Consider the following 56,789-nt stretch of genomic DNA (forward strand, 5'->3'; position numbering starts at 1 on the left):
CCTGTCAGAGCTACCCGGGCACTTCCGCTTTTCTTATAAGCAAAAAAATTGAGGAGCATATCTTTGGTTGCTATAGTAATAAAAAAGAGGTGGATAAAATGAAAATTGAAGTTTGGTCAGATTATGTGTGTCCGTTTTGTTACATAGGCAAGCGCACACTTGAAATAGCTTTAAAGAAAACGGGATTCGAAAGCCAGGCGGATGTTTCTTTCAAAGCGTATCAGCTGGATCCTGCTGCGCCTTTGGATTCCACTATATCCACTTATGAGTCTTTGGCAAAAAAGATGGGACAAACGGTGGAACAGGCAAAAGAGATGACGAAAGGTGTCGCACAGCATGCGCGCACGGTTGGCTTGGAATATGACTTTGACAATATGGTCCAGGCCAATACATTGGCTGCTCATCGCTTAGTGAAGTGGGCAGAATCACTGGGGAAAGACGCAGAAATGACAGAGAATTTATTGCACGGCTACTTTATTGAAGCCCGCAATGTGGGCAATACAGAAGTGTTATTGGACATTGCGGAAATCTCGGGCCTGCCGCGGGAAGAAGCCCAGCGAGTCTTGTCTTCTGACCAGTTTACAGAGGACGTGGAGACGGATATTTCAGAAGCTGGACAAATTGGTGTCCAGGGTGTGCCGTTTTTTGTGGTGAACCGAAAGTACGCAATTTCCGGAGCACAGCCAGTGGAATCTTTTGTGGAAGCTCTTGAACAGATTGCGGAAGAGGAGGGCATCCGTCCTGCCTTGAAGCCTATGGGGAAAAAAGAGACCACTTACTGTACTGGAGATTCCTGTGACGGTTGAAAAGGTCGACAAGCAGATTAGTTGAAGCAAGAGCAGTTTTCTATTAATATGAAGATGTCTTTGATTCGAGATAATAATTATAAAGTAAAGGGAGTTTTCAACGAAATGAACGTTTTAGTAGTAAAAGCCAATAACCGCCCTGCATCAGAAGGCGTATCCAGCAAAATGTACGAAGTCTTTATGGAGAGCATCGGTTCTGACATGAGCGTAAAGACATTTGATGTCTTTAAGGAAGATATGCCGTATTTTGGCCAGGACTTTTTCGACGCCATGCAAAAGTCTGCTCAGGCAGAAGAATTGAACGAATTGGAGCAGCGCATTTTGACAGCTGCCAACAAAGCAATGGATGCATTTTTGGAAGCAGATCTTGTAGTATTCGCCTTCCCGTTATGGAACAAAACCATTCCGGCTCCACTGCAGACGTTCATCGATTATATTTACCGTGCAGGTGTGACGTTTAAATATACAGAAGAAGGCCCAGTTGGACTGGTTCCTGAGAAGAAAGTGCTGATCCTGAATGCACGCGGCGGTGTTTATTCGACTCCGGAGACGGCTCCAGGTGAAATGAGCGTTAATTACATCCGCCAGATTATGAATTTCTTCGGCATTGAAAACATTGAAGAAGTCATCATCGAAGGACATAATATGTATCCTGACCGTGCAGAGGAAATCATTGCTGAAGGCATGAAGCGTGTAGAAGAAAAAGCACGGGCGTTGCAAACTGTAAACGCCTAATATATAGAAGGAAAAAACCGCAGGCGATTTATTGCCTGCGGTTTTTTTCTATGGATTAAAACAGTCAAGGGAGGGTAAATAATCAGTAAAACGATTATAGGAGGAACACTATGTCGCAGAATGAAAATACAAGCCGTATTCCGGAATCTTCAAAGTCTTATTGGAGAGATTACAAGGAAATTCCCAGTTATTCGCCTTTGCAGGGGAATGAGTCGACTGAAATAGGCATCGTTGGAGGCGGAATTGTCGGCGTCATCAGTGCCTATTTGCTGGCAAAAGCGGGCAGGAAAGTGACGTTGCTGGATGCCGGTAAATTGCTTGATGGCGTGACGGGCTACACCACTGCCAAAATAACTGCGCAACACGGATTGTTCTATTTTCCATTGATTAAAACCATTGGGGAAGAAAACGCAAAGTTGTATTATGAAGCCAATATGGCCGGGAAAAGATTTATTGAAGAAACGGCCAAAGAGCTCAATATCGATTGCGATCTGACGCCTCAGAAAGCGTTTGTTTACGCTGAGTCGCTGCTTGGGACCAAGCTGATTGAAAAAGAAGCGGAAGCGTATGAAAAGTTGGGAATTGACGGCGGGCTGGCAAAGGATGAAGTTGAACTGCCGTTTCCCGTTAAGGAAGCAATTGTCATGCGAAATCAGGCACAGTTCCATCCTCTGAAATTCCTGGCAGCGCTGGTACAGGAAATTGAGCGTCTTGGCGGCACAATTTATGAACAGACACGCGCTGTGAAAGTGTTGAAGAAAAAAGACCCGGTCATCCAGACCGAAAATCTGTCCCACCTGTCCTGTGATAAGGTAATTGTGGCCACTCATTATCCGTTCAATGACGATGATGGCATGTATTTTTCCAGACTGTCGATTAACCGTTCTTATGCCATTGCAGCGAAAATAAACGGAGAAGTGCCCAATGAAATGTATCTGAGCGCGGAAATGCCAAAACGTTCTTTGCGGTACGTGATGACTGATGACGGGGAGAAACTGCTGATTATCGGAGGCGATGGCCATACGACAGGACAAAGCAAAACACCGACAATGGAACATTACCGAAACCTCGAACAATTTGGGGAGCAGCATTTCGGCATCCGGGAAATTCCGTATCGCTGGTCGGCGCAGGACATGACGACACTCGATCAAGTTCCGTACGTGGGAACAATCACTGCAGGTTACGATAACATTCTGGTCGCAACAGGTTTCCATAAATGGGGGATGTCGAACGGCGCAATCGCCGGTGTGATGCTGGCTGATCAGGTTCAGGGCAACGAAAACCCTTATGCCAAAATTTTTGATCCAACTCGTCCGAAAATGAAGGCGGTCGATGCCGCAAGTTTTGTGAAAGACAATGCATCTGTGGCGAAAGAGCTGCTCAAAGGAAAGCTCAAGCGTCCTTCAAAAACAGTGGATCAATTGGCGAAAGATGAAGGGGCTCATGTGAAAGTGAACGGTAAAAGAGCCGGTGGATACAAGGACCAATATGGTCAGGTGCATATTGTCAGTACCACCTGTACACACATGGGCTGTGAAGTGGGCTGGAACGATGCAGAAAAATCATGGGACTGCCCATGCCACGGCTCCCGTTTTTCTTATACTGGAGAAGTGCTGGAAGGTCCGGCTGTAAAACCGCTCAAGCGAATCGAAGAAAAATGAACGCGAAAAAGCAGTACGGGAATTGACTCCGTACTGCTTTTTCGTTTGAATGGTTAGTCGCAAATAAACCTGAAATTCCCAAAGAAAAAGCCATTCGCGTATTGAACTGCTCCGATTCGGGGCAGTGCGTATGCGCAAATGGCTTTTTTAACCTGCTTTTCGAACTTAAGCCGGGTTCGCTTCTAGCTCAAGCGTGATTTTAATGTCTTCGCCGACCATGACACCGCCGGTTTCCAACGCCTGGTTCCACGTCAGGCCAAAATCTTTCCGGTTTACTTTTCCTTCTCCGCTGAACGCTACAACTTCAACACCCCACGGGTTCGTGCCTTTTCCGCCGTATTCAACTTCAAAAGTTGCCGGGCGTGTAACGCCTTTCATGGTAAGGTCGCCAGTCAACTCATACTCTTCGCCTTTTTTGACGATATCATTTGCTTTAAAAGTGATGTGAGGGTGATTTTCTGCATCAAAGAAATCAGCTGAACGCAAATGGTTGTCGCGGTCTTCATTGTTTGTATTGATGCTGTTTACATCAATTTTAAAGTCGATCAACGCTCCTTGCAGGTCTTCTTCATTTGCTTCAACGGTTGCTTCATACGAACCAAAACTGCCTTTAACTTTTGAAATCATCATGTGCTTTACTGAGAATCCGATTTCCGAATGTGTTGCGTCAACTGTCCATTTTTTCATAATGAAATTCCTCCTAAAGATTATGTGCTGACATCAATATAACGAATATCTATCTCGAAGTCAATAGTATTTAATTAATAATTCTCGAATTCGAGATTAAAATTTGTCTTTTGCATGAATCCCATCGATTTTGCTTGTCAAACAGGGAAGAACATCGGATACTATTAGAAGGTAAAAGTTTAGAAGGGATTTGCTTTAAATGACGAAAGAAAGATGGACAACAGACCTTCGTCGTTTTTTACTTGATGATCATGTGAAAATCGATGAACCGCTACACCTTCATACGCTGACGGAAATGGGTGGGCCGGCTGATGTTTTTGTAACACCGACAACTGACGATGAAACTGCTTATACAGTAAAATATGCTTATGACAACAATATTCCTTTGCTGCTTCTTGGAAATGGCTCCAATATGGTAGTCCGTGATGGAGGGGTAAGAGGCATAGTTTTGAATTTGAAGAGCCTGCGTTCGGTGGAAGTCGACGGCTTAACGGTAACAGCGCAGGGCGGAGCGAACATTAAAGACGTTTCGAAAATTGCCGCTTCTCATTGCCTGACCGGGTTTGAATTCGCCTGTGGAATTCCAGGGTCTGTGGGTGGAGCGATGGCCATGAATGCGGGGGCATATGGCGGAGAGGTCAAAGACGTCATCCGCAGAGCGACTGTATTGACACGAAATGGTGAGAAGCTCGTATTGACTAAAGAAGAACTGGAGCTCGGCTACCGAAAAAGTGTGATTACCAAAAAAGGCTATTATGTGCTGTCAGCCGAATTTGAATTGGAGCTGGGCAACCAAACGACAATCGATGCCAAGATGGACGAGTTGACGTTTCAACGGGAATCAAAGCAGCCGCTTGAATTTCCTTCTGCAGGCAGTGTTTTTAAACGGCCGCCAGGGAATTTTGCCGGAAAACTGATCCAGGAAAGTGGTTTACAGGGTAAAGGATATGGAGGTGCGGAAGTATCGACCAAACACGCCGGTTTTATTGTCAACAAAAACAATGCGACCGCTCAAGATTATATCCAAACCATCGAAATGGTGAAGCGGGCGGTAAACGAAAAATTCGGCATCGATTTAGAACTTGAAGTGAAAATTGTGGGAGAAGACTTACTGTAACCTGAATGCGGCGCTCTTTGAAGAGGAGTGCCGCTTTTTTTAATTGAAAGATATTATGCTATAATTATCTTATACAGAAGTTGAACTGCTCACCTTCATCTGCTGATTTCCCGCGTAACAGTAAAGTATAGATAACCGCTTATGATTTGGCGTGTTTCTTAGCGTTGACGCATCCGCGGACTGGACGGACTACGTTTAGAACGGTGTTTAAAGCTGATTTTTCGGGTTCGACTTGTATAAAAGCGCAAAAGGAGTTGTTATTCATAGATTTCTCAATTAACGGCATTATCCTGCTTGGCGGTCTTTTCCTCTTACTCGGCGTGTTGATGACTCGAATCTCAGCACGTGCCGGTGTTCCTTCTCTTGTTCTCTTTTTAATTATTGGTATGATCCTCGGCAGTGACATTTCTGGTCTGATTTATTTTTCCAATGCAGAAATAGCGCAGATGGTCGGAGTTGTCGCTTTGATCATCATTTTGTTTGAAGGTGGTTTGCAGACGCAGTGGAAGAATATTCGCCCAGTCCTGGGAGCATCCGTGGTACTGGCGACTTTAGGTGTATTGATTACGACCACAGTCGTCGCAGTGGTTGCTTATTATATCCTCGATATCGGCTGGCTGGAAGCGTTTCTCCTTGGCTCAATTGTTGGTTCGACTGACGCGGCGGCGGTTTTTTCCGTATTGGCCGGGCAGAACATCAAAGCGAAAATCTCTTCCACACTGGAAGCGGAATCCGGAACGAACGATCCGATGGCTATGTTTTTAACGATCGCATTTATTCAATTGATCATGATACCCGATTCTTCCGGCTGGACGATGTTCGGCAGTTTTCTATTGCAGATGGGGCTTGGTGCGATTTTCGGGGTCGTTTTAGGATATGTCGCTTCCTGGACCATCAATCGCATCAAGTTGGATGCTTCGGGCCTGTACGCAGTATTAGCTGCAGGGTTTGCCATCTTCATTTACAGCTCCACGGCCATTCTGGGAGGCAGCGGATTGCTTGCTGTTTATCTGGCAGCGTTGGTGATCGGTACCCGTGAATTGACTCACAGCCATTCAATCATCAGTTTTCACGAAGGATTTGCCTGGCTCATGCAGATTGTCATGTTTATGTTGCTCGGATTGCTGGTATTCCCAAGTCAACTGGTGGAATGGGAGTTGATCTGGAAAGGCCTTGTATTATCGCTGGTCCTGATTTTTATTGCCCGGCCGATTGCGGTCTTTATTTCGGCGGCTTTTTTCAATTATTCCATAAAGGAAAAGCTGTTTATCTCCTGGGCGGGCCTGAGAGGGGCGGTGCCGATCGTATTGGCAACTTTCCCGATGCTTGCCGGTCTCGAGAACAGTTTTCTGTTTTTTAATTTTGTGTTCTTTATCGTCCTGACTTCTGCTTTGCTGCAGGGCTCCACCATTCCTTTTATGGCGGAAAAGTTGTCGCTGAATGGGCGGCCGTCCCCAAAACGGATTCACTCGCTTGAACTTGTCTCCATGGACAGGGCGAATGCTGAGATGCTGGAAGTTGTATTATCGGAAAAATCGCCGTTTGCCGGACAGTTTGTCCAAACAATCGGATTGCCAAAGCAAACGTTGATCAGCGCAATTATTCGCTCCGGCAGACTGGTCATGCCGACAGGGACGACAAAACTGCGAGTGGGCGATGTGCTGTATGTCCTGACCGAAAAAAAGCAAGTATCCAAAGTGAAAATGGTTTTTGGCGAAGAAGATATTTTGGATTAGCCCGCGAAAAAATCGCGGGCTTTTCTTATGGAAGTGGAAGGGATTTCCCATTTCCCGGTCGAATCAAAAAGGAGGGGAAAAGGGGGAATTATATGAAAAAAGAGGTTCGGAAAAGAAAATGGCCAAAGCTGCTGCTCGGGACTTTTGGAATAATGGCCATCATTGTCATAGGTGCTTTGATTTTTGTAAACGGTTACATCGGAAAATCTGTTCCGGTTACATCGGGGGAAATTGATCTTGAAGTGTTGGATGCCGACGTGACAGTTATCCGAAGCGAGATTGGTGTACCGCATATTGCGGCAGACTCGGATGCCGACCTGTACCGTGCACAAGGGTATGTGCAGGCCCAGGATCGAATGTTTCAAATGGATTTGTCCCGCAGGCAAGCCAGTGGCCGTCTGGCAGAAGCGGTGGGTGCCGATGCAGTGAACACAGATAAATTCTTTCGTACGTTCAGCTTGAGAGATGCGGCGGAGAAATCATGGGAAGGCTACGATGAAGAAACAAAACGGGTTCTCGAATGGTTTGCAGAAGGGGTCAATGCTTACCTGCAGGAGGCAAAAGAAAATAGATCCTTAAGTTACGAATTTGCCCTTCTTGGATACGAACCGGAACCCTGGACGCCAATTGATTCGCTGGCAATCGGCAAATTCATGGCTTACGACCTCGGCGGGAATTGGTCGACGTTAGCCATCCGGCATTTTGCGTTAAACGAATTCCCGGAAGATAAGGCGAAAGAATTGTTCATTGATTATCCTGACCATGCACCTTCCATTATCGAAGAGAATAAAAATCAGCAAGTGGCAGTGGCCGGAAGGTTCGACGCTTCACTGCTGCCGCCTGAATTCAACGGCAGCAATAACTGGGTGGTGGCGGGAGATAAAACCGCAAGCGGGCTGCCACTGTTGGCAGACGATCCGCATCTTGGACTCAGCACTCCTTCAATCTGGTACCAGATGCATTTAAAGTCTCCCGAACAGAACGTCAGCGGCGTCATTTTTGCCGGCATTCCGGGCATCATCCTTGGCCATAACGAAGACATTGCCTGGGGCGTGACGAATGTCGGGCCGGATGTCCAGGATTTGTATATTGAAACGCCGAACCCTGTCGATCCCACGCAATTTCTGTATGAAGGGGAATGGGAGCAGGCGGAAGTGAGGGATGAGCCGATTGCCATAAAAGGACAAGAGGCGGAGCCTTTCGAAGTAGTGGTGACACGCCACGGTCCGATCATCTCCAATGTTATTTATGAAGAGGAAGATCCTGAAGCGCTGTTCTCGATGCAATGGACAGCATTGGAGCCGACGCTTGAACTGCAGGCTGTGTTGAAATTCAACAAAGCCGGCAACTGGGATGAGTTCGAGGCGGCGCTGGAAGACTTCCAGGCTCCGGCTCAAAACTTTGTCTTTGCTTCGACAGATGGCACGATTGCTTACAAAGCCAACGGACGGATTCCGATCCGGAAATGGGGGGACGGGCAGTTGCCGGTGCCAGGGGATTCCGCTGAATATGGCTGGGAGGGATATGTGCCGTTTGATGAATTGCCGACATTGGTAAACCCCGAAGAAGGTTTTATCGCTACAGCAAACAACGAAGTGGTCGATGATTCCTATGAATACCATATCACTGATTTCTGGGCTCAGCCGTACCGGTACCAGCGAATTGCTGAAGTGCTGGAAGCTTCGGATAACTTGACCAAAGAAGACATGATGGCATTGCAGATGGATCAGCAAAATTTATACGCACGTGAGTTTCTGGAAAATATGGTGAATGCAGTAAGGAAAGAAACCGATCAGCACGAAGAAGTACTGGATATGCTGATGGAGTGGGACCAGGTTGATAGCCCGGATCAGGCTGCACCGCTCGTTTTCCATAAATGGATGAAGCAGTTGCCGAAAACCATTTTAGCAGATGATTTTCCGAAAGACGTCTATAAGCTGTTGCCTGGGAAAAATCATATTACCGATGAAATGATGCGCCAGGCATTTGGCGGCCATGAAGGGGTTTGGGTATCGGAATATGGTGGAGTTGGAAAGTGGCTCTCAGACGCTCTGGATACGAGCCTCCGTGAGATTGAACAAGACTTCGGCGATGACTTCAAAAGCTGGGAGTGGGGAGATTATCACCAATTGACATTCCCGCATCCGCTCGGGGGAGCTTCACCGATATTCGCCCAGTTTCTGAATCCTGAACCGCTGCCTGTCGGCGGTTCGAATATTACCGTACAGGCAGCCGCTTTTAATGCAGAAGGCAATGTCAATCACGGCGCCTCCTGGCGTTTTGTCGCTGATTTGAGCGATTTATCGAGCGCTTATCATATTGTCGGCCCCGGTCTCAGCGGCCATGTAAAATCGGATTACTTTCACAATCAGGTGGACGATTGGGCGGAAGGGAACTTTCATGAAACGCCAATCGATTCTGCAATAGAAGGATCTTCTTTAATCCTGAATGCGGATTAAGATATAATATGGACAAAAACGATGTGAGGCGATTTGTGTGAAGCGTATGTTAGCGGTGGGAGCAGGCGGTATGGCCGGCACGCTCCTGAGAGCCTGGATTTACGCAGTCATCCCAAGCGGATGGGAACTTTGGGTGGTCAATCTCTTGGGCAGTTTTCTTATCGGTGTTGCCGCCATCCGGCTTCATGACAAGTCTGCAGAACTTCGGCTGTTTCTGTCGACAGGTTTTCTTGGCTCGTTCACAACGTTCTCTGCTTTTTCAAGCGATTGGTTCCATCTCTTGGAGAATTCGGTTGTATCAGGTATTGCATTCGGTATTCTTATGACACTTTGCTCTGTTGTCGCCGCTGCTTGTGGCGTCTGGACAGGAAGAAAGGGGAGAATGGAATGATGGCAGTTGCCCTTGGAGGTTTTGTGGGAGCCGTATGCCGATATTTCTGCTACCTTCTGGCCGAAAGCCGTTCACGCCATCCAAAAGCAGCGACGTGGTTCGTCAATAGCCTCGGTTCTTTCTTGCTGGGTGCTTTTGTCGCCAGTGGACTGCTTTCCCTTTTCTGGGTTACCGGCTTTTTAGGGGCGTTCACGACTTTTTCGACAATGGCGCTCGATGCAGTCAAAGATCTGGAAGAAGGCAAATGGAAGAGTGCACTGGTATATCTGGCCGCTAATTTAATCAGCGGAATTGTGTTGTTCAGTCTGGCTTACACTGTAGCCGGATAGAAAAAGGAATGTCCCGAAAGTGCCAGGGACATTCCTTTTTCTTTTTCTGGTTATTTCCTGCTGTTCAATGATTGAATTCTCCTTTTTCAATTACCCGTCCCAGCCGTCCTTCTGTGGTCTCGGCATGGAGCAGGGATTGGTAAACCGCTTCCTCCGTGGCTTCGATGACTGCCTGGAACAATTCGTTCATCAGCTCATGGTCATCGCGCAGCACTTGTTCCTGGGTGAAGGCATGTTGCACTTTGTGCGGAAAGGTCACTGCATTGGAGAACGCGATGATGATGTCGCCACTGCCGTTATGGACATGGCTGCCGGTTCTTCCCAGCCCGATAGCCGCGCGTTTTGCCAACCGTTTCAATTGCCGGCTGTTGACGGGGGCGTCAGTGGCGACAATGATTATAACCGAGCCGTCCGGTTTTTCAGGCGCATCGTCGTCCTTCTTCCAATTGGCAATAGCCAGTTCTTCTTTGCGGCCGAAATTGGTCAACACCAGCACGCCAGCCGTATAGGACAAGCCCTCTTTTTCGACGATCCGAGAGGCCGAACCGATGCCGCCTTTGACTCCGTAGCAAATCATCCCTTTCCCCGCGCCGACTGCGCCTTGCGCAAAATCAGTTCCGGCATTTTGAATGGCTTGCTCTGCGTGCTCCGGTTTTACGGCCATCAGGCGCATCGAATTCAGATAGCTGTCGTTGCATTCGCCCACCACGATATTGAGTGAGCTGGTGGAATCGCCGATTGCCGGATTTTCCGCCAGCATCCAGTTCAGCGTGCCCTGCAGCACCGATGCGACGCTGAATGTATTGGTCAGCATGATGGGGGATTCCAACAAGCCGAGTTCTTCCATTTGGATCAGTCCCACTGTCTTGCCGAAGCCATTTAACACAAAACTGGCTGCAGGAACTTTTTGTTCGAAGCAATTACCTTCGTGGGGCAGAATGGCCGTCACGCCGGTGCAGACCGCTTCTTTTTCCGACAGTTTTTGCTCCAGCGTCACATGGCCGACTTGAACTCCGGTAACATCGGTAATGGCATTCAATTTTCCTTTTTTCAATAAAATCACCGTTTCTTTTTCTTGTTATTGTACCAAAAAAATATCCATCTGCTCACCCGCCGGTTCATTTCACGATGACCACCGGAGCCTGGACGCGTTTGGCCACTTTGTGGCTGACGCTGCCGAGCACCATTTCCTGGAAGGCGTTCAAGCCGCGGCTGCCGATGAATACAAGATCGTATCCGGTTTCATTGGCGTGGCGGACGATTGTGGGGCCGGGAGTTCCCTGCAGAATGGTGGTTTCACAATTGATGCCGGCGGACCGGAACAGTTCTTCCAGTGGCGATAGGTTTTTCTTCCGTTCAGTCGCGTCATCAGGAGTGTGTTGGCTTTTTAGGATCTCGTTCCGTGCCTTATCGTAATCGACGACATATAAAAGAGTGACAGCCATTTCCGGATGGCCTTTGGCTAGTTTGATCGCTTCCTGGGCAGCCCGCTTTGAATGTTCGGATCCATCCGCTGCCACCAGTATTTTTTGATACATGTCCACACCCCTCCATTTCCTTCGGTTTAGTATGATATATTCTCCAATGCTGAACTTAAATCCTTTTGTTGAAGTTGAACGTTTCATCAGAAAACCTGATCATAGAGAACATTCAAACCGTTGTTTGACTATTCAAACAAACACCGTTATACTGAAGAAAACAATCAAATGGAAGTTTGAATGAAAGAAGGTAAAGTGATGAAAGATGTATGTGAAGTGACCCAAATCCATCCTGAAGCCGTGGAGAATGTCATCCGCTTTATGCCGGACCTGAGGGCAGTGGCATCGCTTTTCAAGGCTTTGGCAGATGATACCAGGCTGAATATCGCTTACGCGTTAACGATCGAAAAAGAGATGTGTGTCTGTGATGTTGCAGCTGTCATAGGCTCTTCTACCGCGACTGCTTCCCACCATTTACGCTATCTGAAAGACCGGGGACTTACCAGTTCCGTCAGAAAAGGGAAGCAGGTGTATTATTCGTTGGCTGATGACCATGTTCACCAATTGGTGACGATTGCTCACGAACACGCGAAAGAAGGTGAGCCAAATGCAAAAGACCTATCGTCTTGAAAATCTGTCGTGTACGAGCTGTGCGGCGAAGTTCGAAAAAAATGTCCGGGACTTGCCTGCCATCAAACAAGTCAATCTGAATTTCGGAGCATCCAAATTGACCGTCGATGGCAATGTTTCAATTGAGGAATTGGAAAAGGCAGGTGCTTTTGACCATATCCGTGTCTATCCCGAAAAAGAAAAAGTGCAGCACATCCCTTTCTACAAAAAGCGGCAAACCATCGAAACGGTGATTTCCTTCCTGTTGCTCGTTGCTGGAATCATCGTCTCATTTCAAACCACTGAAACAAGTGCGTGGTCCATTGGGTTGTTTGGGACTTCGATGCTGGTCGGAGGCTATCATATGTTCTGGACCGGACTTCAGAACCTGTCAAAGTTCCAGTTTGATATGAAAACCTTGATGACCATTGCCATTATCGGGGCAGTGATAATCGGGGAATGGCGTGAAGGAGCCGTTGTGGTGTTTTTATTCGCCATCAGTGAAGCGCTGGAGGATTTTTCGATGAGCAAGGCAAGGCAGTCGATCCGCAGCTTGATGGATCTCGCCCCTGCACGTGCCTTGGTACAGCGGCAAGGGGAACTGCTCGAAATGGATACAGAAGAAATTCGAATCGGTGATGTGCTGATTGTTAAACCAGGGCAGAAAATTGCCATGGACGGAACAGTGGCAAGCGGCACTTCTTCCGTCAATCAAGCCACCATTACCGGTGAATCGATTCCGGCTTACAAGCAGCCGGGAGATGAAGTGTTCGCCGGCACGCTCAACGAAGAAGGAGCCCTGGAAGTCACGGTCACCAAACATGCGGAAGATACGACGATCGCTAAAATTATTCACCTGGTGGAAGAAGCGCAGGCTGAAAAAGCGCCTTCTCAGAAGTTCGTCGACCGCTTTGCGAAATACTACACACCAGCCATTATTGCCATCGCATTTTTTGTCGCTCTCGTCCCCGGCTATCTGACTGGAGATTGGCAGTTGTGGATTTACCAGGGGTTGGCTGTACTGGTGGTCGGCTGCCCGTGTGCACTGGTCATATCCACGCCAGTTGCAATTGTTACAGCCATCGGCAATGCAGCGAGACAAGGGGTTCTGATCAAAGGCGGCATCCATCTGGAGGAAACGGGACGGATCAATGCGTTGGCGTTTGATAAGACCGGTACTTTGACCAAAGGGTATCCGGAAATGACGGATGTTTTTGCAGAAAAAGGATACGAAGAAAAAGACGTGGTGAAACTCGCTGCTTCTGTCGAAACCATGTCTCAGCACCCATTGGCAAGAGCGATTACCAAACAGTCTCCAAGCGTATACAGGCATGGAAACTTCCAATCGATCACAGGCAAAGGGGCTATGGCGCAAGTCAATGGCATGCACATTGCCGTCGGCAGCCTGGAATGGGCCAGAGAGCACAGGCTGGCGATTCCGGAACGTTATGAGAAATTGCAGCACGAGGGTAAATCGGTGATGGCGGTCTTTTCAGAAATGGAATTGATCGGCGGCATCGCGGTTGCAGACCCTGTCCGCCATGAAAGCCAAACCATCCTTGAGAAACTGAAAGGCATGGGCATTAAAGAAACCATCATGCTGACGGGCGATCATCCGGTGACAGCCAACGCCATCGCTGCCGAAATCGGATTAAGCGATGTACGTGCTGGGCTGATGCCGGAAGATAAATTGACAGCCATCAAAGAACTGCAGCAAAAATATGGCCGTGTTGCCATGGTGGGCGATGGCGTGAACGACGCACCGGCTCTGGCTACTGCCACTGTCGGAATCGCCATGGGTGGTGCCGGTACAGACGCGGCACTGGAGACAGCGGATATTGCGCTGATGGCCGATGATTTGGAGAAACTTCCCTATACCATTCGACTAAGCCGAAAAACTTTGCGTATAATAAAGGAAAATATCATTTTTGCTTTAGGGCTTAAAATTATCGCTTTGCTTCTGATTATTCCGGGATGGCTGACATTATGGATTGCGATTTTTGCAGATATGGGAGCTACACTGCTGGTCATCTTGAATGCCCTTCGGCTTGTAAAGATTCAGAAGTAGGCAAGGCTTGGGGGATTATTTTGTGAAATTGACAGAATGGACGATGGAAGAACAGGAACAGCTGATTCATTTTATGACGACGAATTCATGGCCTTACCACGGACACGAACATCCAGTCCGTGCGCTGATTCAGAAAACGATTGAAGAAGGCGGTTATCAGTCGGATCAGGTGACGACGTTCTGGATTGAAAATGACGAGGGCCAGCAAGTGGGACTGGTGAAGATTTTTGATCTGCAGGATGAGATTCCGCTATTCGATTTACGGATTGCAGATCCATACCGCGGAAAAGGATACGGACCAAAAGCCTTGAAAATGGTGGCCGATTTTGTTTTTTCGTTGCCGGAAAAGAAAATCCGGTTGGAAGGCAACACACGCCACGACAATTTCGCCATGCGCAAAGCGTTTGAAAGAACCGGATTCGTTAAGGAAGCGCATTTACGGCAGGCCTGGTTTTCTCCAAAAGAAAACCGCTACTACGATGCAGTGACGTATGGGATGACGCGGGAGGATTGGCAAGCGGGCATCACGACGCCGGTTCTTTGGGAAGATACGGTGGAACCGATCAAAGAACCGCCGTTTAATCCGGTTCTGCTGGACTTTCCGGAGTCATTCGAATCGGAACGGCTCCTGATTCGCGCACCGAAGAGGGAGGACGCCATGCAAAGCTTTGAAGCGGTGAAGAATTCACTGGAAGCTTTTCGTCCATGGCTGCCGTTCGCTCAGAAAAATCCGGACTTGAAAGAAACGGAAGCCGAGTTAATCGAAGCAGCCGCCAATTTTCAATTGCGAAAAGATCTGCGGCTGCATTTCTTCTCGAAAGAAACGGGGACATTGATCGGTTCTTCCGGTCTTCACCGGATTGACTGGGAAGTCCGGAAATTTGAAATCGGCTATTGGGTCGATAACCGCTTTGAAGGAAAAGGATATGTGACAGAAGCGGTTGAACGGATCACCCGTTTCGCTTTTGAGGAACTGGGTGCCAATCGGGTGGAAATCAGATGTGATCCGGACAATGTCCGCAGCCGGGCAGTGGCGGAACGCCTAGATTTTGAGCTTGAGGGAATCCTGCGCAACGAGTCGATTTCAAGAGTGAACAACAAACTTCGCGATACCTGTGTATATGCGAAAGTCAGACAATAAAAAAGGTCCGAGACAATTCTCGGACCTTTTTTCTGTGTTTTTCATGCCCAGCCCTTCGCATTGCTCCAGTCTTTCCGGCTAGGGCAAGAAATGCTATTACCGGCAAAGCTTTTGCGGTTTTCTGAGCTGGGTGAGCAGTTTTGGTTGGTATGGCTAAACGCCTCTTCTGCCTGTGACCAAGTTAATGACTAAAATGATCGCTGCGACGATTAATAGAAGGTGAATCAACCCTCCGGCCACATCCATCAAAAATCCGATTAACCAAATAACAATGATGACCACTAAAATAATCCAAAGAATTCGTCCCACGCTTTTCACCCGCCCTTTCTGTATCGGTATAGTAATATCTACCCTCCGGAAGTTTTACACAAACCTGTCAGGTGAAAACTCTGTGTTTTCTGTGCTTTCCCACTCAGTTGTTTGATGAGGTGGGGTATAGTAAACTGATACTAGTTAAGTTAGGGAGGAACGAATTTTGCCTACTCCAAGTATGGAAGACCATATTGAAATCATTTATTCATTAATAGAACAAAAAGGATATGCGCGGGTATCTGATATTGCGGAAGCATTATCGGTTTTGCCTTCTTCCGTAACCAAGATGGTCCAAAAGCTGGACAAAGACGGCTATTTGATCTATGAAAGGTATCGGGGTCTTGTGTTAACCCCCAAAGGGCAAAAATTAGGGAAGCGCCTTTTGATGCGCCATGACCTTCTTGAACAGTTTCTTCGGGTGATCGGAGTGGACGAGGAGCGGATTTATGAAGATGTGGAAGGCATTGAGCATCATTTAAGCTGGAACTCAATCGACAGGATTGCAGATTTGGTTCAGTTACTTGAAGCGCGGCCGGATTTGATCCGGGAACTGGAGAAGCTGAAGCAAGAAGAAAAAGACAGTTAGACGACAGAAGGAGGTTGCGATTATGGCATTGCATCCAGGAGTAAAAACAACATTGAAAGTTAAAGACCGTTCAACATCACAGTGGATTTTGACGGATGGATCTGGTGATGAAGTGATGATGAACGAATCGGAAATTGAAGAAGGACAGGAAATCGGTGAAGAAATTGAAGTTTTCCTGTACCGCAATCGCCAGGGCGGAATTTCTGCCACACCGATGATTCCGCATATTTTGCCAAGCCAATATGGCTGGGCGAAAGTGTTGAAAGTTTCGCGTGAAGGGGCAATAGTTGATATCGGGACCACACGTGAAGTCTACGTATTGGCGGCTGATTTGCCGCAGATAAAGGAATTATGGCCTCAAGCTGGTGATCACCTTTTCATGACACTTCGGACCGACAGGCTGGGTGATTTGTATGGCCGTCTGGCAACCGAAGAAAAAGTGCTCGAATTGATCGAGCCGGCTCCTGAATCGGTATTCAACAAAGACTTGAAAGCGCGGGCTTACCGGCTGTTGCCCGTTGGTACGTTCATGATTTCAGTGCCCGAAATGTACCGGATCTTTGTGCACGAAACAGAGCGCAAAGAAGAGCCGAGGCTTGGAGAAGAAAAAACAGTCCGTGTCATTGATGTTAAGGAAGACGGGACGTTAAACGGTTCGCTTCTTCCGAGAAAGCAGGAACGTTTATCGGAAGATGCAGAAACAATCATGCGTTTTTTGGAGGAGTCGGGCGGTCAGATGCCGTTTACGGACAAATCCACACCGGATGAAATACAGGAAATGTTCGGCATGAGCAAAGCTGCCTTCAAACGGGCGTTGGGAACGCTTTATAAAAACAGAAAAATTGTACAAGAAGAAGGCTGGACAAAGTTGACCACTTGACGAATGCAACTTTTTCCGAGGAACAGCGTTTAATTTGGAGAAAGGGGCTAGTTGATATGAAAAAAATGATTACGGCCATTGCTGTGATGTTTGCGTTATCGGTTTTATTGCCATCGCCCGGCTCTGCGAATGTTGGGATAAACGAAAAGTTCGGAGCACCGATTGTCGTCTACGGTGGCGACTTGACGGCCGCTGAAAAAGAAAGTGTTTCGGAAAGCTTGAATGTCTCGGAGGAAGTGGAAGTCGAAGAAATCGAAGTGACGGGACAGGACCTCGTAACCTACATCCAGGACGGGGATCCGCGGGCGAATATGTATTCTTCTGCAAAGATTACCCGTAAAGATGCAGGAGAAGACCTCGTTATTCAGATTGTGACACCTGAAAATATTACGCAAGTGACAACAGAAATGTACGCCAATGCCATGCTGACTGCAGGGATTGAAAGCGCGACAGTGGAAGTGGCAGCACCAAAACCGGTGACAGGGCATTCCGCCTTGGTAGGTATTTATAAAGCATACGAAGTGAACGGGGAACAACTGGATCCGGAGCGGACGGATGTGGCCAATGATGAGCTGTCAGTTGCCACTGAATTGGCGGATGGGGAAATAAGCGATGAGAAAGTAAGTGAATTGCTGACAGAAATCAAAAAGCAGATCGCTGAAAACAATCCGGCATCCCGTGAAGAAGTGGAACAGATTGTAGAAGAACAGCTGTCGAAGCTGCAAATTGAACTGAGCCCGGAAGACCGTCAATTACTGATCGATTTAATGGACCGCATCCGGAAACTGGATATCAATTTCTCTGAATGGTCGACACAGCTGGAGGATATAAGTAAAACCATTGGCGAAGGAATCGGTGACATTGTAAATGATGAAGGGTTTTGGCAAAGTGTGAAAGATTTTTTCCGCAATATCGCCAATACCATCCGTTCCTGGTTTAACTGACAAAACCGAACAGGCATGCCCGCACACATCGCGGCATGTCTGTTTTTTTATAAGGTCCTTTTCTTGATTGGGGCAGCAGTGAGGTGTAATATAAAGATAATATCTCGAATTCAAGATAAGAGGGGGAGTTTTTTATGAAGTTAGAAGGAATTCATCACGTATCAGCCATCACAGCAGATGCCAACAAAAATCATGACTTCTTTACGCGCATTCTTGGAATGCGCTTAGTAAAGAAAAGTGTCAATCAGGACAGTACTTCTTCTTATCATCTGTTTTATGCCGATGCCGTCGGAACACCGGGAACGGATATGACATATTTCGATATCCCGATGGCAGGCAGGACGTACCCCGGCGTTTCCAGTATCAGTAACACAGCGTTCCGAATAAAAAGCGAGTCCGCGCTGCATTACTGGATTGGGCGATTTGACGAATTCAATGTGCCTCACGGCCAAATCGAGCAGCGTTTTGGCCGGCTGTCCGTGACGTTCCAGGACTTTGAAGGGTCGCGCTTAATGCTGGTAGTAGATGATGGGACCGGTATCGAATATGGCGTTCCTTGGACAAAGGCAGAGATACCGGAAGGCTATGAGATTGTTGGATTGGGCCCTGTGCGCTTAACTGTCCGGAAAAGCGAAAAGACGGCTGCCGTATTAACGGACATCCTGGGCTTTGAAATGATCGGCTCTTATCCTTCTGATGTAAAGGGGATGAAAGAAATTTTCGTATTTTCAACAGGAAAAGGAGGCCCCGCCGGCGAAGTACATTTAGAGGAACGTCCGGACCTTCCTCCAGAACGACCCGGCAGAGGCAGTGTCCATCATGTGGCGTTTCGTGTAAAAACCTTTGAAGAATACAGCAAATGGAATGCTTACTTGCGTTCAAACGGATTTATGACATCCGGAGAAGTCGACCGTTATTACTTCAAAGCGATTTATTTTCGGGAACCGAATGGCATTCTTTTCGAGTTATCGACGGATGAGCCGGGCTTTGCAACTGACGAATCAATGGATCACCTGGGGGAAAGCTTGGCGCTGCCTCCATTTCTTGAGCCGAAACGGGCACAAATCGAAGCATCACTTCGTCCATTAACGATTAATGGATAAAGAAAAATGCTTTCCACAGGAGAAAATATGAGGAGGAAATCGGAATGGAATTTGTATTGACAGAACTCGGACAAGACGAGTTTGCATATCGTTACACAGAAGGTGAGTCAGTCAAAGCTGAAATCACCTGGACGGAGCTGGCGAATGTGATGGTCATTGAGCATACCTTTGTTGATGAATCATTGCGCAACCAAGGGATTGCAAAAAAATTATTGGATCGCGCTGCGGAATATGCACGTGAAAAAGGGTATAAAATGGAGCCGGTATGTTCCTATGCAGTGGTAGCGTTCGACCGCTACAAAGACTATGAAGATGTAAAAGTATAAATATTAAAAAGCAATCCGCTGATACTGACCAGTGGATTGCTTTTTATGTGCCTGCTATGTAATTATCCATACATAACCTCCGTTTTATAGAGTAGTCATAAAGAATACAACAGCCGTTAAAATTGACGCTCCGCCTATCCCGTACAGAAAATCTGCCTGGTTAAAAATCAGTTTCTTTTCCATTTCGTGATGCTCCTCTCAAAATGTTGTTACTTTCTAACTACCCGGCTGAAAATGCTGTAAACATGGTTTAATCGAAATTCGATAGGGAAATCTTTTAATATGAAACCATCTTCGATTATTCACGTATAAATAAAAGAAGAATACATAAGGAAGAGGTGGAGCCAATGAACAGCAATAAAATCAACAGGACAGGAGAACGGATTCTGGGAATTATCGGTGCAGTGTTCAATGTATTGGTCATTTTTCTGATGATCTTTTTGCTCACCAGCTTAAGCGGCTTTGAAGGAAGCCCGGAACAACAGCAGCTGGAACAGGAAATAATGAATGACCCTGCGCTGTCCGACCCTGAAGAAGCTCAGATGGTGGTTGACGCTGTGAATGTATTTATCGGTGGATCCGGCATTGTTTTTTGGGTAATCATCGCCATTCTGGTCATCAGCACCATTTTTGCAATTCTGGCTATCGTGAATCTTAAAGGAGACCGCAACCCAAGGCTTGCCGGCTTGTTCTTTATCTTAGCCGGGGTATTTGCAGGGCTGTTGTCCATCACATCTATCCTGTTCTACATCGCAGCTATCATGTGTTTTGCGCGCAAACCGCCGTTGCAGGATGATATGCTTCGAAAAGATGACACGGTGCGACGTGAAGATGAAACACCGTATCGTCCTTTGTAAAACAAAAAAGCACCCGCTCACATAGCGGGTGCTTTCATTCTGTAAACGTATTTTGCTGTCTTTAAAGGGTGGCCTTCAAATAATTCCTCAAATTCCTCAACCAATTCAAAACCATTCGTCTCATAAAAATGACGGCCTTTTTTGTTTTCACATTCAACGTATACGAATAATTGGGAGCCGTTCAACAGGTAAGAGAGCCCACTGTGCAGAAGCTGCTTGCCGTAACCGTTTCGTTGATGTTCGGGTTTCAAGTACATGGCAATCAATTCAGCATCTCCGTCTTCGTCCACTTTGGTAAAATTGGCGAAACCGACTGCCTCCCCGTCATGCTCTGCCAAAAGCAGGATGGTTCGTTCGAGTCTCATTTCCACCATGGCGGCCGAGTAGGATTTATCTAAAAAGCTTTTTTGTATTTGAGAAGGAATAATGCCCTCATACGTATCGCTCCAGCTGATATGGGCAATTTCCTGAACTGATGTTATATCTTGTGGTGTGCCTGCACGAATCATTCCATCACCTCTGAAATTCTTTTTGTCATCATATCAAAAAAGGCCGCTAATAGCCAATGATGTGGAATAATAATAAAGAAAGGAGAAGATAAGCAATGAGCTGGAAAACGTATCAATTTGATGAACTGACAACAGAGGAGTTATATGACTTTTTAAAGCTTCGCGTGGATGTATTTGTCGTTGAGCAAAATTGTCCTTATCCGGAACTGGATGGATTGGACCAACAGGCTATTCATATAGCATACGGAGAAAATGGGAAAACTCTGGCATATGCCAGGCTCGTTCCGGCAGGAGTGAAATATGAGGCGCCGTCCATCGGCAGGGTAATCGTGCATCCGGAAGCGAGAAACCGTGGACTTGCACGCCGGTTATTGCATCAATGCATCGACTTTATCCAGACGCACTGGAAGGCGGAGGAAATCCAATTGCAGGGTCAGGTTTACTTGCAGCAATTTTATGAGTCGGTCGGGTTCCAAACAGTTTCTGACATCTATGAAGAAGATGGCATCCCTCATGTCGACATGAAACTCCACAGCAAGCAGCTGCAGGATTAAAAGCTTTGATAAAGTGCTGTTTTTTCATATTTTGACGGGCAGTAAAGACGGAGAGCCCGCTGGTAAAGTTTCTCTTTAAGCGGATAAGGGTAAAGTAACAACAAAAGCGACTGATAGGAGTGGTGCAAATGGCAAGAGGAAAAGGAAGAGGTTTGTTATTGGCGGGTTTGGCTGCCGGTGCATACGCATATTTCAAAGATCCGAAGAACAGGGAAAAAGCGACAATTGCTTTTAACGATACGAAAGCGAAGGTGAATGCTTTTATGGAATCTCAAAACCTGGATAAGAACGAAAAGGAAGAAAAGCGCAATAACCCGGAAACCCCCCGCGAGAACAAAATGGTATCTGAAGGAGCTATGACAAGCGTTCAATACTACAATGAAAACGAGCAGGGACAAGAAGAGGAAGACGAAAACGCCAAACTTTCTCCCAATGACACAAGCCGCGAAAAATCGGAGAACACGGAAAGCGTAGCTCCTGAAACAAAGATCAACACTGAAAACCTGTAGAAAGGATGGGTAAATCCCATCCTTTTTATTTTTGGGTTAGAAAAATTTAATTTGTTGAGCAGGTCTGCTTTTTACTGGCAAAAATATTTACTGCCGCCGTAAGGATCAGGAGAGTGCCGCTTAGGACAAACCCTCCATTGGCCGTTACTGCCAATGCCCCCGTTACACTCGAACCCGCCACCACGCCAACCGAGAAAAATGCATAAAAGTACCCGTATGCCCTGCCTCTGGAATAAGGGGTCGTCGAATCGATCAACAAGGAATTGATGGACGGGAACAGCAAAGCAAATCCGACTCCATAAGTACACATCGCAGCATACAGCAAGGGTGCCATAGTGACGGCACTCAGAAAGAAGAGAGACCCGCCCATCAACAGGAAACCAGCAATCAAGGTATAGACAGGCTTGCTTTTATCGAAGATACGATTGACCGGCAACAGAAAAACAAGAATCGCCGAAATGCCGAATGTACTCAGCAGCAAACCACTCATTTCTGAAGCAAAATCCAAATCTTCCACTTTTAAAGGAAGCATATAAGCGAGAACCCCTTGTGAAAACATCAGGAAAAAAGCACCTGAAAATGCCTGAATCAATCCACGGTTAGCAAGCAATTGCTTTACAGAAACAGCTGGCTCCGGAAGTTCGTCTTTTTTTTCAACGGATCTCTTCAATATGAAAAAAGCAGCTACGCCCAACAAAAGCAAAATGCCGCCGATGATGGCCATGGTTTCGGAAGTGCTGGTGCGGCTTGTGTAGATGGCACTGAAAGCAGGGCCGGTGATGGCCGCCATGCCTACAAATGCGCCTGAAACAGCAGCCCCTTTTCCTCTCCTGCTGTGATCAGTCCGGTTCGCCAAATAAGTGAAAGCAGCCGGGATGGTCAAGCCGGCAAAAATTCCATGAAGAAAACGGATCAGCAACAGGCTGTAAGGCCCTTCAGCCAACGAATAAGAGAACAAAATGCCTCCGGTCAAAAATAAACCGGCAATCAAAATAGCAAACGGTCCTTTTCTGTCCGAGTAGATACCGGAAATAAGATTTCCGATGGTATTCGACAGCGAATACATTCCGACAACCAGTCCTGTGAGAAACGGTGTTGCGCCTAAAGAAATCGCAAATGGACTCATGATCGGAAGCTGGGCGAAAAGATCGAAGAAAGCGAAGAAAATAATCAAATATATAAAGAAACGCAAAAAAGCCCCTCACTTTCGTAAACGAATGAATAACAGATGGATTAACTTTACACCAAAGAAGGGTAAAGACACACATAAAGACATTATATCACCGGAGGTCACAGGATGAAAAAGGCTATGTTTATCTTAAATCCATCTGCTGGAAAAGAGCAGGCAGTTGAATACCGTGAACAAGTGGAGACGGCCTTGGAAGACATGGGTTATGCCGTCGACACGAGGGCCACTGAAAAAGAAAGAGACGCGATTCACTTTGCAAGGGAAGCATGTGAGGAAAAGTACGATTTTGTAGTAGCGATGGGAGGGGATGGAACCATTAACGAAGCGGTGACTGGTCTGGCGGAACAATCGCATCAGCCATTGTTTTCCTTGATTCCGCTGGGGACCGTCAACGACTTTGCGAGGGCCCTCAACATTTCATTGGACCCGCCTGAAGCCATCGAAGCCCTTAAAACCGGAACGGAAAAACGAGTCGATATCGCAAAAGTGGGAAATCTTTACTTCATGAATATTTTAGCGATTGGTCACATCGCCGAATCGACTTATGAAGTTTCGCCGGAACAAAAAACCCGTTTTGGAGCCTTCGCTTATTTTTTGGAAGGAATCAAAGCTATTACGTCGGACGAGGAAATGCATTTTGACATCATCCACGACCATGGAGAGTGGTCGGGGGAAGCGAAGTTAGTGTTGGTTGCTCTCACCAATTCGGTGGGGGGGTTTGAAAAACTGGCACCTGAAGCACTGACAGATGATGGGTTGCTTCATCTCTATATTGTGAAAAACGCAGCTTTGCCCGCTTTTATCCGAATGGCCAGTGCGTTGATAAGAGGGCAGTTGGAAAAAGACCCGGCTGTTGAAGTGGTACAAACGACCAAAGTTTCAATTAAAACAACCGAACCTTTATCCTGCAACATTGACGGTGATGAAGGCTGTGCCACACCTTTTGTTGTAGAAGTGATGCCACGGCATATCCGGGCGCTTGTGCCTCCTGACCCGGCAGATTAAAAGGCAACCATCTCCAGGAGATGGTTGCCTTTTGTGCGAAAGAGGATGAAAGGAAAAAAGGAAAATAAAATGAAACTTTTTATCCCCTAAATCGTCCTGTATCAAAGGTATTTTACTCTTTTTTCTGATATAATAAGTATTAGTAGTAAAAAATTAACAAAATTTTTTTTGTAAAAATAACTTATTTTCCATGCAAAACTATGTTCTTCCAGTTCAAATAAGTATATAGTTGAAATATCTGCTGCAAAAACTGTACAAGAAAGACGGGGAAAAAATGAATATGATTGCTGTACCTACGATTCAAGAGACGATTTCCAAAATTTTCATGAACGAAAGCGAAGTTTTGGGGCAATATGAAGGATTGGAAAACTTTTTCGAAGTTGAAACTCAGCTGATTTATGAGATTCATCACCTTGAAAAAGAAAGAGCCAAAAAGACGCTGCGGATCTTAATTGATATGATCTCCTTGCGGGCTGGAAAAAATACCATTCGGGAAGTTCGTAACTACTATATAATCCTTTCTTCAGTAATGGCGCGAAAACTCTACGAAATGCGTGTCCCGCCGAAGAAAGCATTTGCTTTCAATGCAGCTTGTGTTGAAATGGTGGATAATCGAATGAATGATTCTGAATTCCTGTACGTGGCAGATGAACTGATCGAGTTTTTCGTTTCGATTATTTCTGAAAGAAAACAGCCATCTTTTGGCCACCAGACAGTCAACAAAGTGGTGATGTATATCAATGATGAAGTGGAACGTGACTTGTCGGTGGAAGACATCGCCAAACATTTTCATATCTCCACCAGTCATTTGTCCCGCATTTTTCGGGAACATGCGGGAATTACACTTGTCGAATATTTGAACGTGCGACGGGTTGAAGAATCGCAATATTATCTTCGGCATTCCGATAAAGGCATTTCCGATATTTCGAAGCAGTTCCATTTTTGTAACCAAAGCTACTTTACGCGCATATTCAAGAAATATACATCTGTCACGCCTAAGCAATTCCGCGATAGTGAGCACATCCCCTACTTCCGGTATACATTGCCCAATGCGAAATGAGGAGAAGACATTCTCCTCTTTTTTGCGTTTCCAAACAACCGACAGGCCCGGGGACATTCGAAAAGTTGTCACATCCTCTTTGAAAAAAGATGATCTCATTTCCGTCGTTTGAATTTTGCTCTCCTTACAGGTATACTTCTCTATAGTTTAAAAAGGTGTAGGTGACTAAAGTGAAAAAGAAAATTACATTACTGCTGTTTTTGGCAGTTGCTGTTGTCTTATTAAGTGGCTGTGCTGCTGTGGAAAATAAAGAAGGATTTTTCTACTCGATCTTTGTAGCACCATTCGATTTTTCACTCGATTATTTAGGGAATTTATTCAACGGAAGTTACGGAATGGCGATTGTGGCCATCACAGTTATCATCCGTCTGATCTTAATGCCATTCATGCTTCGGACGTACAAGCGCCAGCAAGGTATGAAAGTGAAAATGGATGCAATGCGTCCGGAAATGGAAGATATCCAAAAGCGGTTGAAAGAAACAAAAGACAAAGAAGAGCAAATGAAACTTCAGCAAGAGATGATGGGTCTTTACAGAAAGTATGAAGTGAACCCATTAAACATGGGATGTTTGCCTGTCCTTATTCAAATGCCGATCATTATGGGGCTTTACTTTGCCATCCTGTATTCCCCAGACGTTCGTTCGCACGAGTTTCTGTGGTTTAACCTCGGTGCACCGGATATTGCCATGACATTGATCGCCGGTGCGGTTTACTTCTTCCAGGCACGTGTGTCACTTTGGACAATGCCTGAACAGCAGAAGAAACAGATGAAAATGTTTATCTATATCTCTCCTGTTATGATCATGTTCATCTCGTTCACTTCAATGGCTGCTTTGCCTGTTTACTGGGCAGTCGGCGGGATCCTGCTGATCATCCAGACGTTCATCGGGCGGAAGTTCTATTCGGAACATCCCGAAAAAGCGATCGAAGCGGTAGAGGACAAAAAATAACAGCGGAAGCCGGCCATCCCGCCGGCTTTCTTTTTTAGGAGATGAAGATATGAATAAGAAAGTAGTGCAGGGAGTCAGTATTGCAGTACTCAGCATCGCCTCACTCGTCCTGTTGTTCATGGGCTATTTGGAGTTTACGGTCTTGCTGATGACGTTGTTGTTCGTGTTGACCAACAGCTTCCGTTACCGGCAGATGAAAGAGCAGGGAATGGACCGGGAAGCAAAGTGGATGTTCGGCATGGCCGTCGTTTTCGCGGTTTTGTTTGTCATCGTATTGATTACCATATTGCTGTAAACTGACGCAGGCCTTTATACAGGTCTGCGTTATTTCCTTTTTAATCGGTATTTTCACCTTTCATACGATGGAGGTTCTACAGAAAAGTACTGATGAAAGTTAACTGATCGAGGGAATTCCTGAATAAGAAATGGTAGAATTAAGAAGAATTCAGCAGAAAGAAGGAAAAATCATGCGAACGCGTCCGAACAGGCACCCTGAAAAAAAGAACGGGTACATAAAATGGATTATCGGAACAGGGCTCGGTTTAACTATGGCCTGTGTTGCCTTATGGATATCTCTGCATGACTGGGATATTGAAAAGAGCATGGCTGCCTTAACCTCAACGACGATAGAAGAAACTTCAGATGACAATATGGAACCGGCAGAAGAACTGCCGGAAGATACGGAAACACCGGAAAAAAAGGATTCCGAGGAGCCTGAAAAAGAGGGGACGGGAACTGAAAATGTGCCGGATGCCACTGTTTATCCGACAGGTGATACGCTCCCCGAAGAGCCGACCGTCATTGACGGTGTACTGCTGGCAAACAAACAGCATCCCCTTCCGGCAAGTTATGAACCCGGAGAAGACCCGGAAGCCCGAACGGCATTTGAGACCATGAGAACGGATGCGCTCAAAGAAGGCATCGATCTTGTCGCATTCAGCACTTATCGTGGGTTTGCCCGTCAGAAAGAATTGTACACCGGCTATGTCGCAAGAGACGGACAGGAAGCAGCAGATCGTTACAGCGCGCGTCCCGGATTCTCCGAGCATCAGACAGGCCTCGCTTTTGACATCGGAGAAGCGGGGCAGGAGCAACACTGGGCGTCCGCTTCGTTCGGTGACACTGAAGGAGGGAAGTGGCTCAGAAACCATGCCCATCAATACGGCTTTATCCTTCGCTACCCTGAAGGAGCTGAAAGCATTACCGGTTACATGCACGAATCCTGGCACTTTCGTTATGTAGGCAAGGAAATAGCTGAAGAAATTCATGAAAAAGAAATCACCTTAGAAGAATATTTACAGCTTCACTGAAAAGGGGCTGTCTCATAAGCCTCAAAACTTAAAAACACGACGGAAAATGAATGATTTTCCGTCGTGCTTTTCTATGGGATTATATTGCTGTAGTGTCTTTATTTTTTCATTGGCGGATGGGAATGGAAGCGGCGAGGGCAAAGGTTCTGCTCCTGCATCGCTTCGCTGCTTCGTCGCAAAGGTTCTGCTCCTGCATCGCTTCGCTGCTTCGTCGCAAAGGTATAGACCGAATTCTTCGGCCTATACCTTGCCTCCGCTTTTCTTACAAAATAGGGGAGAGCAGTCTGGCGATGGATTCTTTGGTTTTAATCATTTTGGTTCTCTCCAGGTACATTTCCAAAGTCAATTCGGTGGAAAGTTCCGTATCCTGATGGAACAGGTTGGCAAGATCAGCAGACACTTTTTCATCATAGATAAAAGCGTTCACTTCAAAATTCAGCTTAAAGCTCCGAACATCAATATTGGCAGTTCCGACAGTGGAAGCTTTGTCATCCGTGACAATCATTTTTGTATGCAGGAAGCCGTTATCATAGATGAAAACACGGGCACCTGTCCGCAGCAATTGGCCAACGTATGAATAAGTGGCCCAGTAGACGAAAGGGTGATCGGGTTTGTTCGGAATCATCACCCGGACGTCGATACCCGAAAGAGCTGCAACACGGATGGCATCGTAAAAGCTGATATCGGGAATGAAATAAGGCGTTTGAATGTAGATATATTCTTCAGCCATATTGATCAGCTTCATATAACCGTCTTTTATCTGTTCCCATTCTTCATCAGGGCCGCTGGATACGATTTGCATTGCGGTGTTTCCTTTTGACAATACTGGCGGGAAATATCTTTCGCTGTACTCGATGTCATGCCGCAATGAGGCCTGGTTCCAATCCAGGATGAAACGGGTCTGTAGAGGGTACAGGGCACTTCCTTCCAAACGAAGGTGAGTGTCCCGCCAGTAACCGAATCTCGGGTTTAATCCAAGGTATTCATTACCGACATTGAATCCACCGATATAACCTACTTTGCCATCCACCACAACAATCTTCCGGTGATTGCGGTAATTCAATCGGGGGTTGATCAACGGCATCATGGAAGGGAAGAACGTCTCCACTTCTCCGCCGGCTTCCGTAAGTTTTTTAAATTTTCTTTTGCTGAGACTGCGTGAGCCCATGTCGTCATAAAGCAGACGGACTTTGACTCCCTGCTCCGCTTTGGTGATCAATGCATTGACGATTCGGTTGCCGAGATCGTCCATCCGGAAAATGTAATACTGGATATGTATATGGTCTTCAGCCTGGTTAATGTCTTCAAGCAGCGCATCAAATTTTTCTTTGCCATCATTAAAGATCTGGACAGCGTTATCCTGTGTCAGCAGGGCGCCGTTATTGCGAAGATGCAAGTAGATAAGGTCCTTGTATGCATTGGGAGTGTCGTCGTTAAATCGAAAGTTCTCATCCAGCAGGTCATTCATTTGGTGAGCGATTAAACTTTCAATTCCGATCCTTGTCCGGCCTTCCCATTTAAAGAGCGTTTTTTTACGCAGCCTTCTTCCGAGAAGAAGGTAGACGAAAAACCCGAAAATCGGAACAAAAAATAAAACCAACAACCACGCCCATGTCGAAGAGGCATCACGGCGTTCCAAGAAAACCAGCGCTGCAGCAAGAAATATATTCAATATAAAAATAGTGGCTGTAAGTATACTTAAAATAGTTAAAGTCATTTTCCTGTCTCCTTACAAGGATGGCTCTTGTCTCTGTTAGTATACCGTAATTGAACCACAGGACAAACTGCTGGCGCAGCGAAATGTAATTATTTTTAATATTCCTAAGTCTTTTTACGGGGACTCAAAGCTGGAGACACAAAAACACATTCAAAAAATCTTTTGAATGTGTTTTCCTCGTTAAGTGATTTTTTCTTCCCGTTTAAGCTGATCAACGATGCCTTCTACTTCTATGCGGCTGATTTTTTCACGCCCTGATTTTAAAGCTTTTAATGTACGGTGGGCGAGCGCAAGAGGCACCTTGCAAAACATTAAAATCCGCTTGTTTTTAATGGATTTTACATATTCATCAGCTTTTGCTAAGTTTTCGTTGGCATAATTGAACATATCATCGCGGGTCCATCCTTCCGGTACGAACAGGACCCCCCGCTCCAGATCTTCATCATAGTTGCGCAGCATATTGACAGCCTGCAACCCGCGCCCGAAAGCAATAGCGAGCTCCGGGTCTGTTTCTGTCCCGTCATGCCATTTCCATAAGTCATTGAGCATTACGCCGACAAGTCCGGCTACATAGTAAGTATAGTCATCCAAGTCTTCACGTGTTTGAATGACCCAGTCTTTTTCCACCCACTTGGCCATCCCTTCAGCCATAATTGAAGTGGAATCTTTCACTTTTCCGACAATGTCTTCCGGACAAAGCCTGATCCAGTCGCCAAGCCTTTGAGTCACAGGGGGAAGAATATGTTCATACGGCTGCATCAGCCCGGTGTATTCAGCCGTATTGAATTCAGACTTCAGCATTTGGCTGATTTTCAACAGTAACGACTGCTTTGCTTCTGGTTCCAACTCAGGGTGATCTTCAATTTCATCAATCGCCCGCATGCACAAATAAGCAGAAGCGACGGTCTTTTTTAAAGTGGGTTCCAAGAAGCTGATGGGGATGAAAAAAGTCCGGCTTGTCTCTTTTAGCATGACCATGGATTCTTTTTGCAAATTCGCAACTTTACTCATCTCGATTTCCTCCTGTTCGTAGGCATAAACTAAGCTTTCTACATACTAGTGGAAACGTAAAAAATCTCCGTATCGTCTAATTGCCTTTCTACTAAATATAAACGAAAAAATAAAAAAAACAAAGGGATACTCCAAATGGTTGCAATATGTACAAAAAAATAGCCTTTCTTTGCGTATGGTAATTGGCAAAGAAAGGCAGGGTTCAGGAGTGAAAATGCTGCCAGGCTTCCTGTATCCCTCCAGCAAACCCTTTGGTTGAACGGTAGATAAGCGGGCTTTCCGGGCATTCAAGGAGCTCGGGCTGTGCATTGCCTACAATGACAGAAGGATAACCCAATGTCAGCATATCCCGGTCATTTCCTGAGTCGCCGGCCACCAGCAGTTTTGTTTTGCCAAGCCGGTACTTGGACAAAATGTATTGTAAGGCTTGCCCTTTTCCGCTTTCTGCAGGAAGAATATCGACGTCCCGTCCGCCGCTGTAAATGAATTTATGGGAAATTCCTTCCTCATCAAGTTGTCGCTTGAACTCTTCGGCCTGTTGGTCGTTCCCGACGTAATAAGAGCAGCGGCTTGTTACCGGCAGTGGTTGCTTCTGCATTCCCGGAATGCGGGAAGCCACAGCTTCAATTTGTTCCGGAACCCAGCCAGTGGACATTCGGGACGCCCACTCTCTGTCTTTTTCGAAAGTCTCACCGATGTAAATTTCAGTGCCGACATCCGTCACCAGAATGTCCGGGCGGGGTAACTGTTCCGCTTCCATAAGAGAAAGAGCAGACTGGAAATGCCTGCCCGTGATATAAATCAGGGACACGGCATACGTCTGCTCTTTGTAGTAAGTGAGTAAATCCTGCAAACTGTTTTTATCGCCAACTAACGTCCCGTCCAGGTCGGTTGCTAACATATGTGTTGCTTGGTGCACCCATGATCACCTCATACATATCATTTATTTTTTCTGAAATCGAAGGCCATTGAAAGTCTCTGTCGGCTATACGGATAGCCTGTCTGCTGAAGCGTTGGGCCAGCAACGAATTGACCGAAAGGACTTCCATCGCTATTGCCAGGTCCTGCGGATTTTTAGGCTCTACCAATAAGCCGGTAACTCCATCCTGAACGACATTTTTCAATCCGCCAACATCAGACGCGATTACCGGACTGCCACAGGCTTGGGCTTCTGCAGCGACCATGCCGAATGACTCGTAATAGCTTGGAACAATGGTAGCGGTAGCCCCGTTGAACAATAATGCCAGCTGTTCCTGTGATTGCGGCCCAAGAAATTCAACTTTGTCTTCAATACCTTTTATCGCTTTTCTTAACTTGTGGCTGCGCGGTAGCCTTGTCTTTGGATCAATGGAATCTTCTTCCCCGCCGGCTATCAACAATGTCGGATGAAACGACGAGTTGGATTTTTCGACAAGAAGCTGAAAAGCTCTTAATAAAGTATAGATTCCCTTTGTGGTCTCCAATCTTCCGGCAAAAACAAAGAGAGGACTGCTGTAGCCGAACTTTTTCCTTAGATGGGAACGGTTTCCTCGCACTTTAAATGCTTGGTCAACCCCAATGGGGATTACTTTAATGGGGGATGGCGACTCAACATATTGCTGAATCAATTCTTTTTCACTATTTGTTGTTGCCAGAATTTGATTGGCATTTTGCAAAATGGTTTTTTCAGCTTTCATCCGGCGCTCATCGCGGTCTCCGGTCGCTTTTTCCTTCGCCCAACCAAGTGAATGAGACGTATGGACAAACGGAAGGCCAAATTCCTCCTGCAATTTGTTCCCGATCAGTCCTGATAACCAATAATGAGTGTGAACCATGTCATATGAACGGAGCGACAGGGTTTCTTTCATTTCTTTGTAAAAATCGGGCAACATGGAGTACATTTCGTTTTTGGAGACAAAGCCCTTATAGCCGGCTTCAATTCGAATTACCCGGCAGTTGGTACCGAATTTTTCAATCTTCGGTGCTGTCTCATCACACCAATGAGTCACAACATCAATTTGCCAACCTTGATTTTCAAGGGCAAGCGCCAATTGCTTTACATAGTTGTTTTGTCCTCCTGCTTGTTTACCACCAAGTTTAGCTAAAGGATCCCCGTGATCCGAAACAAACAGCGCTTTCTTAATCATGCTCTCATCTCCATTTCTTATTGCATCGCAAAAAAAGCCGACACGCTATCTATAATTTACCCACTTTAGTGACAGGTAAACCTGTTAATGAAATATTTGAAAAATTTCTTTCATTTTTTCATTTTACAATAAAAAAACCTGTAATGTACAGGTTTTTTCTGTTTATTCTAGTAATTCAGTTTATTTTCCGCTATTAGAAACGAATTTGCCATGATCCGGCACTGCTGTTTCTTTGAAGTTTTCACATAGATCGACCAACCCTCTCGCCAATTCAGAACCTCTCATAATTTTCCCGTGTCCTGTGGCGGCAATGGAAGGCCGCAAGTCGGCAAGCTTTTTCACTGATTCTTCCGCAGCCTGCCAATCAGTCGTCAGATAGACGGGAGGTCCGTGGACTTTCTTTCGTTGGAGCATGACGTCATATACCGAATCCTGTCGTACTGTCACAAAGGCGTCTCCTGCGAGCAGCACGCGATCTCTCAGACGGAAGAGGGAAACATGTCCCGGCGAATGGCCCGGAGTGTGGTACCAACGCCAGCCCGGCATTCCCGGTACGCTTCCATCACTCGGCAAAATATGAAGGTGTTCTGAAATGTTAACAGATTCAACCGGAAACAGTGGGGACATTTTGGCAACCAGGCCACCTTCCACTGAACCGTCCGCCTGCGGGTAATCCTGTTCACCGTTTAAAAAAGGCAGTTCCTGCGGATGGGCATAAACAGGAACATTGAATTTTTCAAGCAGCTGAGCGATCCCGCCGACATGGTCGAAATGGCCATGAGTTAAAATAATCGCTGTTAAACGGTGATCCGGTCCGAATAAGTTTTCTGCCGCTTTTAATATTTTATGGCCTGAACGCGGCATTCCGGCGTCGACCAAAACCCAATCATTGCTCATACCGGGGTTACCAATCAGATAAGTATTAACAACTTGGATCGGAAAGCAATACACGCCTTTGACAACTTCTTTCGTGTTTTTGCTTCTAACCGTCGTCATAGGGACAAGACGGTCGGTTGATGAACTTCTTTCCATGCTGATACCTCCTTGTTTTTCTGTATTTATGTCTAGTAGATGTTTTACCCGAATTCTCAAATTCAAATCCGCAGCTGTGTAATTTAGGGGAATTTGAGTCTCACCCTGATATCCCGTAAACTGAATAGATAAGAATATGGGAAGACAGGTGTAAAAGATGAAATCAATTATTATTATCGGTTCGGGGATTCTTGGAGCTTCGGCTGCTTTCCACGCAGCAAAATCCGGAGCGGCGGTAACGTTGGTTGATCGGGGAGACAGGGGACAGGCCACGGGGGTGGCGGCTGGCATCGTCTGCCCGTGGATATCGCAAAGAAGGAACAAAGCATGGTATGGGCTTGCAAAAAGCGGAGCGGCTTATTATCCCCGGCTGATTCAGGATTTGGAAAAGCAAGGACAAAAAGAGACAGGATATAAACAAGTCGGCATCGTAAGCATCCACGAAGACAGCAAGCTGGATAAAATGGAACAAAAAGCGCGTGAGCGGCGGGAAGAGGCGCCGGAAATGGGGGACATCAAGCGTTTGACTCCAGAAGAGACCAAGCAATTGCTGCCATATGCTTCTGAAGCATATGGATCTTTATACGTCAGCGGAGCGGCACGTGTTGACGGCCGTGCTGTCCGTGATGCGTTAATCCAAGCTGCCGTCAAACTGGGCGCGAGACAAATTACCGGAGATGCCAGCCTGGTGATCAAAGACGGGGAAGTGGTTGGCGTAAGTGCAGCAGGGCAGGAGTTTGTGGCAGACAGTATTGTCTCAGCCGGCGGGGCCTGGGCGGCAGAGTTGTTCCGGCCTCTCGGTTTGCTGCTCGATGTTGTGCCGCAAAAAGCACAGATTCTTCATTTGCAGGCTGACGAAAACACGACTTCTGAATGGCCGGTTGCCATGGTGCCTTATGGCCAGTATGTTGTGCCTTTCAAGGATGGACGGATTGTTGCCGGCGCGACACACGAAAATGACGCAGGCTTTGATGTGAAAATGACTGCAGGGGGTGTCCACCACATTCTTGATAAAGTATTGGATGCTGTCCCGAGACTGGCGCGGACAGAAATGGCAGGAGCTGCTACCGGTTTTCGCCCGGCCACTCCAAATGCCCTGCCTTTCATTGGCCAAGTGCCGGGACACCGGAACTTATTCGCAGCCAACGGCCTTGGCGCATCCGGCCTTACAGCGGGTCCTTACCTGGGGAGTCAGCTCGCAAAGCTTGCACTGGAGGAACTTCCGGAGATTGATTTGAGTCTCTATGATATAGAAGAAGTTTTTCAGCGCTGTTAAAAGGAGGGGGGCGTGTGTATTGGTGCAAAATTGCCCGTACAGAAGCGGAGTTCGACGCGATTGCCAAATTGAACTACGAAACGTTTGTCGAAGAAATCCCGCAGCATGAAAAAACGACAACAGGCCGGCGGGTGGATCCGTTCCATAATGAAAATACGTATGTGATTGTGCTGAAGGAGTCAACCATTGTCGGCATGATTGCCCTCCGGGAGCAACGGCCGTTTTCATTGGACATCAAAATCGGCAAAGTGGAAGAGTTTATTTCTGACTTGGGAAAGGCTTGTGAAATCAGGCTTCTGGCTGTGAAGAAAGAATACCGGAATGGGCGTGTATTCTTTTTGCTGGCGCGTGCGTTGGCGGATTTATGTCATGAAATCGGTTATGACTCGGCCGTGATCTCAGGTACTACCCGTGAGTTGAAGCTTTACGGCCAGCTGGGGTTCCAAGCTTTTGCCAAGCCGGTCGGTGCAGGAGATGCTGTTTTCATCCCCATGGTCACTACCCGGAGAACATATGAGCAGTCGGTTGCTGCCCGTCTGCAGACAAAAAAAGCGTTGTTCCATCCAGGACCGGTTCAACTGACAAAAGAATTGGCAGCACCTTTCGGGGAGCTGCCGCTGTCTCACAGGTCTGCTGCATTCCAGTCGGTTTACAAGGAAGTGAAAGAGCAGTTGGTGCAGCTGACGGACGCCCAGCCGTACATGCTGAATGGCAGCGGGACGCTGGCAAACGAAGCGATGTTGGGGCAAGTAAAACGATTGCAGGGAAAAGGGATTGTGCTTGTAAACGGCGAGTTCGGCAGGAGAATGGTCCGGCAGGCAAAGCGTTGGCAGCTCGATTTCGAAGTGATGGAAAAGCCGTGGGGAGACCCGTTTTCCTGTGAGGAGATTAAACAAAAAGTAGCAGACGGCAGCTTTTGCTGGATGATAATGATTCATGGCGAGACTTCTATGGGTATGATAAATGAAGTGGATAAGATAAGCTCTTTGTGCTGTCAATACAATATTAAATTATGTCTCGATTGCATCAGCAGTTTCGGAGCGGTGCCTTTGTCACTGAAAGACATATGGCTGGCCACGGCTGTCAGCGGCAAAGCAGTCGGCACGATGAGCGGACTGGCCTTTGTGTTTGCCAACCATCCAATTGGTCCAGATTCTCTGCTGCCCGCTTAGCTGGATCTGGGGCTTTACAGCGAAAATGCGCCGTTTACCATATCATATGGCTTATTGAAAACTGTCAACAAAGCGCTCAAAGCTTATCCCGGCCGCTATGCTTTACTGGACAACCGCATGAAAAAACTGCAGCAACACACGCAGGGCTGGCCGGTGCATACATATGATTCCCCGGCGGCTGTGACCTTCAGAGCCGAAAAAGAATTCAGTCATTTTCCTTTCGATGCGCATTTGTCAGGCTATGAACTGCATATGAAAAGTGATTATTTAACACGGAACCGCCTATTCCAAATTTCTTGCATACAGCCCGATTTTGAACAGGATTTTGAGTCGCTGATGCAATTTGCGGAGTTGTACAGGGAATATCATAAAGCAGGAAACCCGCCTTGAAAAAGGCGGGTTTCCTTATTTCACCAGTTGACCGTAAACCTCCATGATAAAGGTTTTGTAAGGGGAGTCCGGCATGGGTGCAATATGTTGTTTGGCTGATTCAGCATGACTCCGGGCAAGTTCAACCTTGTCCAGTTTATCGTACAGCAATGCCAGGTATGCATCTTTTTCGTAGTTCATCGACAAGTCATATGGGTGATGAAGGTGCTCAGGAGTTGCATGGCGGTTGAGCCATTCGAAAGCTTCTTCATATCGTCCTAAGCCGTAAAGCATTTTTCCTTTTTCCAGGAAAAAGTTGCTTTGTTCTTCGCTGATCGCTTCGATGTTCTTTTCAATGTATTCAGCAGCTTTTTCGTATTCATGTGTGAACGAAGTGTGGTAATGTGCTTCCACCAGGTCGGCAAAGGCGTCGATGCTGTCGTCGTCAGCAAACTGGGCGAACAAACGCAATTTGTGTACATAATAGTCTTTTGCCGCAACATCGCCTTCCAGCATTGCCTGAAAGCCGGCCAGCCGATAGAGCTCACTGATTTTGTAAAAAATCTGCTGTTCCCTGGAGTACGCGATCGCTTCCTCCATAATCCGTTTTGCATTTTCTGTGTCACCGGCTGCAGAATACAGAATGGACTCCAAGTAATCAAAATCCAACTTTTTCAGCGGATCCAGGATGATGCCCCGTTCTTCCAACAGCTTTCGGGACTGCTGCAGCATTTCCAGAGATTGAAGGTATTGATGTTCCACAAACTTTGTCGTGGCCTTGAATATATGCACATCAGCCAGCTTGCTGCTGAGATGCAGGCCTTCATACATTTCTTCCGCTCTTTCCAACATTTTTGGCCAATCGCTCAAGTGCAAGTGATAGCTGCAGCGGCTGTAGATTTCAAGCAAACGGGCTGATTCATAGCGATCCGGCAGTTTTTGAATATACGGTTGGATTTTAGTGGTGATTTTCTTCAGTTCCTCTTTTGACAGTACTGAACCTGTCTTAAAGACTGTTTCCACTTCCTGAAGCAAATCCCGCAATTCGGCAGGAGGTACTTCTTCCAATAATGTATTTTTGTCCACTCCCAGCCTTTTGGCAATATAGGCCAGACTTTCCATGGAAGGGTTGGCCTTATCATTTTCAATTAAACTGAGCATGCCTTTGGTGAGTTCTTCTCCGGCAAGGGACTGGAGTGTGAATCCTTTTTGTTTACGGAGCTTTTTAATGCGTTGTCCTAATGTAGTCATCATTCCACCTCTTTTGTTTAATTATATTAAACTTTCAGTTGTATTTTCAACAGCTGCGTGCTATATTTTGTTTAATTAAATTAAACTTTTGCTTGGGAGTGAAAATTATGGACGAAGCAATGAAAGTCAGAAGAGCCACTTATCATTTATACACTTTCACCGTCAGCAAGGTCATTTCAACTTTCGGAAGTTCAGTCTATGCATTTGGGATCAGTCTATACATTTTGGCGCTTACCGGATCTGCAGCCAGCTTTGCCCTTAACTTGATTTGCAGCATTTTGCCGCGCGCAGTAATGGCTCCTTTCGCCGGGTATGCAGCAGACCGGTATCCAAAGAAAGTTGTGGTGATTTTGTCACAGACCATCAGTATTGTGTCGGTCGGTGGTTTGCTCGTTTACAGTATAACAGCCGGATTATCACTTGCGGCGATTTATACTGCAACGGCGCTGGTGTCCGCCAGTTCGATGTTTACAAGTGTTGCATTTTCTTCTGCCATTGCCAATCTGATCGATCCGGACCGGATTCAACGGGCGATGGGCTTCAACCAGTCGGCAGTTGCCATAGCGACAATCGGAGGTCCGGTCGTGGGCGGCATGTTATTTGGATTCGTGTCCATCCATACATTTCTCACCATCCAAGTAGCCGCATATTCTATCGCAGTAGTGATGGAAGCCACCATGGACTTTCAGTTATTCACGCGCCGCTTAAAAGAGAACCTCACAAAAGCGGATAAAACAGTGAGAGAAAGTATGAAAGAAGGGATATTTTACGTCAAATCCAATCGACCGGTGATGGTCATTGTGACGGTGGCTCTTGGAGTCAATTTCTTTTTCTCTGCTTTGATGATCGGTTTGCCTTTTATAGCGGTTCAGCAATTGGGCGTCAAAGCGACTCATTTCGGTTTTATCGAAGGGATGATCGCGGGTGGCATGCTGCTGGCTTCCGTGTATTTTTCCATCAGAAAAGAAGTGAAATTTCCATTGTTGTTCGCCAAGCGTGGGGTGTTGAGCATGGCTGTTCTTCTGTCGGGACTGGGATTGCCGCTTATCATTGAACTTCCCTATCCCGTCATGGTTTCTTTCTACCTCATGCTGATGCTGACTTTTGGCATCACCAACGTTTTTGTCAACACGCCGATCGGTGTCATGATACAAAAAGAAGTCGTGGAAGAATACCGCGGACGTGTTCTTGGGATCGTTGAATCCATGGCGATGGCAATGATGCCACTTGGTTATTTGCTGTTCGGCCTGCTGTTTGATTTGATGCCCGCTGAATACGTCGTTATCAGCAGCAGTGTATGCCTCATTTTAATGACGAATTATTTGATGCGGCCTTCCGTTCTGGAAGAAGCACACCCTGACCTCGCTGCTGCCACTCAGATACGGTCCAGCCTTCAGAAATGAACGACGGTGTGGTGCTTATTCGGTGTGCGGGAGGTTTATGAAAAATTAGAAAAGGGAAATCTTCAAGGGCAATGAAAATCTGGAAAGGGTGAAGCGCATTGGAAAAAGACAAGCCGACAAATATACCGGGTCAGGAGCAGGAAAGGCAGCCAGGGTTTGAATCGAAAATGGAACCGGCACCTGACTTTGCAAAAAATTTGGCTGGAAAAGCCCAGCGCCTTCCGGAAAAAACGGCTTTAATTACCGGAGGGGACAGTGGTATAGGCCGTGCAGTGGCTGTAGCGTTTGCAAAAGAAGGAGCAGATGTGGCGATTTCCTATCTTGACGAGCATGAAGATGCAGAAGAAACGAAACGCTACATTGAGCAGGAAGGAAGACGCTGTTTGTTGGTCGCTGGCGATATCGGCGAGGAATCGCACTGCCGGGACATCATCCGGCAAGTCATCGATGAGTTTGGAAAACTGGATGTACTGGTCAATAATGCCGCTGAACAGCATATGCAGACTTCTTTGACAGATATAACGGCGGAACAGATGGAACGGACATTCCGTACAAATGTTTTCAGCATGTTCCATTTGACCAAAGCGGCACTCGAGCATATGAAAACCGGAAGCTCCATCATCAACACAACTTCAATTACAGCATTTCGGGGAGAGCCAACGCTGATCGATTATTCGGCAACAAAAGGAGCCATCCTGGCGTTCACAAGATCTCTTTCCGGTTCGCTTGCCGAACAGGGAATTCGTGTCAACGCAGTGGCACCGGGACCAATCTGGACGCCGCTGATTCCGGCTTCTTTCCCGGCAGATCAAGTGGAGAGTTTTGGCGCCAGTACGCCGCTTGGGCGTCCGGGACAGCCGGATGAACTGGCGCCGGGGTATGTGTACCTGGCCTCCGATGATTCCTCATACGTTACGGGGCAAGTTCTCCATATCAATGGAGGGACACCTTATTAAACGAAAAAAAGCAAACACTTCAGAGAGAAGTGTTTGCTTTTTCTGTGGTACGCAAGGTTCTGGGGGAATTTCTGTAGGCGATGATCAGCAAAATGCTGGCAATGGCCAACGCGCCGGACAAATAATAAACCGATCCAGCCTGCATCGTCAAAAGCCACGTGAAAAACAAAGGTCCGATGATGCGGCCCATATTGTCCATCGAGTAAGTCATACCAGCCGCCGTGCCATATTTCCCGCCTGATTCCTTCGACGTCAATGATACTAAGACAGTTCTGGCGAGCGCGTTGCCAGCCGTGAAAATGCTGAGCGCGACACCGGCAAACAACAGGCTGTTCGTGAATGGCAGCAGGAACAAACCGGCCGCCGTGACAATTTGGGCACCGATGATCCATCTTGTTTCTGTGCCATCTTTGACACGGCGGACGACACCTCCCTGGATGGCGGCATCGACAAATCCGCTGGCCATAAACAAATAACCCAACTGCAAAGGGGTGATTTCAATTTGCTCAATTTGAAACAGTTGAAAGGTCGATTCCAGACCTGCCAGCAAAAACGTCACCATGAAAGAGAACAGAAACAAGTAGGAGACGCGGTATTGCCATAATGTGCTGACACCTTTTGGCAGCAGCGCGCGTTTTACTGCTTCTCCCTGGCGTTTCGGTTCTTTCAATACCATACTTGCATAAACCATCAAAAGCAGAACCAGGACGGCTGAAGCTGTAAACGGAAGGGACAATGAAACGGTACCAAGCAATCCGCCGATGGCAGGACCGAAGATAAAGCCGAGGCCGATCGACATTCCGAGAAAGCCCATGTATTTATTGCGGTCTTCGTCTGATGTGATATCGGCCACATATCCTGTTACAGCCGTGTACAATGCTCCGGAAAAAAGCCCCCCGACAATCCGCGACAAGTAAAGCAAAACCAGGTGATCAAGGAACAGGGAGAACAGGAAAAAACTGAGGCTGAAACCAGCCAAGCCGACCAATATCAGCTTTTTGCGCCCGGTTTTATCGGAAAGTCTGCCCCACAGCGGTGCAGTGAAAAAAGACGATAGGGCATAGATCGTGATCAGTCCTCCAACGTGGATATCTGAATATCCTTGCTGGACAATAACTTCCGGCAGCACCGGTATAATAATGCCGAATCCAAGATATACAAAAAATTGGACAGACATCAACAGTAAAATGGTTTTTTTCATGGCAAAAACTCCTGCTTTCTAAAAGGCTCTGCTCCCAGTTTACGCTTGTTTTCCATAAACGACAATTTCTTTATGGAAATTGCCGTGACGATGGTGGCGTCTATTTCATTTCCGATTCCTGCTTTGCAGCTGACCGGGTAAAAGAAATAAGCTTCTTTGCAGTAATTTTATAATTGTCACGAAATTGAAAAGTTTATAAACCTGAAATGATGGTATTATATGCATAGACACAGAAAAGTCAAATGTTTAGATAAATCGGAGAAACAAGCCGATCAAATATGCGTCAATATAAGAGGGATTTCACTCAATGGGGATTTGTCTCCATTGCCCGATAAAGCGGGATAAATATTGAAATACAAATAAAGAGGTGATATGGATGGCGAAAGACGTAGAAGTTCGCACGATCGTTTCAAATTTATCGAAACTGGGAATCCAAGCAAAAATCACAAAATCTCGAGTTGAATTACTGAAAGCGCTTGCCTTGCCGCATAACCCCCAAACGCAATCATAATAAAAACTCCGACGCCTGGGCGTCGGAGTTTTTTACTCAGCTTCTTTGTTGCTTCCGAACATATATGCTTTATGATGAAACTTCATGCTGAAAACAATGCCGAGAGCCAACATGTTTCCGATCAGAGAACTGCCACCGTAACTGATAAACGGCAAAGGAATGCCGGTAATCGGCAACAGCTGAATGGTCATTCCAATGTTCTGGAACACATGGAAAGTGATCATGGCGATAATGCCTGCGCATACATAAGTACTGAAAGGATCTTTCAGTTGCAACGTGATTTTGGTCAGATGGTAAATGAGCATGAAAAATAAAATGATGACAATGCTTGCTCCGACAAAGCCGAAATCCTCGGAAATTACAGTGAAGATAAAATCGGTATGGTTTTCGGGAACGTACACTTGTCGGCCCTGATACCCTTTTCCGAAAACTTCTCCTGAACCGATGGCATTCAAGGCTGCGACTAAGTTGTATCCTTCACTGTCTGCATAGGAATAGGGGTCGAGCCACGTGTAAACCCGCGCGAGTGCATAAGGTTTCACCCCAAATGTATCCGTCAGAATCTCCTGTTTATAAACAGCCATCCACAGCAGCGAAGCGCCGATGGCAGCGATGCCGCCGAAGCTGGGTAAAATGATTTTCCAGGAGATCCCTGATACCACCACGATCGCCAAAGTGATGGCGATAAAGACAAGGGCGGTCCCGAGGTCAGGCTGCTGCAAGATAAAACCCAGTGGAATCAGCATCAGAACACCGATCTTTGCAAATAAATAAAGATCGGTTTTCAAGGTTTTCAACAGGTTTTTTTCATGATGATCAGCAATCATTTTTGCGAGGCCCAGAATATAGAAAGTTTTCATGAATTCCGCCGGCTGAAGGTTGACGATAGGAGTATGGAACCATGCTTTTGCGCCATTGATCGGCTCTGCAATTTGATCTTTTCCATCCGGAGCAATCATCAGGATAAAAAGAGTCAAAATCCCGAACGCATACAAATAATAAGCCGTTTTTTTGTAGTGTTCGGGTTCGAAATATAAGAGAACGCCTATCATGCCGACGGAAACCACATAGAACAAGGCTTGCCGGGGAACAAAATTTACCAGGTACTGCCCCGAAGTCTGCGCCGAAGAAATGGCGATCAAACTGACGATGAAAAATAAGAATAATAGGAAAGCCAGCGACCAGTCAATACGGTCTGCAAAGCTTTTATTTGTTTGCATTTGCGTTCACCTGTGCTTTATAGAATGTGGAACCGGTTTACATTATAACGTATTGCCTGAAAATGCGCTTGCTACAAAAGTAATGACGCCGACAGAGCTTGGATGTTTCATCTTTTGGGACATTCACCGTATAATAGAAAAGATTGGAGTGAAGGACATGACGAAAAAGCCATTGAATGCTAATTATTATATACAGCACTTATATGTTTATTTAAATGACGCTGACCAGTTCGCTCTTTTCAGTGGTCTCACCTTCGCCCATTTCATGGATGCTATGCAAATGCCGAAAAATTTACTGCTCTTAAAACATGCCTATGAAGACGCTTCTTTCAATATGCATACGTATATGGACTTTGTTCCTCAGGAAGAATACAGCCAATTGCGCAAAGTACGTGCCAATAAGAAAAGTGAATTTTGCTGGATTGATTTTAAAAGTGAAAAACAGCTCAATTCCTTAACGCCGCGGGAGCAAGCGGAGCTTTTATATATCGGGCACAAAAAGGAAACGCTTCGGCCGCCTTTTTATCCGACGTTGCAAAACGAATTTGTGTATTTAGCAAGCCAGGATGAGCGGACCACCAAAATTTATTTCCGGCACATAAGCCGGCTCAATGAACTGGTGGGCAATTATTTTACAGGCCTGATCCGGAGGGAAGAGAACGGACAGAACTTTTGGCGCCGAAAGGCCAAAGATTTAATACCGGAGCTGCCGCAGGATATTCTGTCAACTTTGAGGAAGGATTTCAGGGACGGCGTGCTGTTGTCTTTGGTGGATCCGGAGCGGACGAAAAAAACCATTGAGATCCATGTGCGGCCGGTGGAAGAAATCTCATTTTTGGATGAATTTGAGTCTGATATCCAGGAACACCTCAAACAGGAAGCCGGCAGAAAGATCGTCTATGACAGAAAAACAAAACAATGGATATAATGCCCGGTAACGGGTATTATTTTTTTTTGGCTCAACCTTGTACTACTATAAACAGCAGTGCAGAAAGAAGGAGATAGCATGGCATGGATTTACTTATTGGTTGCTGGGCTGACAGAAATTATTTGGGCCATCGGTTTAAAGCTTGCGGAAGGGTTCACAAATTTTGGTCCGTCAATTTTGACCGTGTTTTTCATCGTTGTGACGTTTCTGCTGTTTGCAAAAGCCATGGTGGAAATTCCGATCGGCACAGCTTATGCCGTTTTTACTGGCATTGGGGCTGCGGGTACAGCAATCCTGGGAATCATTTTATTTGATGAAAATGCGAGCATTGAAAAAATCGCCTTCCTGTGCCTGCTTATTATCGGCATTGTCGGCCTGAAAATAACTGACGGCAAAGAGTCGCTGGAAAAGGAGTCGGATGTGTAATGGCATGGGCGATATTAATCGTTGCCGGTATTTTCGAAGTCGCTTTTGTGACGACGATGAAATTGTCTGATGGTTTTAAAGTGAAAAAATACACCGTATTGACCGTTTTCACTGGAGCACTCAGTTTTTATTTGCTTTCCGTTGCACTTACCGACCTTGCTGTCGGGACAGGCTACGCCATTTGGACGGGCATCGGAGCAGCTGGCAGTGTAGTGGTTGGCATGCTGTTTTTTCAGGAAAGCAGACAACCGGCCAAATTGTTCTTTTTAAGCTGTATCATCGCAGGTGTGGTGGGGCTTAAGATTTTCGGAAGTTAAGAGGGAAAAATTTTTCGTCTTTCTTCGTTCGTGATAAACTAAGCAATATGGATAACGAAATGAGGTTTATTGAATGAAAAAACGAATCGGTTTATTATACGGGGGCAAATCAGCGGAGCACGAAGTATCGCTGTCCACAGCCAGCGCTGTGACAAAGGCATTGAACTTTGACAAGTATGAAGTGATCCCCGTTTACATTACTCACGAAGGAGAATGGAGAAAAGGGCCGGCTTTGACCGGTGCGGCATCGGGCATCGAACAATTGCAGATTGCTGAAGGCAGTTCCACTCCGAACGACGTTGCCGGATTTTTGCCGTCCGACCCGGCACAGAAACTGGATGTGATCATTCCTTTGCTGCATGGGCCGAACGGTGAAGACGGTACAGTGCAGGGGTTCTTGGAGGTCATGAATGTGCCGTATGTCGGAAACGGTGTGCTGGCGTCTTCTGCAGGCATGGACAAAGTGATCATGAAGCAATTATTTGACCAGGCGGGTTTGAACCAGACGCCTTACGTGTATTTTATAAGAAGAGAGTGGCAGAACGATCAGGCTTTCTGGATTGAAAAAATAAAGGCGGAATTGAACTGGCCGGTCTTTGTGAAACCGGCCAATTTAGGGTCAAGCGTGGGAATCAGCAAAGCGGAATCCCCTGAAGAATTAGTGGCGTCCGTGGAGGAAGCGTTAAAGTTCGACCGGAAAATTGTCGTTGAACAAGGGGTTTCTGCACGCGAAATTGAAGTTGGCGTTCTGGGCAACGACTATCCGGAATGTTCAGTAGCCGGTGAGATTAAACCCTTGAAAGCATTTTACGATTATCAGGCAAAGTACAAGGATGGCAACACGGCATTGGTTATTCCTGCTGAACTCGAAGCGGAAGTGTACGAAAAGCTGGTGGAAGCTGCGACAAAAGCTTTTAAAATCCTCGATTGTTCAGGCCTTATCCGCGCCGATTTTTTTGTGACGGCCACCAACGAGATTCTTATTAATGAAATCAATACATTGCCCGGATTTACACCATACAGCATGTTTCCGCTATTATGGGAAAATACAGGGCTCCCATATCCCGATTTGATTGAGCGGCTGATCGAGCTGGCAATTGAGCGTCATGAAGAGAAACAGCTATTGCAAGTCAGAATGGATTGAGTGGAGAGACAACATGAAAAAAAACATTGAAGACATTGCCAAATGGTTAGGTGTCAAAACCAACTTGAAAAATATTGTGGTGACAGGAGTGTCGATCAACACAAACACCTTGAAGCCGGGAGATTTGTTTATCCCGTTCCGCGGGGAACGCGTGAATGGACACCAGTATGTTCAGCAGGCTTTCGAAGCAGGAGCAGCCGCCGCTCTCTGGCAGCGCGGTGAACCGCATCCTCCGAAAGATCTGCCGCTGCTGTATGTGGAAGACAGTGCAGAAGCATTGCAGGAGATGGCCAGGGCCTATCGCGATGAATTATCAGCTACATTTATCGGGATCACGGGATCGAACGGCAAGACATCGACCAAAGATCTTGTGGCCAGTGTGTTAAAGCCTTACTACAAAGTGCAAAAGACGCAAGGGAACTACAATAACGAATTGGGCCTGCCGCTGACCATTTTGTCATTGGACGAAGATACCAAAGTGGCGGTTCTGGAGATGGGCATGAGCGGCCCGGGACAGATAGAATTTTTGTCGGACCTGGCTCGTCCGGATTATGCGGTCATCACCAATATCGGTGAAGCACACTTGCAGGACCTTGGTTCGCGGGAAGCGATTGCCAAGGCGAAATTCGAAATCGTGACTGGCCTGGAAAGGCACGGCAAACTATTTTACGATGGTGACGAACCTTTATTGCAGGAGCTGGTGGAAGACTTCCCGCAGGCGGTGTCGTTCGGTTTTGGGGATAACAACGAACTGACGGTAACGGATATTACTGCAACTGAAAACGGCAGCAGCTTTATGGTCAGTGGCATTATTGACGCCACATTCACTATTCCGGTGTTGGGGGAGCATCAAGTGAAAAATACACTTGCTGCAATTCTGATCGCCCTGGAAGCGGGATTGTCGGAAGATGAAATCCGCAAGTCGCTGAAAGATGCAGCCCTGACCGATATGCGCATGCAAATGATCGCGGCAGGGAACGGGTCAACATTCATCAATGATGCTTATAATGCAGCGCCGTCTTCAATGAAGGCAGCTTTGAACTTTATCCGTGAAACGACGATGAAAGAAGACAAATGGGTCGTGCTCGGGGATATGCTGGAGCTCGGAGAAAAAGAAAAGGACTATCACGAGGCGCTTGCTTCATTGATCACGGACGACCTCGCGGGGGTCTGTTTGTATGGTCCACGCATGAAGTGGCTTTATGAAAAATTGTCAGCGTCCTACGGAGGCCGTTTGTTCTGGAGCGAAGAAGATTATGGGCCGATTATTGATGTTCTGAAAGAAAGCATAAGTGCTGATTCGCTGATACTGGTCAAAGGCTCAAGGGGAATGGCGCTCGAGAACGTCATTGAGCCTTTTACGGCTTGAAGAAAGAAGGGGAGCCGCGTGAAGACGGGTGTGTTATGTATTCATGGCTTTACCGGCGGGCCGTTTGAGGTCCAGCCGTTTGCCGACTATATTGAAAAAGAAACAGATTGGATTGTGAAAATCCCCACCTTGCCGGGACACGGTGACACCCTCGACTTAAAAAAACGCAGTGCCGAAGCATGGATGATGGAAGCAGAGCTTGCACTTAAAGAGTTAAAAAAACAAACAGAGCGCGTTTACATTGTCGGGTTTTCCATGGGTGGCCTGATTGCCATGTATTTGGCGATGCGTTACAAAATTGACCGGCTGGTGCTGTTGAGCGCTGCCGTTAAATACATCAGTCCTGTTCAGCTGTTGGAAGAAATCCAAAGTGCTGCCTGGGATGCCATAAAGGGCCGGCTGACAGAAAATACGTTGTTTCACTTATATGAATACAAGCTGACAAAGACGCCCATCAGTTCCGCATTTGAGTTTTTGCGCGTCGTAAAAATGGTGGAACCTTATTACAGGCTGATTGAGGTACCCGTCTTTATCGTTCAGGGAAAAAAAGATGGAATCGTCCCTGTTTCGGCTGCTGAGTTCATCTACGAAACAATCGGGTCTAGAGAAAAACACCTGATCCATTCAGAATCCGGACAGCACTTAATCTGCTACAGTGACGACTGTGACGACTGGTTTGCACAGGTCCTGCGCTTTTTAAAACAGGCGGAACAGTAAACTGATTATTATAACCTTTGTGTATTGATTGCATATGATGATGAATCGTGTTATTATTTTGGAAGCAATGGATACATTTTTGAGACACTCTTCCCTGTGAAGAGTATTTTTTTGAGCAAAACGGTTTGTTCTACTTACAGGGTTACAAGTGCCCGCCGATCAGACCGCTCGGCAAAGACCGAGCTTTTCCTGTTCACACATCCCCTCTGACTTAAAACTACAGAGCATGATTTTCGACGTGAAAGTTCCTCATAAAGGCTCGACCTTGTCATGAATTCATCTAAAATGTACACCATTTGTAAATCAGATGAAGACAAAAGGAGATTGAAAAAATTTGGTAAAATTTTCAGATTTAAATATTAGCGAAACAACTTTAAAGTCCGTACGACGCATGGGGTTTGAAGAAGCAACACCAATCCAGGAAGGCACAATCCGTCTTGGAATGGAAGGCAAAGACATTATCGGGCAAGCACAGACAGGTACTGGTAAAACAACAGCGTTCGGTATCCCTTTGGTGGAAAAAATCGATACAAAAGACGGCAATGTTCAAGGGCTGGTCATCGCACCGACACGTGAATTGGCAATCCAGGTTTCTGAAGAACTTTACAGACTGGGTAAAGACAAAAATGTGCGCATTCTTTCCGTATACGGAGGCCAGGAAATCGGCCGTCAAATACGTGCACTGAAAAATCGCCCGCAAATCATCGTAGGTACACCGGGACGATTGATTGACCATATCAACCGTCGTACGCTTAAACTCGACAATGTGAATACATTGGTGCTGGACGAAGCGGACGAAATGTTGAACATGGGCTTTATCGAAGACATCCAGAAAATCATGTCAAGTGTTCCTGAAACACGTCAGACATTATTATTTTCAGCGACGATGCCGGATGCAATCCGCCGCATTGCAGAGAAATTCATGAAAACGCCTGAAGTTGTAAAAATCAAATCAAAAGAAATGACTGTTGAAAACATTGAGCAGTTCTATGTTAAATCAGTGGAGCGCGAAAAATTCGACATCCTTTCACGCCTTTTGAATGTTCAACAACCTGAACTTGCAATCATCTTCGGACGCACAAAGCGCCGGGTCGATGAATTGGCTAAAGCTTTGAATATCCGCGGCTATTTGGCTGAAGGAATTCACGGCGATCTCAGCCAGGCAAAACGCATGTCTGTGTTGAAGCAGTTCAAAGCAGGGAAAATCGATATTTTGGTTGCAACGGACGTTGCAGCACGCGGACTTGATATTTCTGATGTATCACATGTATACAACTTTGACATTCCGCAAGACCCTGAAAGCTATGTTCACCGTATTGGACGTACTGGACGCGCAGGTAGAAAAGGCGTTGCCGTTACGTTCGTAACACCACGTGAAATGGGTTACTTGAGCATCGTCGAAAGAACGACGAAGAAAAAAATGGAAGCTTTGATTCCTCCAACTGCTGATGAGGCTGTACTGGGCCAAAAACGCGTTGCGATGGAGCAATTGGTCGAAATGACAGAGAAAAACAATCTGGGCGACTACCGTGCATTTGCTACGGAAATGCTGGAGAAATTTGATGCTGTCGATTTGGTTGCGGCTGCCCTTAAAACAATGACAAAAGAACCGGAAGATACGCCGGTTCAAATTTCTGAAGAGCGCCCACTTCCTTCACGTGGAGGCGGCTACAAAGGTAAAGGCGGACGCAGTGGAGGCGGCGGCTATAAAGGCAACCGTTCATCTGGCCATCCATCTTCAGGCCGTTCATCTTCAGGTGCAAGCAGACGCCGTGAAGGCGGAAGCGGCGGCGGACGTCCGGGACGCACGCGCCGTCATGAATCCTAAAAAGAAAAACGCAAGCGGTCAAAAATAAAAGACGGACCCGAAAGCAGGCAACTGCTTTCGGGTCCGTCTTTTTTGTCCAGTCATTATGCGATACAATGGAGTGAAACGTTTTGAGGACTGAATCGTATAAATAGTATGAATGTGATGGGGGAGAAGCCAATGGACAACCAACCGAAAAACCAAATTTCCAAAAAGGGTTTGCGAGTATGGCGGTTGTATGGAATAATCCAGACGACTGTTTTGCTCCTGCTTGCCGTGGGAGCCAGCATCCTTACTTATTATCTCGAAGGCCCGGGCTGGCTGTATGGGATTTATGCAGCGATTCCAATTTTGTTTGGATTTTTATTTATCTATTTATTTCCTAAGATCCGGTGGCAACGCTGGCGGTACGAAGTACGGGAGCAGGAGATTGAACTTCAGCACGGGTTGTTTATCGTTAAGCGGACATTGGTTCCGATGGTCCGTGTCCAGCACGTTGACACAGAGCAGGGGCCTATATTGCGGAAGTATGACCTGGCGGAAATTTCAATTTCCACTGCTGCAACAACCCATACGATTCCAGCATTAATCACAGCGGAAGCGGACGAGTTGAGAGCCCGTATTTCCGTATTGGCAAGGGTGGCGGAAGATGATGTCTGAAAAAAGATACAAACTGCATCCAGTGTCTGCTTTTATAAACTTTGTAAAAGGGTTGAAAGAGCTGATTATTCCGTTTGTTGTTATTTTTGGGGTCAATATTTTCAGAGATGGTGGAGTCAGCGCCATGTTCACGGGGGGCTGGATAGAATTATTGCCGGTTCTCATCGGTGGAGTCGTCTTATTGTTTCTATTGATCGCCGGCATTATCAAATGGAAGCGTTTTGTGTACTGGTTTGAAGACGGTGAACTGCGTATTGAATATGGTTTGTTCGTCAAAAAGAAACGGTATATTCCGTTTGACCGGATCCAAAGCCTGAATTACACTGAAGGAATTTTCCACCGGCCTTTTGGATTGGTGAAAGTCAAAGTGGAAACTGCAGGTTCGGGAAAAATGGGGGAAGCAGAGGCGGAGTTGACAGCCATTTCACGGGAAGATGCCGACCGTATCGAAACTGAAATGGAAGCTGCCAAGCGTGGCTTCCGGGAACCCGCATCGGCAGTTGAGCATCCATCGGAAGAACAGGCGGAAATACCCGAAGAGAAAAAGGACGCACGCATGGTATACCGCATGAATATGAGGTCCCTGTTGATCCTTGCCACGACTTCCGGAGGAATTGGTGTTGTTTTGTCAGCGGTAGCTGTATTTTTTTCACAATTCTCCGAGTTGATTCCTTATGACGCCATATATGAAGAAGTGATGGTACTTTGGCGTTTTGGTGCATTGATTGTGGCTTTACTGGTTTTTATCGGTCTGGCCATCGCTTGGGTGATTTCCGTGATACTGACTGTTTTGGCAAATTACCAATTCACTATTTATACAGATGAAGATCATATTTATATTACCAGAGGCTTATTGGAGAAGAAGAGAGTTTCTGTGCCGTTTAAACGGATACAAGGAGTGCAGGTTTCACAAAATCCGCTGCGGGAACTGTTCGGATATGCCACTGTCACAGTGGAAAGTGCAGGAGGTTCAATTGGGGACAAAGACGAAAAAATCCGTCTGTTCCCATTGGTGAAGAAGAAAGACATGATTCCCATAGTGGCCGAATTGTTTCCGGAAACGAATTGGACGCCCGAGATGACCAAAGCGCCAAAACGCAGCCTGCGCTTCTTTTACCGCTTGGACTTTCTGTGGATGATTCCGCTCATCGGGGTGCTCAGCTATTTTTTCTTCCCGCTGGGCCTGCTGTCGCTGCTGATTGTACCGATTGTATTGGCATTGGCAGTCTGGCAGCACCGGACGATGGGGTATGCATTGATCGGCAAGCAATTGACAATGGAGTTCCGCGGCATCAGCAAGCACACTTTTTTTATGATGAAAAAGAGAATCCAGGCCATTGAAGTGACGCAAAGTTATTTTCAGCGCCGAAAAGATGTCGCTTCCATCCAGGCGACCATCAAATCCGGGATGCTTGGAGCGACGGCACGCATCGATCATATGGATCGGCAGGACGGCACCAGGATCCTCGAGTGGTACGAGCCGTCCAAACAGAAATTGGCGGCACACGAAAAAGGTCAGCCCGAATTGTCGGGCTGACCTTTTCAGTTTGTTGAGAAAATTTCCAGCAACCCGATATTCCGCAAAACAGCTGCGCTTTCCTGCGGGCTTGCGCCGAACTAACTCGGGCTTGGCGCCCGAGTGGATTTCGGCACTTCGCTATCCCGCTGGAGTCTCCGCTGTTTTGCTCCATATCTCAGATATATTTCATAAATGAGAACCCGAGTGATAGACTCTGTTTCTATATCAGTTAACAAAAAATCACTAGGAAGAAATTAAATAGAGTGGAAGCCGCCGACTCCTGCGGGACCAGCACGAGCCGAAGACCCTGGACTGAGCAAAGCGAAGGAAGCGGCTGAGGCCGTGCCCGCGGAAAGCGTGCGGCTGGAACGGAATGAAAGAAGAATGCTGTGTTTCTCGACAGTCTCAAAAGGTCAGCCCGAATTGTCGGACTGACCTTTTCCTTTTATACTATTTCCGATTTCTCCAACTGACAATCCGCTTGGGGTGGAAATAACTGAGCCCGATCAGAAAACCGGTGATCATTCCGGCAATGTGGGCAGTCGCATTCACATTCGGTGTCAGGAAAGTCATCACTATACTTATCACAATAATCGGCAGTATAATTTGTCTAAGCTGCGGCATGGTGCGGCCGCCATGATATAATAAAGCACCAAAAGCGCCAAAAATACCGAAAATGGCTCCGCTGGCTCCGACATGGGTGTATTCGAGCGGCTGCAAAAAATAAGTTGCCGCTGAAGCGAAAAGACCGGAAAGTGCATAGATGGTGATGAAGCGGACTTTTCCTGTCAGCCGTTCCAGTTCAGGCCCGAACAGGAATAGCGCAAACATATTGAAAAGCAGGTGCATCAGGCCACCGTGCAGGAAGATGGGGGTCCCGAATCTCCACCATTCGCCGGTGGAAATAAGGAAGTTGGAACCGACGCCGTAATAATAGATGTACTGTCCAACAAACGGAATCCATGTGATAAGATGGATTAATACATTGATGGCGATCAACGTTGAAACAACCGGGTACTTCCGTAGATATTGTGAAAAACTCTCATTGCGTATAAACATGTAGTCACCTCTATTTCATACATAACATTATACCTTTTTACCGATTGTGAATGAAAGGAGAAACCTTTATGATTACAGGAATCGGCTTGGATATTGTCGAACTTCGCCGAATTGCAAAGCTTGATTCGAAATCAGCAAAATTTCGCGAGCGGATTCTGACCAGGCAGGAGCTTTCCGAATATGGACGGCTGTCAGATAAGCGGAAAGTGGAATTCCTGGCTGGCAGATTTGCTGCAAAAGAGGCGTTTTCAAAAGCGAATGGTTCAGGGATCGGCAAAGCTTGTTCATTTCAGGACATTGAAGTCCGAAAAGACGAAAATGGAAAACCCGGCATTTATTTTCAGCAGCAGGAGCAAGGCCTGGTTTCCATAACCCACACAAAGGATTATGCAGCGGCGCAAGTCCTTTTGCAAACTAACTGACGAAGTGGTGAATAATAATGGAATTTTATCGACCTACAAAAGCGGTCATTGACTTGACTGCGATTGAGAAAAATTTAATGGAATTTCAAAAAAGAGCAGGACAAGCAGAAGTCATCGCGGTAGTGAAAGCTGACGCATATGGGCATGGCGTTCTGGAAGTCGTCAAAAAGGCGGTTTCGAATGGAGTGAAACTTTTGGCAGTTGCCACGCCTGATGAAGCCCTTTATCTGCGCAGGAACAATGTGAAAGAAGATGTGTTGGTCATGGGGGCAGTGCCGGGAAGGTTTCTGCCGATTGCCCAGCAGGAGAACATAACGGTTACGGCTATTTCGCTGGAATGGCTTTCGATGGCCGCTGAAGCCATGGATTCAAACCTGCCAGACTTGCGGGTTCATTTAAAAGTGGATACGGGGATGAGACGGGTAGGCGTTCAAGTGAAAGAAGCAGAACAGGCACTTTCTTTTCTGCGGGAACATTCTTTCTCCCTTGATGGCATTTTCACTCATTTTGCTACAGCAGATGAAGAATCCGGAGAATTGTTCCAGAACCAAATAAACCAAATGAAATCCATCATCGATTTCTTGGACGATCCTTCTGTCATGGTTCACGTTTCTAATAGCGCTGCCGCTATCATGCATCCCGGCTTGTCGTACGACGCGGTACGCGTTGGCATTTCGCTGTATGGAATTGCTCCATCTCCTTATGTAAGAGGAAAAATGCCATTTAAATTGCAGCCGGCGTTGAGCCTGGAGACGGAAATCATTCACGTTAAAAAAGTGCAGGCTGGCGATACTTTAAGTTACGGTGCCACTTACCGCTGCGAACAAGACGAATGGATAGCGACATTGCCGATCGGCTATGCTGACGGGCTGTTACGAGGACTGCAGGGCCAGGAAGTTTTGGTTCAGGGGCAGCGCGTGCCGATCGTCGGACGTATTTGCATGGACCAGTGCATGATTCGGCTCACCGGAAAAATGCCGGTCGGGGAAAAAGTCCAGTTGATTGGCCGGCAGCAAGATGAACATATTCTAATAGATGAATGGGCTGAAAAATTGGGTACAATTCCATACGAAATCCCATGTATTTTGACAAAAAGGATCCCGCGCATCTACACCGGAAGTGCCGACCTTCAAGATTTGTCTTTTCACGGTGCTGATACAATGTTAAGATAAAGTAGTGAAAAAAGATAAGAACGGGAACTTCGGAGGTGTCGGCTGTGTACGAGAAGTCAAAGACAAGAAAAGTGGTTGTAAAACTGCCGAAGCAAATGAGAGCGGAACTGACTGCTTATTCGGATGATCAAATCCAAGAACGTGGTGATTATGTTTACGTTTCAACTCAACGGGTAACCAAAAACATATATGATTCATATCACATTCGGGAAGCAATGATCAAAGGCTACGTGGAGATGTCACAAATCAATCTGTCAATCGCTTGTGAATGTTCTCATGCAGAATACGAAGCGGAGCACACGACCGTGCGACTCGTAAGCGGAGGGTGACAATTTGAATGTAAAACGTGGAGACGTTTTTTTTGCAGAATTATCACCGGTAGTCGGGTCTGAGCAAGGAGGGACCCGCCCAGTATTGGTGATACAGAACGATATCGGGAATCGTTTCAGTCCGACTGTAATCATTGCCGCAATCACGGCGCAAATACAAAAAGCGAAATTGCCGACTCACGTCGAGATCAATGCAAAGAAGTATGGTTTTGAACGTGACTCGGTTATCTTGCTTGAACAATTGCGGACAATTGACAAGTCGCGGTTGACTGATAAAATCACCCATCTTGACGAATCTTTGATGGAAAGAGTGGACGAGGCGTTGGAAATTAGTCTTGGCCTTGTAAAGTTCTAGCATACATACTCCTTAAGGCACCTGAAGAGAGCTTTCTTCGGGTGCCTTTTTATGAATGAAAAAAAGCGGTAAGATTAAAATAGATGTGCAAACCCTTTTTTTCCGATACAATAAAGGAAACGTACATAAACTGTGGACATAGAAGTTAAGGAGGCTCTCTCTCAAGCATGAACAGACAAATAGCCAAATACATTCAGGAAAATACAACAGAGATTATTTCGAAGTGGAAAGAGCAGATGAAAGAAGACGAAAATGAACGTTCCTTTCAGATGACACCTCCAGAGATAATGGACAAAACAAGCCGGGAATTCGCCGACTTGATGGCTTCAAATTTACTGGAAAGCCATCAGGCATACGAAAACCGGCTCTATGATTTTTCAGAGAAAGTGGTGCGGTTAGGCTGGTCCATCACTTTTGTGACCAAAGCAATCACCCATTTTTCGGAAATCGTCTTTGACGGCATGGAGCAGGAAGGTATTATTACACAAAACAATACCCGGGATTATATGAAAGAATTCAGCAACTGGATTACACCGATTCGGGATAAAACCATTGATGCTTATTCAAAGACATGGGAGCGGACGGTGAGTCTACAAAAAATTGCATTGCAGGAACTTTCTGCTTCGCTGATTCCCGTTTTCGACAAAGTCTCGGTTATGCCGCTTGTCGGAACAATCGATACGGAACGGGCCAGGCTCATTATGGAAAACTTGCTCGAAGGTGTAGTCAAGCACCGGGCAGAAGTTGTTCTCCTAGATATTACTGGAGTTCCCGTAGTCGACACCATGGTTGCTCATCACATCATACAAGCTGCCGATGCTGTACGTCTTGTCGGAGCGAAATGCATGCTGGTGGGCATCCGTCCTGAAATTGCCCAAACGATTGTGACATTGGGCATCAATTTGAATGACTTCACGACATCGAGCACATTGCAGCGTGGAGTCGAGCAGGCATTAGCCTGGACAAATCGAAAAATCGTGGAGGTTGATGAATAATGAATGTACGAATTCCGATTTTAAAACTGAGAGATACTTTAATCGTCTCCATCCAATGGGAACTGGACGATCAAACGGCCATTCAATTCCAGGAGGATTTACTGACAAAACTGCATGAAACAAGTGCGCGGGGAGTGGTTATTGATCTGACCTCCATCGATTTTATTGACTCGTTTATCGCCAAAGTCCTGGGGGATGTCATCAGTATGTCAAGTCTTATGGGGGCACGGGTGGTTATTACAGGTATCCAACCAGCAGTGGCTATCACTCTGATCGAGTTAGGGATTCGGTTAGAAGATGTTATGACAGCACTGGATTTGGAAAATGGTTTGGATAAACTTCAATTGGAATTGGAGGCTTAAGAATGAGCAACCAATCCTCGGTGGAAATTCAGACAGAATGGGATATTGTAGCAGCGAGGCAACTCGGTCGCAATGTAGCGAAAGAGCTTGGCTTCGGCACAGTAGACCAGGCCCGTATTACTACGGCCATCAGCGAGCTGGCTCGCAACATATACTTATACGCTGGACACGGAAAGATTGAAATCCAGCGGTTAACAAATAATGGAATGAAAGGCATCATGATCATAGCGGCAGATAACGGGCCTGGAATTTCGGACGTGCGAAAAGTCATGGAAGACGGCTTCTCGACTTCCGGAGGATTGGGTGCAGGGTTGCCGGGTGTAAAGCGCCTTATGGATGAATTCAAAATTGACACCACCCAAGGCGAGGGAACAGATATAAGAGCTACCAAATGGCTGCGATAGGGGGGCACATGATGGTTCAAAAAATCGACAGTCAATACAAAGAGATTTTAAGACAATATATGCAAAGGCAGTCTGAGCAGAATCTGTACGACGGCCAAAACTTCAGCAGGCAGCTGATTGCTGAAAACACTTCACCTGAAGAAGTGATCAGTATGCACAAAGCTGCCATGCAGGAAATGTATGAAGATTTGCCGGATGTGGTCTGGCATTCTTTTGATTTATTGATTGAGATGATGATCAGTTACGGC

The 56,789-nt window shown here is 46.5% G+C and carries 61 protein-coding genes (1 of these 61 running past the window's edge); 46 read left to right on the forward strand and 15 right to left on the reverse strand.

Annotated elements, in window-relative coordinates; all coding sequences use genetic code 11:
* The first annotated feature begins 98 nt into the window (after positions 1–98).
* The 3 genes from EEX84_RS13735 (at position 99) to EEX84_RS13745 (ending at position 3,202) form a co-directional block, all read left to right on the forward strand.
* The gene (locus tag EEX84_RS13735; protein WP_123166224.1) at positions 99–806 is read left to right on the forward strand and encodes a DsbA family oxidoreductase; all 708 of its coding nucleotides are present in this window, start codon (positions 99–101) and stop codon (positions 804–806) included.
* A 105-nt stretch (positions 807–911) separates the two neighbouring features.
* A complete protein-coding gene (locus tag EEX84_RS13740) occupies positions 912–1,541 on the forward strand; it encodes an FMN-dependent NADH-azoreductase (protein ID WP_123166225.1) in 630 nt (209 codons plus the stop codon).
* 110 nt (positions 1,542–1,651) lie between these two features.
* Complete coding sequence (locus tag EEX84_RS13745; RefSeq protein ID WP_123166226.1) at positions 1,652–3,202, forward strand: FAD-dependent oxidoreductase; 1,551 nt, start codon at positions 1,652–1,654, stop codon at positions 3,200–3,202.
* Positions 3,203–3,367: 165 nt separating this feature from the next.
* On the opposite strand, the gene EEX84_RS13750 is transcribed toward EEX84_RS13745, so the two are convergent.
* Complete coding sequence (locus EEX84_RS13750; RefSeq protein WP_123166227.1) at positions 3,368–3,889, reverse strand: YceI family protein; 522 nt, start codon at positions 3,887–3,889, stop codon at positions 3,368–3,370.
* Between the two features lie 199 nt (positions 3,890–4,088).
* Between EEX84_RS13750 and murB the strand changes: the two genes are divergently transcribed.
* The 5 genes from murB to EEX84_RS13775 all read left to right on the forward strand — a co-directional run bounded on the left by murB (position 4,089) and on the right by EEX84_RS13775 (position 9,921).
* A complete protein-coding gene (gene murB / locus EEX84_RS13755) occupies positions 4,089–5,006 on the forward strand; it encodes a UDP-N-acetylmuramate dehydrogenase (protein WP_123166228.1) in 918 nt (305 codons plus the stop codon).
* Between the two features lie 254 nt (positions 5,007–5,260).
* The gene (locus EEX84_RS13760) at positions 5,261–6,742 is read left to right on the forward strand and encodes a potassium/proton antiporter (RefSeq protein ID WP_275669737.1); all 1,482 of its coding nucleotides are present in this window, start codon (positions 5,261–5,263) and stop codon (positions 6,740–6,742) included.
* A gap of 92 nt (positions 6,743–6,834) precedes the next feature.
* Positions 6,835–9,201: a penicillin acylase family protein gene (locus EEX84_RS13765; RefSeq protein WP_123166229.1), complete on the forward strand. Its 2,367-nt coding sequence runs from the start codon at positions 6,835–6,837 to the stop codon at positions 9,199–9,201.
* A gap of 46 nt (positions 9,202–9,247) precedes the next feature.
* Positions 9,248–9,592 (forward strand): fluoride efflux transporter FluC, encoded by a 345-nt coding sequence (locus tag EEX84_RS13770; RefSeq protein WP_240034000.1) that lies wholly within the window; start codon positions 9,248–9,250, stop codon positions 9,590–9,592.
* Positions 9,589–9,921, forward strand: a complete 333-nt coding sequence (locus tag EEX84_RS13775; RefSeq protein ID WP_123166231.1) for a fluoride efflux transporter FluC — start codon at positions 9,589–9,591, stop codon at positions 9,919–9,921. Before EEX84_RS13770 ends, EEX84_RS13775 begins: the two co-directional genes overlap by 4 nt.
* Positions 9,922–9,985: 64 nt before the next feature.
* Here the strand turns inward: EEX84_RS13775 and EEX84_RS13780 are convergent, their stop codons facing one another.
* Together EEX84_RS13780 and EEX84_RS13785 are read right to left on the reverse strand one after the other, a co-directional pair.
* On the reverse strand, positions 9,986–10,975 hold the full coding sequence (locus tag EEX84_RS13780) for a DmpA family aminopeptidase (protein ID WP_123166282.1): 990 nt from the start codon (positions 10,973–10,975) through the stop codon (positions 9,986–9,988).
* 64 nt (positions 10,976–11,039) lie between these two features.
* On the reverse strand, positions 11,040–11,459 hold the full coding sequence (locus EEX84_RS13785) for a universal stress protein (protein WP_123166232.1): 420 nt from the start codon (positions 11,457–11,459) through the stop codon (positions 11,040–11,042).
* A 198-nt stretch (positions 11,460–11,657) separates the two neighbouring features.
* Here EEX84_RS13785 and EEX84_RS13790 point away from each other — a divergent pair, with 198 nt between their 5' ends.
* Genes EEX84_RS13790 through EEX84_RS13800 form a run of 3 tightly spaced genes read left to right on the forward strand, consistent with a single transcriptional unit; the run spans position 11,658 to position 15,217 of the window.
* Positions 11,658–12,029, forward strand: coding sequence for an ArsR/SmtB family transcription factor (locus EEX84_RS13790; protein ID WP_123166283.1), 372 nt, complete (start codon positions 11,658–11,660; stop codon positions 12,027–12,029).
* Positions 12,007–14,076 (forward strand): heavy metal translocating P-type ATPase, encoded by a 2,070-nt coding sequence (locus EEX84_RS13795; protein ID WP_123166233.1) that lies wholly within the window; start codon positions 12,007–12,009, stop codon positions 14,074–14,076. Before EEX84_RS13790 ends, EEX84_RS13795 begins: the two co-directional genes overlap by 23 nt.
* Before the next feature lie 22 nt (positions 14,077–14,098).
* Positions 14,099–15,217, forward strand: a complete 1,119-nt coding sequence (locus EEX84_RS13800) for a GNAT family N-acetyltransferase (protein WP_123166234.1) — start codon at positions 14,099–14,101, stop codon at positions 15,215–15,217.
* Positions 15,218–15,370: 153 nt separating this feature from the next.
* Here EEX84_RS13800 and EEX84_RS13805 read toward each other — a convergent pair whose 3' ends face one another.
* Positions 15,371–15,526, reverse strand: a complete 156-nt coding sequence (locus tag EEX84_RS13805) for a lmo0937 family membrane protein (RefSeq protein WP_123166284.1) — start codon at positions 15,524–15,526, stop codon at positions 15,371–15,373.
* Between the two features lie 166 nt (positions 15,527–15,692).
* Here EEX84_RS13805 and mntR point away from each other — a divergent pair, with 166 nt between their 5' ends.
* The 6 genes from mntR to EEX84_RS13835 all read left to right on the forward strand — a co-directional run bounded on the left by mntR (position 15,693) and on the right by EEX84_RS13835 (position 20,225).
* The gene (gene mntR / locus EEX84_RS13810; RefSeq protein WP_123166235.1) at positions 15,693–16,115 is read left to right on the forward strand and encodes a transcriptional regulator MntR; all 423 of its coding nucleotides are present in this window, start codon (positions 15,693–15,695) and stop codon (positions 16,113–16,115) included.
* A 22-nt stretch (positions 16,116–16,137) separates the two neighbouring features.
* Positions 16,138–16,995 (forward strand): CvfB family protein, encoded by an 858-nt coding sequence (locus EEX84_RS13815; protein WP_123166236.1) that lies wholly within the window; start codon positions 16,138–16,140, stop codon positions 16,993–16,995.
* 56 nt (positions 16,996–17,051) lie between these two features.
* Positions 17,052–17,939, forward strand: a complete 888-nt coding sequence (locus tag EEX84_RS13820; RefSeq protein ID WP_123166237.1) for a DUF1002 domain-containing protein — start codon at positions 17,052–17,054, stop codon at positions 17,937–17,939.
* A 134-nt stretch (positions 17,940–18,073) separates the two neighbouring features.
* Entirely contained in the window at positions 18,074–19,042 is a 969-nt protein-coding gene (locus EEX84_RS13825; RefSeq protein WP_123166238.1) for a ring-cleaving dioxygenase, read from the forward strand.
* A 44-nt stretch (positions 19,043–19,086) separates the two neighbouring features.
* A complete protein-coding gene (locus tag EEX84_RS13830) occupies positions 19,087–19,368 on the forward strand; it encodes a GNAT family N-acetyltransferase (protein WP_123166239.1) in 282 nt (93 codons plus the stop codon).
* A gap of 347 nt (positions 19,369–19,715) precedes the next feature.
* On the forward strand, positions 19,716–20,225 hold the full coding sequence (locus tag EEX84_RS13835; RefSeq protein WP_123166240.1) for a DUF4064 domain-containing protein: 510 nt from the start codon (positions 19,716–19,718) through the stop codon (positions 20,223–20,225).
* Positions 20,226–20,242: 17 nt separating this feature from the next.
* Here EEX84_RS13835 and EEX84_RS13840 read toward each other — a convergent pair whose 3' ends face one another.
* Complete coding sequence (locus EEX84_RS13840) at positions 20,243–20,734, reverse strand: GNAT family N-acetyltransferase (RefSeq protein WP_123166241.1); 492 nt, start codon at positions 20,732–20,734, stop codon at positions 20,243–20,245.
* Between the two features lie 95 nt (positions 20,735–20,829).
* Between EEX84_RS13840 and EEX84_RS13845 the strand changes: the two genes are divergently transcribed.
* The gene (locus EEX84_RS13845) at positions 20,830–21,288 is read left to right on the forward strand and encodes a GNAT family N-acetyltransferase (protein WP_123166242.1); all 459 of its coding nucleotides are present in this window, start codon (positions 20,830–20,832) and stop codon (positions 21,286–21,288) included.
* A 128-nt stretch (positions 21,289–21,416) separates the two neighbouring features.
* On the forward strand, positions 21,417–21,797 hold the full coding sequence (locus EEX84_RS13850) for a hypothetical protein (RefSeq protein WP_123166243.1): 381 nt from the start codon (positions 21,417–21,419) through the stop codon (positions 21,795–21,797).
* A gap of 46 nt (positions 21,798–21,843) precedes the next feature.
* Here the strand turns inward: EEX84_RS13850 and EEX84_RS13855 are convergent, their stop codons facing one another.
* Complete coding sequence (locus tag EEX84_RS13855) at positions 21,844–22,989, reverse strand: MFS transporter (protein ID WP_123166244.1); 1,146 nt, start codon at positions 22,987–22,989, stop codon at positions 21,844–21,846.
* A 105-nt stretch (positions 22,990–23,094) separates the two neighbouring features.
* Between EEX84_RS13855 and EEX84_RS13860 the strand changes: the two genes are divergently transcribed.
* The 5 genes from EEX84_RS13860 to EEX84_RS13880 all read left to right on the forward strand — a co-directional run bounded on the left by EEX84_RS13860 (position 23,095) and on the right by EEX84_RS13880 (position 27,311).
* The gene (locus tag EEX84_RS13860) at positions 23,095–23,991 is read left to right on the forward strand and encodes a diacylglycerol/lipid kinase family protein (RefSeq protein WP_123166245.1); all 897 of its coding nucleotides are present in this window, start codon (positions 23,095–23,097) and stop codon (positions 23,989–23,991) included.
* A gap of 274 nt (positions 23,992–24,265) precedes the next feature.
* Entirely contained in the window at positions 24,266–25,051 is a 786-nt protein-coding gene (locus tag EEX84_RS13865) for an AraC family transcriptional regulator (RefSeq protein WP_123166285.1), read from the forward strand.
* Positions 25,052–25,221: 170 nt separating this feature from the next.
* Complete coding sequence (gene yidC / locus EEX84_RS13870) at positions 25,222–26,001, forward strand: membrane protein insertase YidC (protein WP_123166246.1); 780 nt, start codon at positions 25,222–25,224, stop codon at positions 25,999–26,001.
* Positions 26,002–26,050: 49 nt separating this feature from the next.
* Positions 26,051–26,296: a hypothetical protein gene (locus EEX84_RS13875; protein ID WP_123166247.1), complete on the forward strand. Its 246-nt coding sequence runs from the start codon at positions 26,051–26,053 to the stop codon at positions 26,294–26,296.
* 172 nt (positions 26,297–26,468) lie between these two features.
* The gene (locus EEX84_RS13880; RefSeq protein WP_240033996.1) at positions 26,469–27,311 is read left to right on the forward strand and encodes a M15 family metallopeptidase; all 843 of its coding nucleotides are present in this window, start codon (positions 26,469–26,471) and stop codon (positions 27,309–27,311) included.
* 262 nt (positions 27,312–27,573) lie between these two features.
* Here EEX84_RS13880 and cls read toward each other — a convergent pair whose 3' ends face one another.
* From cls to EEX84_RS13905, 5 genes are all read right to left on the reverse strand, one after another.
* Positions 27,574–29,028, reverse strand: a complete 1,455-nt coding sequence (gene cls, locus EEX84_RS13885) for a cardiolipin synthase (RefSeq protein ID WP_123166248.1) — start codon at positions 29,026–29,028, stop codon at positions 27,574–27,576.
* A 180-nt stretch (positions 29,029–29,208) separates the two neighbouring features.
* The gene (locus tag EEX84_RS13890) at positions 29,209–30,039 is read right to left on the reverse strand and encodes a squalene/phytoene synthase family protein (protein ID WP_123166249.1); all 831 of its coding nucleotides are present in this window, start codon (positions 30,037–30,039) and stop codon (positions 29,209–29,211) included.
* 202 nt (positions 30,040–30,241) lie between these two features.
* Positions 30,242–30,958 carry an HAD-IIB family hydrolase gene (locus tag EEX84_RS13895; protein WP_240033997.1) on the reverse strand — a complete coding sequence of 239 codons (717 nt, stop codon included), beginning with the start codon at positions 30,956–30,958 and terminating at the stop codon, positions 30,242–30,244.
* Positions 30,900–32,165 (reverse strand): glycosyltransferase, encoded by a 1,266-nt coding sequence (locus tag EEX84_RS13900; RefSeq protein ID WP_123166251.1) that lies wholly within the window; start codon positions 32,163–32,165, stop codon positions 30,900–30,902. Before EEX84_RS13900 ends, EEX84_RS13895 begins: the two co-directional genes overlap by 59 nt.
* Before the next feature lie 180 nt (positions 32,166–32,345).
* Positions 32,346–33,197: an MBL fold metallo-hydrolase gene (locus EEX84_RS13905; protein ID WP_123166252.1), complete on the reverse strand. Its 852-nt coding sequence runs from the start codon at positions 33,195–33,197 to the stop codon at positions 32,346–32,348.
* 157 nt (positions 33,198–33,354) lie between these two features.
* Here EEX84_RS13905 and EEX84_RS13910 point away from each other — a divergent pair, with 157 nt between their 5' ends.
* Entirely contained in the window at positions 33,355–34,473 is a 1,119-nt protein-coding gene (locus EEX84_RS13910) for an NAD(P)/FAD-dependent oxidoreductase (RefSeq protein WP_123166253.1), read from the forward strand.
* A gap of 14 nt (positions 34,474–34,487) precedes the next feature.
* On the forward strand, positions 34,488–35,645 hold the full coding sequence (locus tag EEX84_RS13915; protein WP_240033998.1) for a GNAT family N-acetyltransferase: 1,158 nt from the start codon (positions 34,488–34,490) through the stop codon (positions 35,643–35,645).
* Positions 35,646–36,050: 405 nt separating this feature from the next.
* Here EEX84_RS13915 and EEX84_RS13920 read toward each other — a convergent pair whose 3' ends face one another.
* Entirely contained in the window at positions 36,051–37,265 is a 1,215-nt protein-coding gene (locus EEX84_RS13920) for a helix-turn-helix domain-containing protein (RefSeq protein WP_123166254.1), read from the reverse strand.
* A 107-nt stretch (positions 37,266–37,372) separates the two neighbouring features.
* Here EEX84_RS13920 and EEX84_RS13925 point away from each other — a divergent pair, with 107 nt between their 5' ends.
* Both EEX84_RS13925 and EEX84_RS13930 read left to right on the forward strand, forming a co-directional pair.
* Entirely contained in the window at positions 37,373–38,668 is a 1,296-nt protein-coding gene (locus tag EEX84_RS13925; RefSeq protein WP_123166255.1) for an MFS transporter, read from the forward strand.
* A gap of 98 nt (positions 38,669–38,766) precedes the next feature.
* Positions 38,767–39,624 carry an SDR family oxidoreductase gene (locus tag EEX84_RS13930; protein WP_123166256.1) on the forward strand — a complete coding sequence of 286 codons (858 nt, stop codon included), beginning with the start codon at positions 38,767–38,769 and terminating at the stop codon, positions 39,622–39,624.
* Between the two features lie 19 nt (positions 39,625–39,643).
* On the opposite strand, the gene EEX84_RS13935 is transcribed toward EEX84_RS13930, so the two are convergent.
* Positions 39,644–40,825, reverse strand: a complete 1,182-nt coding sequence (locus tag EEX84_RS13935; protein ID WP_123166257.1) for an MFS transporter — start codon at positions 40,823–40,825, stop codon at positions 39,644–39,646.
* 376 nt (positions 40,826–41,201) lie between these two features.
* Between EEX84_RS13935 and EEX84_RS16755 the strand changes: the two genes are divergently transcribed.
* Positions 41,202–41,336, forward strand: coding sequence for an Lmo0850 family protein (locus tag EEX84_RS16755; protein WP_275669738.1), 135 nt, complete (start codon positions 41,202–41,204; stop codon positions 41,334–41,336).
* A 32-nt stretch (positions 41,337–41,368) separates the two neighbouring features.
* On the opposite strand, the gene EEX84_RS13940 is transcribed toward EEX84_RS16755, so the two are convergent.
* Entirely contained in the window at positions 41,369–42,556 is a 1,188-nt protein-coding gene (locus tag EEX84_RS13940) for an FtsW/RodA/SpoVE family cell cycle protein (protein WP_123166258.1), read from the reverse strand.
* 157 nt (positions 42,557–42,713) lie between these two features.
* Between EEX84_RS13940 and EEX84_RS13945 the strand changes: the two genes are divergently transcribed.
* The 9 genes from EEX84_RS13945 (at position 42,714) to EEX84_RS13985 (ending at position 51,461) form a co-directional block, all read left to right on the forward strand.
* Entirely contained in the window at positions 42,714–43,484 is a 771-nt protein-coding gene (locus tag EEX84_RS13945) for a hypothetical protein (RefSeq protein ID WP_123166259.1), read from the forward strand.
* Positions 43,485–43,562: 78 nt separating this feature from the next.
* Positions 43,563–43,910 carry a DMT family transporter gene (locus EEX84_RS13950; RefSeq protein WP_123166260.1) on the forward strand — a complete coding sequence of 116 codons (348 nt, stop codon included), beginning with the start codon at positions 43,563–43,565 and terminating at the stop codon, positions 43,908–43,910.
* Complete coding sequence (locus EEX84_RS13955; protein WP_123166261.1) at positions 43,910–44,227, forward strand: DMT family transporter; 318 nt, start codon at positions 43,910–43,912, stop codon at positions 44,225–44,227. Before EEX84_RS13950 ends, EEX84_RS13955 begins: the two co-directional genes overlap by 1 nt.
* A gap of 73 nt (positions 44,228–44,300) precedes the next feature.
* Positions 44,301–45,371: a D-alanine--D-alanine ligase gene (locus EEX84_RS13960; RefSeq protein WP_123166262.1), complete on the forward strand. Its 1,071-nt coding sequence runs from the start codon at positions 44,301–44,303 to the stop codon at positions 45,369–45,371.
* 13 nt (positions 45,372–45,384) lie between these two features.
* Positions 45,385–46,740, forward strand: a complete 1,356-nt coding sequence (locus EEX84_RS13965; RefSeq protein ID WP_123166263.1) for a UDP-N-acetylmuramoyl-tripeptide--D-alanyl-D-alanine ligase — start codon at positions 45,385–45,387, stop codon at positions 46,738–46,740.
* A gap of 18 nt (positions 46,741–46,758) precedes the next feature.
* Positions 46,759–47,457 (forward strand): alpha/beta hydrolase, encoded by a 699-nt coding sequence (locus EEX84_RS13970; protein WP_123166264.1) that lies wholly within the window; start codon positions 46,759–46,761, stop codon positions 47,455–47,457.
* A gap of 334 nt (positions 47,458–47,791) precedes the next feature.
* Complete coding sequence (gene cshA, locus EEX84_RS13975) at positions 47,792–49,285, forward strand: degradosome RNA helicase CshA (RefSeq protein WP_123166265.1); 1,494 nt, start codon at positions 47,792–47,794, stop codon at positions 49,283–49,285.
* 159 nt (positions 49,286–49,444) lie between these two features.
* On the forward strand, positions 49,445–49,924 hold the full coding sequence (locus EEX84_RS13980) for a PH domain-containing protein (RefSeq protein WP_123166266.1): 480 nt from the start codon (positions 49,445–49,447) through the stop codon (positions 49,922–49,924).
* Complete coding sequence (locus EEX84_RS13985) at positions 49,917–51,461, forward strand: PH domain-containing protein (RefSeq protein WP_123166287.1); 1,545 nt, start codon at positions 49,917–49,919, stop codon at positions 51,459–51,461. The genes EEX84_RS13980 and EEX84_RS13985 overlap by 8 nt, the downstream gene beginning before the upstream one ends.
* 432 nt (positions 51,462–51,893) lie before the next feature.
* Here the strand turns inward: EEX84_RS13985 and EEX84_RS13990 are convergent, their stop codons facing one another.
* The gene (locus EEX84_RS13990) at positions 51,894–52,502 is read right to left on the reverse strand and encodes a rhomboid family intramembrane serine protease (RefSeq protein ID WP_123166267.1); all 609 of its coding nucleotides are present in this window, start codon (positions 52,500–52,502) and stop codon (positions 51,894–51,896) included.
* Between the two features lie 68 nt (positions 52,503–52,570).
* On the opposite strand from EEX84_RS13990, the gene acpS reads away from it, so the two are divergent.
* From acpS to EEX84_RS14030, 8 genes are all read left to right on the forward strand, one after another.
* The gene (acpS, locus tag EEX84_RS13995; RefSeq protein WP_123166268.1) at positions 52,571–52,924 is read left to right on the forward strand and encodes a holo-ACP synthase; all 354 of its coding nucleotides are present in this window, start codon (positions 52,571–52,573) and stop codon (positions 52,922–52,924) included.
* 17 nt (positions 52,925–52,941) lie between these two features.
* Positions 52,942–54,096, forward strand: coding sequence for an alanine racemase (gene alr, locus EEX84_RS14000; protein ID WP_123166269.1), 1,155 nt, complete (start codon positions 52,942–52,944; stop codon positions 54,094–54,096).
* A 44-nt stretch (positions 54,097–54,140) separates the two neighbouring features.
* Positions 54,141–54,425 carry a transcriptional regulator gene (locus tag EEX84_RS14005; RefSeq protein ID WP_123166270.1) on the forward strand — a complete coding sequence of 95 codons (285 nt, stop codon included), beginning with the start codon at positions 54,141–54,143 and terminating at the stop codon, positions 54,423–54,425.
* Positions 54,426–54,429: 4 nt separating this feature from the next.
* The gene (locus EEX84_RS14010; protein WP_123166271.1) at positions 54,430–54,780 is read left to right on the forward strand and encodes a type II toxin-antitoxin system PemK/MazF family toxin; all 351 of its coding nucleotides are present in this window, start codon (positions 54,430–54,432) and stop codon (positions 54,778–54,780) included.
* A 167-nt stretch (positions 54,781–54,947) separates the two neighbouring features.
* The gene (locus EEX84_RS14015) at positions 54,948–55,775 is read left to right on the forward strand and encodes an RsbT co-antagonist protein RsbRA (RefSeq protein ID WP_123166272.1); all 828 of its coding nucleotides are present in this window, start codon (positions 54,948–54,950) and stop codon (positions 55,773–55,775) included.
* A complete protein-coding gene (locus EEX84_RS14020) occupies positions 55,775–56,137 on the forward strand; it encodes an STAS domain-containing protein (RefSeq protein ID WP_071152217.1) in 363 nt (120 codons plus the stop codon). Before EEX84_RS14015 ends, EEX84_RS14020 begins: the two co-directional genes overlap by 1 nt.
* Positions 56,138–56,139: 2 nt before the next feature.
* Positions 56,140–56,541: an anti-sigma regulatory factor gene (locus EEX84_RS14025; protein WP_123166273.1), complete on the forward strand. Its 402-nt coding sequence runs from the start codon at positions 56,140–56,142 to the stop codon at positions 56,539–56,541.
* Between the two features lie 11 nt (positions 56,542–56,552).
* Positions 56,553–56,789 carry the beginning of a PP2C family protein-serine/threonine phosphatase gene (locus EEX84_RS14030; protein WP_123166274.1) on the forward strand. Its footprint extends 765 nt past the window's final position, so 237 of the gene's 1,002 nt are visible here — the first part of the coding sequence; it begins with the start codon at positions 56,553–56,555; its stop codon lies beyond the right edge, outside the window.

Origin of the sequence: Planococcus salinus (genome assembly GCF_003719725.1) — a bacterium.
Lineage (GTDB): Bacteria > Bacillota > Bacilli > Bacillales_A > Planococcaceae > Planococcus > Planococcus salinus.

What these genes read in the sequence shown, in the direction of transcription:
- EEX84_RS13845 (WP_123166242.1), top strand. Translation starts at nt 20,830, where the DNA reads ATGAGCTGGAAAACGTATCAATTTGATGAACTGACAACAGAGGAGTTA.
- EEX84_RS13940 (WP_123166258.1), bottom strand. Translation starts at nt 42,556, where the DNA reads ATGCAAACAAATAAAAGCTTTGCAGACCGTATTGACTGGTCGCTGGCT.
- EEX84_RS16755 (WP_275669738.1), top strand. Translation starts at nt 41,202, where the DNA reads ATGGCGAAAGACGTAGAAGTTCGCACGATCGTTTCAAATTTATCGAAA.
- EEX84_RS13765 (WP_123166229.1), top strand. Translation starts at nt 6,835, where the DNA reads ATGAAAAAAGAGGTTCGGAAAAGAAAATGGCCAAAGCTGCTGCTCGGG.
- EEX84_RS13905 (WP_123166252.1), bottom strand. Translation starts at nt 33,197, where the DNA reads ATGGAAAGAAGTTCATCAACCGACCGTCTTGTCCCTATGACGACGGTT.
- EEX84_RS13815 (WP_123166236.1), top strand. Translation starts at nt 16,138, where the DNA reads ATGGCATTGCATCCAGGAGTAAAAACAACATTGAAAGTTAAAGACCGT.
- EEX84_RS13880 (WP_240033996.1), top strand. Translation starts at nt 26,469, where the DNA reads ATGCGAACGCGTCCGAACAGGCACCCTGAAAAAAAGAACGGGTACATA.
- EEX84_RS13850 (WP_123166243.1), top strand. Translation starts at nt 21,417, where the DNA reads ATGGCAAGAGGAAAAGGAAGAGGTTTGTTATTGGCGGGTTTGGCTGCC.
- EEX84_RS13835 (WP_123166240.1), top strand. Translation starts at nt 19,716, where the DNA reads ATGAACAGCAATAAAATCAACAGGACAGGAGAACGGATTCTGGGAATT.
- EEX84_RS13920 (WP_123166254.1), bottom strand. Translation starts at nt 37,265, where the DNA reads ATGACTACATTAGGACAACGCATTAAAAAGCTCCGTAAACAAAAAGGA.
- alr (WP_123166269.1), top strand. Translation starts at nt 52,942, where the DNA reads ATGGAATTTTATCGACCTACAAAAGCGGTCATTGACTTGACTGCGATT.
- EEX84_RS13945 (WP_123166259.1), top strand. Translation starts at nt 42,714, where the DNA reads ATGACGAAAAAGCCATTGAATGCTAATTATTATATACAGCACTTATAT.
- EEX84_RS13900 (WP_123166251.1), bottom strand. Translation starts at nt 32,165, where the DNA reads ATGATTAAGAAAGCGCTGTTTGTTTCGGATCACGGGGATCCTTTAGCT.
- EEX84_RS13955 (WP_123166261.1), top strand. Translation starts at nt 43,910, where the DNA reads ATGGCATGGGCGATATTAATCGTTGCCGGTATTTTCGAAGTCGCTTTT.
- cls (WP_123166248.1), bottom strand. Translation starts at nt 29,028, where the DNA reads ATGACTTTAACTATTTTAAGTATACTTACAGCCACTATTTTTATATTG.
- EEX84_RS13830 (WP_123166239.1), top strand. Translation starts at nt 19,087, where the DNA reads ATGGAATTTGTATTGACAGAACTCGGACAAGACGAGTTTGCATATCGT.
- EEX84_RS13770 (WP_240034000.1), top strand. Translation starts at nt 9,248, where the DNA reads ATGTTAGCGGTGGGAGCAGGCGGTATGGCCGGCACGCTCCTGAGAGCC.
- murB (WP_123166228.1), top strand. Translation starts at nt 4,089, where the DNA reads ATGACGAAAGAAAGATGGACAACAGACCTTCGTCGTTTTTTACTTGAT.
- EEX84_RS13735 (WP_123166224.1), top strand. Translation starts at nt 99, where the DNA reads ATGAAAATTGAAGTTTGGTCAGATTATGTGTGTCCGTTTTGTTACATA.
- EEX84_RS14015 (WP_123166272.1), top strand. Translation starts at nt 54,948, where the DNA reads ATGAACAGACAAATAGCCAAATACATTCAGGAAAATACAACAGAGATT.
- EEX84_RS13890 (WP_123166249.1), bottom strand. Translation starts at nt 30,039, where the DNA reads ATGAGTAAAGTTGCGAATTTGCAAAAAGAATCCATGGTCATGCTAAAA.
- EEX84_RS13775 (WP_123166231.1), top strand. Translation starts at nt 9,589, where the DNA reads ATGATGGCAGTTGCCCTTGGAGGTTTTGTGGGAGCCGTATGCCGATAT.
- EEX84_RS13840 (WP_123166241.1), bottom strand. Translation starts at nt 20,734, where the DNA reads ATGATTCGTGCAGGCACACCACAAGATATAACATCAGTTCAGGAAATT.
- EEX84_RS13925 (WP_123166255.1), top strand. Translation starts at nt 37,373, where the DNA reads ATGGACGAAGCAATGAAAGTCAGAAGAGCCACTTATCATTTATACACT.
- EEX84_RS13785 (WP_123166232.1), bottom strand. Translation starts at nt 11,459, where the DNA reads ATGTATCAAAAAATACTGGTGGCAGCGGATGGATCCGAACATTCAAAG.
- EEX84_RS13860 (WP_123166245.1), top strand. Translation starts at nt 23,095, where the DNA reads ATGAAAAAGGCTATGTTTATCTTAAATCCATCTGCTGGAAAAGAGCAG.
- EEX84_RS13935 (WP_123166257.1), bottom strand. Translation starts at nt 40,825, where the DNA reads ATGAAAAAAACCATTTTACTGTTGATGTCTGTCCAATTTTTTGTATAT.
- EEX84_RS13865 (WP_123166285.1), top strand. Translation starts at nt 24,266, where the DNA reads ATGAATATGATTGCTGTACCTACGATTCAAGAGACGATTTCCAAAATT.
- EEX84_RS13980 (WP_123166266.1), top strand. Translation starts at nt 49,445, where the DNA reads ATGGACAACCAACCGAAAAACCAAATTTCCAAAAAGGGTTTGCGAGTA.
- EEX84_RS13910 (WP_123166253.1), top strand. Translation starts at nt 33,355, where the DNA reads ATGAAATCAATTATTATTATCGGTTCGGGGATTCTTGGAGCTTCGGCT.
- EEX84_RS13820 (WP_123166237.1), top strand. Translation starts at nt 17,052, where the DNA reads ATGAAAAAAATGATTACGGCCATTGCTGTGATGTTTGCGTTATCGGTT.
- EEX84_RS13990 (WP_123166267.1), bottom strand. Translation starts at nt 52,502, where the DNA reads ATGTTTATACGCAATGAGAGTTTTTCACAATATCTACGGAAGTACCCG.
- EEX84_RS13950 (WP_123166260.1), top strand. Translation starts at nt 43,563, where the DNA reads ATGGCATGGATTTACTTATTGGTTGCTGGGCTGACAGAAATTATTTGG.
- EEX84_RS13745 (WP_123166226.1), top strand. Translation starts at nt 1,652, where the DNA reads ATGTCGCAGAATGAAAATACAAGCCGTATTCCGGAATCTTCAAAGTCT.
- EEX84_RS13875 (WP_123166247.1), top strand. Translation starts at nt 26,051, where the DNA reads ATGAATAAGAAAGTAGTGCAGGGAGTCAGTATTGCAGTACTCAGCATC.
- EEX84_RS13825 (WP_123166238.1), top strand. Translation starts at nt 18,074, where the DNA reads ATGAAGTTAGAAGGAATTCATCACGTATCAGCCATCACAGCAGATGCC.
- EEX84_RS13795 (WP_123166233.1), top strand. Translation starts at nt 12,007, where the DNA reads ATGCAAAAGACCTATCGTCTTGAAAATCTGTCGTGTACGAGCTGTGCG.
- EEX84_RS13985 (WP_123166287.1), top strand. Translation starts at nt 49,917, where the DNA reads ATGTCTGAAAAAAGATACAAACTGCATCCAGTGTCTGCTTTTATAAAC.
- EEX84_RS14025 (WP_123166273.1), top strand. Translation starts at nt 56,140, where the DNA reads ATGAGCAACCAATCCTCGGTGGAAATTCAGACAGAATGGGATATTGTA.
- EEX84_RS13750 (WP_123166227.1), bottom strand. Translation starts at nt 3,889, where the DNA reads ATGAAAAAATGGACAGTTGACGCAACACATTCGGAAATCGGATTCTCA.
- EEX84_RS13965 (WP_123166263.1), top strand. Translation starts at nt 45,385, where the DNA reads ATGAAAAAAAACATTGAAGACATTGCCAAATGGTTAGGTGTCAAAACC.
- EEX84_RS13740 (WP_123166225.1), top strand. Translation starts at nt 912, where the DNA reads ATGAACGTTTTAGTAGTAAAAGCCAATAACCGCCCTGCATCAGAAGGC.
- EEX84_RS13960 (WP_123166262.1), top strand. Translation starts at nt 44,301, where the DNA reads ATGAAAAAACGAATCGGTTTATTATACGGGGGCAAATCAGCGGAGCAC.
- EEX84_RS13790 (WP_123166283.1), top strand. Translation starts at nt 11,658, where the DNA reads ATGAAAGATGTATGTGAAGTGACCCAAATCCATCCTGAAGCCGTGGAG.
- EEX84_RS14020 (WP_071152217.1), top strand. Translation starts at nt 55,775, where the DNA reads ATGAATGTACGAATTCCGATTTTAAAACTGAGAGATACTTTAATCGTC.
- acpS (WP_123166268.1), top strand. Translation starts at nt 52,571, where the DNA reads ATGATTACAGGAATCGGCTTGGATATTGTCGAACTTCGCCGAATTGCA.